The 57,671-nt window shown below is 35.1% G+C and carries 52 protein-coding genes and 3 pseudogenes (2 of these 55 cut by a window edge); 24 read left to right on the forward strand and 31 right to left on the reverse strand.

From position 1 onward, the window contains the following. From BST93_RS07460 to BST93_RS07475, 4 genes are all read right to left on the reverse strand, one after another. On the reverse strand, positions 1 to 459 hold the beginning of the coding sequence (locus BST93_RS07460; RefSeq protein WP_105018666.1) for an ABC transporter ATP-binding protein. The gene continues 1,362 nt to the left of window position 1, outside the view; 459 of the gene's 1,821 nt are visible here — the first part of the coding sequence; the start codon lies at positions 457 to 459; the stop codon falls past the left edge of the window. Further along, a complete protein-coding gene (locus BST93_RS07465; RefSeq protein ID WP_105018667.1) occupies positions 460 to 2,175 on the reverse strand; it encodes a phospho-sugar mutase in 1,716 nt (571 codons plus the stop codon). It lies immediately after the preceding gene. A gap of 95 nt (positions 2,176 to 2,270) precedes the next feature. Then, complete coding sequence (locus tag BST93_RS07470; protein ID WP_105018668.1) at positions 2,271 to 3,233, reverse strand: glycosyltransferase family 2 protein; 963 nt, start codon at positions 3,231 to 3,233, stop codon at positions 2,271 to 2,273. Positions 3,234 to 3,236: 3 nt separating this feature from the next. Further along, complete coding sequence (locus BST93_RS07475; protein WP_105018669.1) at positions 3,237 to 3,740, reverse strand: DUF4199 domain-containing protein; 504 nt, start codon at positions 3,738 to 3,740, stop codon at positions 3,237 to 3,239. Between the two features lie 218 nt (positions 3,741 to 3,958). Between BST93_RS07475 and BST93_RS07480 the strand changes: the two genes are divergently transcribed. Next, positions 3,959 to 4,213: a type B 50S ribosomal protein L31 gene (locus BST93_RS07480; RefSeq protein WP_042278201.1), complete on the forward strand. Its 255-nt coding sequence runs from the start codon at positions 3,959 to 3,961 to the stop codon at positions 4,211 to 4,213. A gap of 95 nt (positions 4,214 to 4,308) precedes the next feature. Here BST93_RS07480 and BST93_RS07485 read toward each other — a convergent pair whose 3' ends face one another. The 8 genes from BST93_RS07485 to BST93_RS07520 form a co-directional block, all read right to left on the reverse strand. Continuing rightward, on the reverse strand, positions 4,309 to 4,833 hold the full coding sequence (locus BST93_RS07485) for a DUF421 domain-containing protein (RefSeq protein WP_105018670.1): 525 nt from the start codon (positions 4,831 to 4,833) through the stop codon (positions 4,309 to 4,311). Positions 4,834 to 4,905: 72 nt separating this feature from the next. Continuing rightward, on the reverse strand, positions 4,906 to 5,121 hold the full coding sequence (locus tag BST93_RS07490; protein WP_105018671.1) for a hypothetical protein: 216 nt from the start codon (positions 5,119 to 5,121) through the stop codon (positions 4,906 to 4,908). 117 nt (positions 5,122 to 5,238) lie between these two features. Next, on the reverse strand, positions 5,239 to 6,102 hold the full coding sequence (locus BST93_RS07495; protein WP_042278208.1) for a sigma-70 family RNA polymerase sigma factor: 864 nt from the start codon (positions 6,100 to 6,102) through the stop codon (positions 5,239 to 5,241). 244 nt (positions 6,103 to 6,346) lie between these two features. After that, entirely contained in the window at positions 6,347 to 6,751 is a 405-nt protein-coding gene (locus BST93_RS07500) for a hypothetical protein (protein ID WP_105018672.1), read from the reverse strand. Beyond that, positions 6,748 to 7,125: a DoxX family protein gene (locus tag BST93_RS07505; protein ID WP_258150499.1), complete on the reverse strand. Its 378-nt coding sequence runs from the start codon at positions 7,123 to 7,125 to the stop codon at positions 6,748 to 6,750. Before BST93_RS07505 ends, BST93_RS07500 begins: the two co-directional genes overlap by 4 nt. After that, the gene (locus tag BST93_RS07510; protein WP_105018674.1) at positions 7,125 to 7,508 is read right to left on the reverse strand and encodes an alkyl hydroperoxide reductase; all 384 of its coding nucleotides are present in this window, start codon (positions 7,506 to 7,508) and stop codon (positions 7,125 to 7,127) included. The genes BST93_RS07505 and BST93_RS07510 overlap by 1 nt, the downstream gene beginning before the upstream one ends. Before the next feature lie 53 nt (positions 7,509 to 7,561). Continuing rightward, complete coding sequence (locus BST93_RS07515) at positions 7,562 to 8,683, reverse strand: GNAT family N-acetyltransferase (protein ID WP_105018675.1); 1,122 nt, start codon at positions 8,681 to 8,683, stop codon at positions 7,562 to 7,564. Between the two features lie 4 nt (positions 8,684 to 8,687). After that, positions 8,688 to 9,671: a transporter gene (locus BST93_RS07520; RefSeq protein ID WP_105018676.1), complete on the reverse strand. Its 984-nt coding sequence runs from the start codon at positions 9,669 to 9,671 to the stop codon at positions 8,688 to 8,690. 87 nt (positions 9,672 to 9,758) lie between these two features. Between BST93_RS07520 and BST93_RS07525 the strand changes: the two are divergent. From BST93_RS07525 to BST93_RS07540, 4 genes and pseudogenes are all read left to right on the forward strand, one after another. After that, positions 9,759 to 10,034 (forward strand): annotated as a pseudogene (locus BST93_RS07525) (DUF4834 family protein); the annotation flags it as partial. A gap of 30 nt (positions 10,035 to 10,064) precedes the next feature. Next, the gene (locus tag BST93_RS07530) at positions 10,065 to 12,524 is read left to right on the forward strand and encodes a YfhO family protein (RefSeq protein WP_105018678.1); all 2,460 of its coding nucleotides are present in this window, start codon (positions 10,065 to 10,067) and stop codon (positions 12,522 to 12,524) included. Continuing rightward, positions 12,524 to 13,813, forward strand: coding sequence for a glycosyltransferase family protein (locus tag BST93_RS07535; RefSeq protein WP_105018679.1), 1,290 nt, complete (start codon positions 12,524 to 12,526; stop codon positions 13,811 to 13,813). Before BST93_RS07530 ends, BST93_RS07535 begins: the two co-directional genes overlap by 1 nt. Further along, positions 13,804 to 15,267, forward strand: a complete 1,464-nt coding sequence (locus BST93_RS07540) for a lipopolysaccharide biosynthesis protein (RefSeq protein WP_105018680.1) — start codon at positions 13,804 to 13,806, stop codon at positions 15,265 to 15,267. Before BST93_RS07535 ends, BST93_RS07540 begins: the two co-directional genes overlap by 10 nt. A gap of 34 nt (positions 15,268 to 15,301) precedes the next feature. On the opposite strand, the gene BST93_RS07545 is transcribed toward BST93_RS07540, so the two are convergent. The 7 genes from BST93_RS07545 to BST93_RS07575 form a co-directional block, all read right to left on the reverse strand. Further along, positions 15,302 to 16,528 (reverse strand): hypothetical protein, encoded by a 1,227-nt coding sequence (locus tag BST93_RS07545; protein ID WP_105018681.1) that lies wholly within the window; start codon positions 16,526 to 16,528, stop codon positions 15,302 to 15,304. A gap of 120 nt (positions 16,529 to 16,648) precedes the next feature. Further along, positions 16,649 to 18,130: a cryptochrome/deoxyribodipyrimidine photo-lyase family protein gene (locus BST93_RS07550; protein WP_308736860.1), complete on the reverse strand. Its 1,482-nt coding sequence runs from the start codon at positions 18,128 to 18,130 to the stop codon at positions 16,649 to 16,651. A 27-nt stretch (positions 18,131 to 18,157) separates the two neighbouring features. Beyond that, positions 18,158 to 19,480: a cryptochrome/photolyase family protein gene (locus tag BST93_RS07555; RefSeq protein ID WP_105018682.1), complete on the reverse strand. Its 1,323-nt coding sequence runs from the start codon at positions 19,478 to 19,480 to the stop codon at positions 18,158 to 18,160. Continuing rightward, positions 19,480 to 20,178, reverse strand: coding sequence for an SDR family NAD(P)-dependent oxidoreductase (locus tag BST93_RS07560; RefSeq protein WP_105018683.1), 699 nt, complete (start codon positions 20,176 to 20,178; stop codon positions 19,480 to 19,482). Before BST93_RS07560 ends, BST93_RS07555 begins: the two co-directional genes overlap by 1 nt. A gap of 1 nt (position 20,179) precedes the next feature. Continuing rightward, the gene (locus tag BST93_RS07565; RefSeq protein ID WP_105018684.1) at positions 20,180 to 20,692 is read right to left on the reverse strand and encodes an SRPBCC family protein; all 513 of its coding nucleotides are present in this window, start codon (positions 20,690 to 20,692) and stop codon (positions 20,180 to 20,182) included. An 81-nt stretch (positions 20,693 to 20,773) separates the two neighbouring features. Beyond that, on the reverse strand, positions 20,774 to 21,292 hold the full coding sequence (locus tag BST93_RS07570; RefSeq protein ID WP_042278246.1) for a DUF7935 family protein: 519 nt from the start codon (positions 21,290 to 21,292) through the stop codon (positions 20,774 to 20,776). Between the two features lie 132 nt (positions 21,293 to 21,424). Beyond that, positions 21,425 to 22,975, reverse strand: a complete 1,551-nt coding sequence (locus tag BST93_RS07575) for an FMN-binding glutamate synthase family protein (RefSeq protein ID WP_060522853.1) — start codon at positions 22,973 to 22,975, stop codon at positions 21,425 to 21,427. A 166-nt stretch (positions 22,976 to 23,141) separates the two neighbouring features. Here BST93_RS07575 and BST93_RS07580 point away from each other — a divergent pair, with 166 nt between their 5' ends. The 3 genes from BST93_RS07580 to BST93_RS07590 all read left to right on the forward strand — a co-directional run bounded on the left by BST93_RS07580 (position 23,142) and on the right by BST93_RS07590 (position 25,179). After that, the gene (locus BST93_RS07580) at positions 23,142 to 23,705 is read left to right on the forward strand and encodes a TetR/AcrR family transcriptional regulator (RefSeq protein WP_105018685.1); all 564 of its coding nucleotides are present in this window, start codon (positions 23,142 to 23,144) and stop codon (positions 23,703 to 23,705) included. A 51-nt stretch (positions 23,706 to 23,756) separates the two neighbouring features. Next, entirely contained in the window at positions 23,757 to 24,329 is a 573-nt protein-coding gene (locus BST93_RS07585; protein WP_105018946.1) for a carboxymuconolactone decarboxylase family protein, read from the forward strand. Positions 24,330 to 24,420: 91 nt separating this feature from the next. Next, complete coding sequence (locus BST93_RS07590; RefSeq protein WP_258150500.1) at positions 24,421 to 25,179, forward strand: haloacid dehalogenase type II; 759 nt, start codon at positions 24,421 to 24,423, stop codon at positions 25,177 to 25,179. A gap of 52 nt (positions 25,180 to 25,231) precedes the next feature. Here the strand turns inward: BST93_RS07590 and BST93_RS07595 are convergent, their stop codons facing one another. Both BST93_RS07595 and BST93_RS07600 read right to left on the reverse strand, forming a co-directional pair. Then, a complete protein-coding gene (locus tag BST93_RS07595; RefSeq protein WP_105018687.1) occupies positions 25,232 to 25,831 on the reverse strand; it encodes an MCP four helix bundle domain-containing protein in 600 nt (199 codons plus the stop codon). 70 nt (positions 25,832 to 25,901) lie between these two features. Further along, positions 25,902 to 27,377, reverse strand: a complete 1,476-nt coding sequence (locus BST93_RS07600; protein ID WP_105018688.1) for a helix-turn-helix domain-containing protein — start codon at positions 27,375 to 27,377, stop codon at positions 25,902 to 25,904. Positions 27,378 to 27,493: 116 nt separating this feature from the next. On the opposite strand from BST93_RS07600, the pseudogene aceB reads away from it, so the two are divergent. From aceB to BST93_RS07620, 4 genes and pseudogenes are all read left to right on the forward strand, one after another. After that, positions 27,494 to 29,085, forward strand: a pseudogene (aceB, locus tag BST93_RS07605) (malate synthase A). A gap of 67 nt (positions 29,086 to 29,152) precedes the next feature. Next, positions 29,153 to 30,777, forward strand: a pseudogene (locus BST93_RS07610) (isocitrate lyase). A 238-nt stretch (positions 30,778 to 31,015) separates the two neighbouring features. Beyond that, positions 31,016 to 33,346, forward strand: a complete 2,331-nt coding sequence (locus BST93_RS07615; RefSeq protein ID WP_105018689.1) for an ATP-dependent helicase — start codon at positions 31,016 to 31,018, stop codon at positions 33,344 to 33,346. A 46-nt stretch (positions 33,347 to 33,392) separates the two neighbouring features. Next, positions 33,393 to 33,992 (forward strand): LURP-one-related family protein, encoded by a 600-nt coding sequence (locus BST93_RS07620; protein WP_105018690.1) that lies wholly within the window; start codon positions 33,393 to 33,395, stop codon positions 33,990 to 33,992. Here the strand turns inward: BST93_RS07620 and BST93_RS07625 are convergent. After that, positions 33,989 to 34,894, reverse strand: a complete 906-nt coding sequence (locus BST93_RS07625; RefSeq protein WP_105018691.1) for a ribonuclease Z — start codon at positions 34,892 to 34,894, stop codon at positions 33,989 to 33,991. The genes BST93_RS07620 and BST93_RS07625 overlap by 4 nt on opposite strands. Before the next feature lie 134 nt (positions 34,895 to 35,028). On the opposite strand from BST93_RS07625, the gene BST93_RS07630 reads away from it, so the two are divergent. Then, positions 35,029 to 36,900: a DEAD/DEAH box helicase gene (locus tag BST93_RS07630; protein WP_105018692.1), complete on the forward strand. Its 1,872-nt coding sequence runs from the start codon at positions 35,029 to 35,031 to the stop codon at positions 36,898 to 36,900. Between the two features lie 75 nt (positions 36,901 to 36,975). On the opposite strand, the gene BST93_RS07635 is transcribed toward BST93_RS07630, so the two are convergent. Further along, a complete protein-coding gene (locus BST93_RS07635; RefSeq protein ID WP_105018693.1) occupies positions 36,976 to 38,943 on the reverse strand; it encodes an endonuclease in 1,968 nt (655 codons plus the stop codon). A gap of 155 nt (positions 38,944 to 39,098) precedes the next feature. Between BST93_RS07635 and BST93_RS07640 the strand changes: the two genes are divergently transcribed. Then, positions 39,099 to 40,244 (forward strand): DUF3095 family protein, encoded by a 1,146-nt coding sequence (locus tag BST93_RS07640; protein WP_105018694.1) that lies wholly within the window; start codon positions 39,099 to 39,101, stop codon positions 40,242 to 40,244. 35 nt (positions 40,245 to 40,279) lie between these two features. Here BST93_RS07640 and BST93_RS07645 read toward each other — a convergent pair whose 3' ends face one another. Further along, a complete protein-coding gene (locus BST93_RS07645) occupies positions 40,280 to 41,728 on the reverse strand; it encodes a glyceraldehyde-3-phosphate dehydrogenase (protein ID WP_105018695.1) in 1,449 nt (482 codons plus the stop codon). A 325-nt stretch (positions 41,729 to 42,053) separates the two neighbouring features. Here BST93_RS07645 and BST93_RS07650 point away from each other — a divergent pair, with 325 nt between their 5' ends. Continuing rightward, on the forward strand, positions 42,054 to 42,701 hold the full coding sequence (locus BST93_RS07650) for a peptidoglycan-binding protein LysM (RefSeq protein WP_146104993.1): 648 nt from the start codon (positions 42,054 to 42,056) through the stop codon (positions 42,699 to 42,701). On the opposite strand, the gene BST93_RS07655 is transcribed toward BST93_RS07650, so the two are convergent. After that, positions 42,698 to 43,648, reverse strand: coding sequence for a PhoH family protein (locus BST93_RS07655; RefSeq protein ID WP_042278270.1), 951 nt, complete (start codon positions 43,646 to 43,648; stop codon positions 42,698 to 42,700). The genes BST93_RS07650 and BST93_RS07655 overlap by 4 nt on opposite strands. 149 nt (positions 43,649 to 43,797) lie before the next feature. On the opposite strand from BST93_RS07655, the gene BST93_RS14635 reads away from it, so the two are divergent. Genes BST93_RS14635 through gldG form a run of 5 tightly spaced genes read left to right on the forward strand, consistent with a single transcriptional unit; the run spans position 43,798 to position 47,350 of the window. Then, entirely contained in the window at positions 43,798 to 44,313 is a 516-nt protein-coding gene (locus tag BST93_RS14635) for an SAM hydrolase/SAM-dependent halogenase family protein (protein ID WP_308736861.1), read from the forward strand. Then, a complete protein-coding gene (locus tag BST93_RS14640; RefSeq protein ID WP_308736862.1) occupies positions 44,310 to 44,630 on the forward strand; it encodes an SAM hydroxide adenosyltransferase in 321 nt (106 codons plus the stop codon). The genes BST93_RS14635 and BST93_RS14640 overlap by 4 nt, the downstream gene beginning before the upstream one ends. Further along, positions 44,627 to 44,923: a putative quinol monooxygenase gene (locus BST93_RS07665; protein WP_105018697.1), complete on the forward strand. Its 297-nt coding sequence runs from the start codon at positions 44,627 to 44,629 to the stop codon at positions 44,921 to 44,923. Before BST93_RS14640 ends, BST93_RS07665 begins: the two co-directional genes overlap by 4 nt. Beyond that, on the forward strand, positions 44,920 to 45,648 hold the full coding sequence (gene gldF, locus BST93_RS07670; RefSeq protein WP_085774422.1) for a gliding motility-associated ABC transporter permease subunit GldF: 729 nt from the start codon (positions 44,920 to 44,922) through the stop codon (positions 45,646 to 45,648). The genes BST93_RS07665 and gldF overlap by 4 nt, the downstream gene beginning before the upstream one ends. A 1-nt stretch (position 45,649) precedes the next feature. Then, complete coding sequence (gldG, locus tag BST93_RS07675) at positions 45,650 to 47,350, forward strand: gliding motility-associated ABC transporter substrate-binding protein GldG (RefSeq protein WP_105018698.1); 1,701 nt, start codon at positions 45,650 to 45,652, stop codon at positions 47,348 to 47,350. Between the two features lie 57 nt (positions 47,351 to 47,407). On the opposite strand, the gene ychF is transcribed toward gldG, so the two are convergent. The 5 genes from ychF to BST93_RS07700 all read right to left on the reverse strand — a co-directional run bounded on the left by ychF (position 47,408) and on the right by BST93_RS07700 (position 50,912). Then, positions 47,408 to 48,502, reverse strand: coding sequence for a redox-regulated ATPase YchF (ychF, locus tag BST93_RS07680; RefSeq protein WP_085774424.1), 1,095 nt, complete (start codon positions 48,500 to 48,502; stop codon positions 47,408 to 47,410). 201 nt (positions 48,503 to 48,703) lie between these two features. Next, positions 48,704 to 49,321 carry a GFO_1091 family lipoprotein gene (locus tag BST93_RS07685; RefSeq protein ID WP_105018699.1) on the reverse strand — a complete coding sequence of 206 codons (618 nt, stop codon included), beginning with the start codon at positions 49,319 to 49,321 and terminating at the stop codon, positions 48,704 to 48,706. A 68-nt stretch (positions 49,322 to 49,389) separates the two neighbouring features. Then, a complete protein-coding gene (locus BST93_RS07690) occupies positions 49,390 to 49,938 on the reverse strand; it encodes a GFO_1090 family protein (RefSeq protein ID WP_105018700.1) in 549 nt (182 codons plus the stop codon). 6 nt (positions 49,939 to 49,944) lie between these two features. Continuing rightward, positions 49,945 to 50,406 (reverse strand): PG0215 family putative anti-sigma factor, encoded by a 462-nt coding sequence (locus BST93_RS07695; RefSeq protein WP_105018701.1) that lies wholly within the window; start codon positions 50,404 to 50,406, stop codon positions 49,945 to 49,947. Further along, positions 50,403 to 50,912 carry a GFO_1088 family ECF-type sigma factor gene (locus tag BST93_RS07700; protein WP_042278480.1) on the reverse strand — a complete coding sequence of 170 codons (510 nt, stop codon included), beginning with the start codon at positions 50,910 to 50,912 and terminating at the stop codon, positions 50,403 to 50,405. Before BST93_RS07700 ends, BST93_RS07695 begins: the two co-directional genes overlap by 4 nt. A 207-nt stretch (positions 50,913 to 51,119) precedes the next feature. On the opposite strand from BST93_RS07700, the gene BST93_RS07705 reads away from it, so the two are divergent. The 4 genes from BST93_RS07705 (at position 51,120) to BST93_RS07720 (ending at position 57,269) form a co-directional block, all read left to right on the forward strand. Next, positions 51,120 to 52,529 (forward strand): GFO_1087 family putative carboxy terminal peptidase, encoded by a 1,410-nt coding sequence (locus tag BST93_RS07705; protein ID WP_258150501.1) that lies wholly within the window; start codon positions 51,120 to 51,122, stop codon positions 52,527 to 52,529. Positions 52,530 to 52,542: 13 nt separating this feature from the next. Continuing rightward, positions 52,543 to 53,841 (forward strand): hypothetical protein, encoded by a 1,299-nt coding sequence (locus BST93_RS07710; RefSeq protein ID WP_146104994.1) that lies wholly within the window; start codon positions 52,543 to 52,545, stop codon positions 53,839 to 53,841. A gap of 70 nt (positions 53,842 to 53,911) precedes the next feature. Then, entirely contained in the window at positions 53,912 to 57,043 is a 3,132-nt protein-coding gene (locus tag BST93_RS07715; RefSeq protein WP_105018704.1) for a VPS10 domain-containing protein, read from the forward strand. Continuing rightward, positions 57,036 to 57,269 carry a hypothetical protein gene (locus tag BST93_RS07720; RefSeq protein WP_105018705.1) on the forward strand — a complete coding sequence of 78 codons (234 nt, stop codon included), beginning with the start codon at positions 57,036 to 57,038 and terminating at the stop codon, positions 57,267 to 57,269. The genes BST93_RS07715 and BST93_RS07720 overlap by 8 nt, the downstream gene beginning before the upstream one ends. 136 nt (positions 57,270 to 57,405) lie before the next feature. Here the strand turns inward: BST93_RS07720 and BST93_RS07725 are convergent, their stop codons facing one another. Next, positions 57,406 to 57,671, reverse strand: the end of a protein-coding gene (locus tag BST93_RS07725) for a M43 family zinc metalloprotease (RefSeq protein ID WP_105018706.1). It continues 2,140 nt past the right edge of the window; only the last 266 of its 2,406 coding nucleotides appear in the window; its start codon lies off the right edge, out of view; it ends in the stop codon at positions 57,406 to 57,408.

Here is a 57,671-nt window from a genome sequence, read left to right on the forward strand (position 1 = left end):
ACTTGTGCGTGCGATTACATCACCTTTACGCTTTTCAGAAAAATAAGAAATAGGCAGATTTATGATTTTTGCGTACAAATCATCACGTATATCCTTTAATACTCCATTTCTCAAATAGGCAATAAAGTACATTCCTAAATAACCAAATAGATTTTTAAGGAAGAAAAGTGATAGAACTAGGGCGATAACAACTATTAATGCTTGTTCTTTACTTTCAGTTTGAGTGGTTACATAATATCCTAAGTATCCTTTGAGATAGTCCATGCCGTTTTGAATTCCAGTCCAAACAGGTTCTTCGGTAATTGCTTGTGTTTTGTCAAACAAAACATCTAGCATAGGGATTAAGGATACAAAGCTCAATGCTCCAAATAGAGCAAAGAGAATATTAAAAGTAATATTCAATATTCCTGAGGTTTTGTAGGGCTTTGCATACCTCAGAATTTCTTTAAAATAATTCATTTATTGAATGTCTAAATCTTTAAGTACAGCGTCTATTTTATTAATTAATTGTTGCTGTGTTGCTTTGTAATCTTCTGGATTGGACAATCCAGTTTTAGTTGAAATATAAAATTTGATCTTAGGTTCTGTACCACTAGGTCTGGCTGCTATCTTAGTACCGTCTGCTAGATAAAATATAAGTACATTGGACTTTGGAACTTCCATGGTTTCTTTTTTATCCAAATGCTTATTGTACCTAATACTACTGGAGTAGTCTTCTGTTATGATAACTTCTTGACCAGCTATCGTTTGTGGTGGCTGTTCTCTTAAGTCAATCATCATTTGCTTTATTTCTGCAGCACCAGATATACCTTTTTTTACTAGAGCAACCAGTTTTTCTTGATAAAGACCATGTTGCTGGTAAAGTTTGATCAAGTCCTTGTAAAAGGTAGAATTATTTGCTTTAGCTTGCGCGTACATTTCACAGGCTAGTAGTGCTGCGGTTACAGCATCTTTGTCTCTTACAAAATCACCTACCATATATCCAAAACTTTCTTCTCCACCACCTATAAAATCTTGATTTGGATGATCTTTAATCATTTTGGCAATCCACTTAAAACCAGTTAATCCTTCCTTACATTCTACATCATAAGCCATAGCCAAATCATGCATCATCGGTGTACTTACAATGGTAGAACCAATGAAAGGATTGATTAATGAACTTAGATCAGCTTTTTTAAGTAAGAAATCGGTCATGGTGATCATGGTTTGATTACCATTAAGCAATACCATGTTACCATCATTATCACGCACTGCGACTCCTAATCGGTCACTATCGGGATCAGTTCCTATAACCATATCAGCATTAATTTTATTGGCAAGTTCTACTGCCATTTGTAATGCTTCAGGCTCTTCAGGATTAGGAGACTTTACGGTAGGGAAATCACCGTTAGGTATAGCTTGTTCCTTAACAACGTGTAAATCGGTGTAACCAGCTCTTTTAAGAGTTTCAGGAATTAATGTAATGCTGGTACCGTGTAAACTGGTAAACACAATTTTTACTCGGCTACGATCTACATCACCTGCAACTTTTGCAGCTTTTATACTATCTTCAATAAAGGCATTATCATCCTCTGGAGTTAATAATTCTATGAGTTTATCATCACCGTTAAAGTTGATATCTTTAAATTCTAACGAATTAATGAGTTCTAGCAATTCTTTATCCTGTGGAGGAACTAGTTGTCCGCCGTCCTGCCAGTAGACTTTGTAACCGTTGTATTCTGGCGGATTGTGACTTGCGGTGAGTACAATACCTGCATGACAATCTTTACGTTTTACGGTGTAAGAGAGCAGTGGAGTAGGGCGCAATTCTTCAAATAAATAAACTTGAATACCATTTGCGCTAAAAACTTGAGAGACAGTTTGAGCTAATTCTTTTGAATTGTGCCTGCAATCATAGGCAATAGCCACTTTTATTTGTTCTCCTGGAAATGATTTTTTAAGATATTGAGAAAGTCCTTGAGTGTTTTTTCCTAATGTGTACTTATTAATTCGGTTTGTACCAACTCCCATTATTCCTCTCATACCACCAGTACCAAATTCAAGGTCCTTGTAAAATGACTCTTCTAATTGAGCTATATCTTGATCAATTAGATGTTGTGTTTGACTACGTGTTTCCTTATCAAATGGTTCTTGAGTCCAAGTTTGGGCTACATTCAAGATTTCTTGTTTATTCATAATCATTGATTAGAATTGCAAAGATAGGAATTAGTAGCAATGCTAGCTTTTAAACTCTTACATAGAGTTTGTTAAACTACATGGTGGTCATTCTCCTAATGATCTAGTTTCTCCTCGATAAAGTAACGGCCGCTTTGGTTACCACTGCGCAATATCAACTCTCCTAGAAAACCTGCAATAAAAAATAACGTACCTAATAACATAACGGTAAGCGCAATAAAGAACCAAGGATTGTCAGTCACAAGATTATAGGGTAAATCATTGTATAATCGGTAAAGTTTTGAAATGCCTACATATCCTGCGATTACAAAACCAATTAAAAACATAACGATGCCTAAACTACCGAATAAGTGCATGGGGCGTTTTCCATACTTAGACAAGAAGCCAATGGTAATTAGATCCAAAAAGCCATTGATGAATCTTTCATATCCAAATTTGGTACTACCATATTTCCTAGCTTGATGAACCACAACCTTTTCAGTAATATTCTTAAAACCGGCATTTGCGGCAAGAACGGGAATGTATCGGTGCATTTCACCGTGAACATCAACATTCTTTACCACTTCACGACGATAAGCCTTTAAACCGCAGTTAAAGTCATGCAAGGTTAATCCACTGGTTTTTCTTGCAGCCCAATTAAATAATTTACTAGGTAAGTTTTTGGCAATGACACTGTCATAACGTTTCTTTTTCCAACCACTTACTAAATCAAAACCTTGCTCTGTAATCATTTGGTACAATGCCGGGATTTCTTCAGGACTGTCCTGTAAATCGGCATCCATTGTAATGACCACTTCACCTTTTACAGCAGCAAATCCTGCGTGTAGAGCTTGTGATTTTCCATAGTTAGTGAGAAATTTAATGGCGTTTGTGTTGTTATGCTTTCGCGAAAGCGTACTCACTACATCCCAACTATTATCAGTGCTACCGTCGTCAATAAACCAGATATCGTAGGTGATATCTGTTTGTTCCAAGACGCGTAGAATCCATTGATGAAGTTCCTCTAAGGATTCCTCTTCATTTAAAAGAGGGATGACTATGGACAGTTGTTTACTCACGATTTAAACCTGTTGTGGGCGTTTTTTTCTTAAAATCAAACCTACGATTATTCCAGGAACCAGCAGTAGTAATATTTTCATGACTGTAGAAAGAGAGAACCCTTGAAAACTTAAATCCATTTTTTGCGGCTTTGGTATAGTCAATCCTGCTGCCTTACGCTCTTCATAAACTTTCATGGCAGCGTCCTGCACTGTGTTTTGTAATTCAGGATCTATTTGTGTGTAAATCAAATAAATGGTTGCTGATTCTACAATGCAAATTAGTAAAATTGCCAAGAAAAAAGCTGCTACTGCTTCACGTGTTTGAATAAAACCTTTCTGACTGATTTTAGCGTGGATTTGCGCGCCAAAACCAAAGCCCAGTGGCCATAGTATATGTGCAAATACACTTATTAAGGGATTTAGAAAATTACCTGTTTTCCAGAATATAAGATAGGTGGTAACCATTACGATTGCTCCTATAATCCCGTAGGATAATCCAATCTTTTTAATTTGTGGAGGCAGCATGTATATTCATTTTATTTCAGGCAAAGATAGTTACTGTGCTTTTGTTATGTATAAGAGAAACTTGTTTAAAATAAGTTTCCATGTTTTAGCGCTTAGTAAGTAGTAGAAAAACTAAAAAATGCTGATATTTGCGTTTCAAGCAACATATTTTTTTAAAAGATGTTGTATTACAAATAAAAAAGTTTAAATTTGCACCCGCAAAAAGAACAAGTATAGTCATGCAAAAAGGAATACACCCAGATAATTATAGACTAGTAGCATTTAAAGATATGTCTAACGATGAGATCTTTATCACTAAGTCTACTGCAGATACTAAAGAAACTATTGAAGTGGATGGAAATGAGTATCCACTAATCAAATTAGAAATCTCTCGTACATCTCACCCGTTTTATACAGGTCAGAGCAAGCTTATCGATACTGCTGGTCGTATCGACAAGTTCAAGAACAAGTACGCAAAATTCAAAAAGAAATAAGGTTTACTTATTCAGAATATACAAACGCCTCGAGATTTCGAGGCGTTTTTTTATGCTTGTCTTTAAGTATTTTTAGTTGTCTTTTTATAAGCTCTTTAATTATCCTTGACGCCTTGTAAAATTTTATCGTGCAAGTTTGCATTACTTGCATCATCACAGTGTAATACTGAGATATCTCCTGTTGTTTCCAAAACTACCGCTACTACTTGATCTAGGCGGATAACATTAGCCTCTCTTAATTTTGCTATTAATTGATCTTCATGTACGTGAGCTTTTTTAAGATTGTCATAAAGAATTTCCTTTCCTTTCATTAACAGAATAGGTTGGTTTGAAATACTGCTTTTAATTTTGGAATTACGTTTTTGGATTATTGAAACAATTAAAGTAAGTAATAATAAGGCCGCTATTGCTGTAAAGCCTTGAGCAACTGATGTCGATGAGGTTAAAATAGAAGAAACAATACTACCTATCGCTACTGTGATGGCAAAGTCGTAAGTAGTAAATTTTGCAAATGATCTTAATCCTACAATTCGCGTTATTATAATAATCAAAATGAAGATTGCCACACTACTTACTATAGTTTCCCAAATAGGGTCGTCGCTTGAGTAAATAAAATCCATAAAACTGTCTTTTCTTTAAATGTAGTAGAATTCTGAAAAGGTGATAGACTACTTAAGGTAGAAATAACATTTCTATTTCTTTTTTCGCTGTTCCTCTTCAGTACGAGTCATTAACCAATAAATCACGTAAAAGATATTGAAAACTCCTGCTACAAATGCCCAGAACACACTTCTATTGCGAGTCCAAGAACAAACCACGGCAAGTGAGGTGAATATGGCGGTTCCTATTGAAACTCCAGAAGCGGTAAGGGTTTCTTTAGAATCGTTGAGTATAATCAGAGTATTCATGTTTTTATTTCAAGAAAAGAAATTTTATCAATAGATATTCCTAAAACAAGTTTAAAAATATCTAAAATCAAAAACGCCTCGATTTCTCGAGGCGTTATAATAAAAAGTAGGGACTGATTACCCTAAATATGACTTAAGGATTTTACTTCTTGAGTTTTGTCTTAATCTCTTAATACCTTTTTCTTTAATCTGGCGCACGCGCTCACGAGTTAAGTCAAAAGTTTCACCTATTTCTTCAAGACTCATAGGTTGTTGATTTCCTATACCGAAGTAAAGGGAAATAACATCTGCCTCTTTTTGAGATAAGGTTTCAAGTGCACGCTTAATTTCTAACGTTAACGACTCGTGTAATAATTCCTTATCTGGATTAGGTGACTCACCACTGCGTACAACATCGTAAAGGTTTGATGTTTCTCCTTCTTTAAGCGGAGCATCCATGGATACGTGACGACCAGCGTTTTTAAGAGATTGCTTAACGTCGCTCACTGTCATATCTAGCTCTTTTGCTAGTTCTTCAGGTGATGGTGGACGCTCGTGCAATTGCTCAAGGTGTGAAAATGCCTTATTAATCTTGTTAATAGAACCGATCTTGTTCAATGGTAGGCGCACGATACGTGACTGCTCTGCTAGTGCTTGTAGAATAGACTGACGGATCCACCATACTGCGTATGATATAAATTTAAATCCACGAGTCTCATCAAATCTTTTTGCAGCCTTTACGAGTCCGGCGTTTCCTTCATTAATTAGATCTGGCAACTTAAGCCCTTGATTCTGGTACTGTTTTGCTACAGAAACTACGAATCGTAAGTTTGCAGTAGTCAGTCTTTCTAGGGCTCTTTGATCACCTTTTTTAATGCGCTGAGCTAATTCTACTTCTTCCTCTGCGGTGATAAGATCAATTTTAGAGATGTCTTGTAGGTACTTATCCAGCGATTTAGACTCACGGTTTGTAACCTGCTTGGTGATTTTGAGTTGTCTCATGTAGTAATGAAAGATTTATAAGGGTTAAACAACTGACAGCTTTTGTCAGTCTTAAATAAGTAGCAAAAATCATGCCGTTCACTTACTTGCTGACTAATCTTCAGCCTAGTAATGGTGTGACTTTTACACAATTTAATTAGTCGTAAAACATCCGATTTTATTACACCTAGTGTTTAATTTTTTCACAGAATTATTCCTTAATTAACTACACTTCTATATTTCAAACGATTGAGAGGCGTTATAATTAATTTAATAAATGCATTAAAAGAAAGATTGTAGTCCATAAAATAACTCTCAACCAATTCTTTCTGGTTAATTTAATACATGTCTCCTTTTTATCTGGATGTAAATCAATTTCTCTGTGTAAAGGAACGTAAATGACCATTGTTGTCACCCAAGTAAGGATAACTAGTGCAAAATAGATCGCATTAACAAAAGAAAGATCGTTCCAGACTAAATAAATGCTGATAACCAATTGAATAATCATCATAGGAGCAACTATAAAGGTTATGTTGCGTGTGTAGATCTTATGCCATTTTGATAAGGATTCACTAGTAAAGTACTCAAAGCTGGGATAAATTAATAATTGAACAATCCAAATAAGTACTACTAATCCAAAATCGATTGCAAGTTGTAAGTTTTCTATCATTTTATAGTTCTTATTTTATAAGCCCAGTAGATTAAAAATGGATGGATAATGACAAGTCTTAACCAACCTATCCAATTGGGTAAACAAAATGATCCCGCACATCCTTCATTTTGAATGAAGTATATATGAGCAGGGATGAATGCTACTAGCATTATAATGGTGATTTGAGAAGCTAGTTTTCGCGACTGCAAAGGAAGTGGAATCCATATGAGAACTGCTACCAATATTTCTAGTGTTCCTGATATATAATTAATTGCGCATGGGTAGGGTAAGTAAGAAGGAATCACTGTGTGGTATACTTCAGGAAATATAAAATGAAAAACCCCAGCTATTCCATAAAAAATTGAAAATAGATATAGCGACAACTTTTTCATCAGGTTAATTTCCATTTATAATCGGTATGTACCTTTTTGAGTATGAGATAAAATGGTATCCACCAGATAAAGTCATTTGTAATTAAGGTATAAATAAATTCAAAAGGTACTGTGTCTTGTAGATAGTTGAATACGAATCCAATCGGTCCAAAAATTTTACCTAAAAATCCAACGGCGACTATGGGCCAATGTTTCATTGGGTTGTAGCTAGCCCACCAATAACCTAGACCATAAACACCTATTACCATTCCCATTCCTTGCCATACCATGGGATGATTAAGTGGTTGCATTCCTACTAACTCAAAAAAATGATTAGGAAAAAGTACTACCCATGAACCCCAAAGGATATTGTAAATTGCTGCTAATTGTAAGGTAAGCTTCATTGTTTATTCTCTTAGTACGATCTGTTTAGTCAAGCTTACTCATTTGTAAATTATCACACCAGGTCCTTACGATATAAACGTCTTCTTTTATGCAAAACTGGATCGTAATTCTTCCATAAAGATTGAACAGCAATATTATCTTCTAATTCTGGATTTGTTTCACAAAAGGTGATCCCATTATCCATGAAAGTTTTTGCTACATTTCTGAATATTAAAGCAGTTACTCCTTTTCCTTGATATTCAGGATCAATACCAATTAGATAAAATGCGGCACGGTTATTTTTTCGTTTAGCTCTAAGTAAATGTATAAATCCGAATGGTAATAATTTACCTTTGGCTTTCTGTAAAGCTTTAGAAAATGAAGGCATTGTTATAGCAAATGCTACTAATTTGCCATTGCTATCTACTACACATTTAATAAAATCAGGATTTATAAAAGGTAGGTATTTTTCTTTATATAAATCTATTTGATATTGCTGGATAGGCACATAGGTTACCAATGACGAATAAGTTTTATTCAATAATTCGAACATCTCGTCCACATAAGGTAAAATATCCTTAGTCGATTTAAATTCTAGAGGTTTAAGGCCGTAACGTTGCATGATGATATCAGCAAACTTGTTGAATTTTTCGGGAACTGGATTGGGTGGAGTGAATTTGAATTCGATCCAGTCCGCACTTTTTTTGAATCCTAACATCTCCATGTGTTCCATGTAGTAAGGATGGTTGTACCATGTTATCATGGTGCCTAATTCTTCAAACCCTTCTACCAGCATTCCTGCCTTGTCCATGTTAGAGAAGCCAACAGGCCCTTCTATAAATTCTAGATTTTTTTTGTGGCCAATTTTTTCGACTGCATTTATTAACGCTTTTGTAACTTCAATGTCATCGATCATATCCAGCCATCCATACCTCATTTTAGGTTTTTTCTGATCATTAATCTCAATATAATTAATGATACCAGCGATACGACCTACAATTTGTCCATTTTTATAAGCAAGAAATAACCAGCAATCAGCGTTCTTGAAAACCTGATTTTTCTCTGGATCAAAGTTTGCCATTTCGTCTTTGACGATTGGTGGTATGTAGTAGGGATTGTTCTTGTATAATTCCAGTTGGAATTGAACGAATTTTTTAATGTCTTTCTTTGAAGAAATCTGTTTAACTTCTATCATATTCTTATCCTCTTCCGTCTGGGTTTTGGTTTTCTTCTAGATTAAGCTTGTTTTCCTTGTTTTTCTTTTTGCGTTTGTTCCCACCTTGTGAACCGGATTGTTTTATCTCAGGATCTTTGTGAAAGTCGATTCTATAGGACATTCCTAAATTTACTTGGAACACGGTAGGTGTATCTTTAAAGTTTACAGTCACACTACTATCGACCTGCCAGTCTTTATTAATCAAGTAAGTAGCACCGCCACGCGCTAGATCGTCACTATAGAAATCTGATTTAAAACCTTGATACTCTCCAAAAAACGCCCATTTGTTGTTGATACTATGTGTCATGGTAATGATCCATTGCCATGAAGGAAAATCAGTTCCTAGACGATCTACTCCAAAATTTGTAACTAAAACCCATCGACCCCAATTGTTTTGGGTGATTAATTCAATTCTGGGAGAGAAGGTAGGGTCCTTGGGTGGAGTAAGTAAATTATTATCGCTCAAATCAATATTGGCGCCAGCATATATAGCTAGTGCAGGAATTAGATCTTTCCAATTCAAACGATTATTGGCATGATAGCTATAAAGATTGATTTTCTTTTCACCAAATACACGTTTAGGATCAAAAAACATATACTTTGCACCCAAAGTACTTCTAGAAAAGTTATTAAAACTGAATTGAGAATTTCCAAATCCGGTTATTTGAGTTTGTTCCACACTAGCGAATCTTCCTATATACGAGAATTCTAGTTCTTCAAAAAAGGCACCGTATCGCAATTGAAAATTTAAACCATAATAGTCACGTTCATAACGTTGAATTACATGTTCTTCAGTACGATAAAATACATTTGCTTCGACTTGCGCTACTCCAGTACCCAAAGCATAAGCACCTTGAGAAAGACCGGGATTATTTGTGTTTATTGTTTCCGTATATTGCGCTTGTGATAGAAAAGGTGTAACAAAAAGCGCCGTAATTATACTTATTCTATAAATAATTGCGTTCATGGATTAATATCTATGAGCCAAATTTAAGATTTATTAAATACTATCTATCTACTGATATTTTATTTTTGATAGAAACATTTCGTTTTAACTCTAATGAAGACATTTTTAATCATCCTTATGGTCTTAATAGCCTTAAGGATTTTATTTAAGATATTCCGTAAACCTATACTAGCCTGGCTGGGTAAAAAAGCGATGCAACGTTTTCAAAAATCTTTTGAAAAAAGAGCAGGTTTTAACAATCCATATTCCGCTACCAATAAGTCAGAAAACGCATACCAAACACCTGATAAATCATTTAAAAAAGCTCGCTCCAAAGAAAAGAAAAAGGTCGGTGAGTACGTCGACTTTGAGGAAATTGATTAATTTCCCACCATTAACCATATAACCTTCTTCATGAAGCTTGATTTTAAAAAAATCTGGCCGCACTTTATCGCTATCGCGATTTTTTTAATTGCAGCCTTAGCTTACTTCAGTCCTGTTCTAAGCGGTAAAAAATTATACCAAAACGATATTGTTCAATATAAAGGTAATGCCAGTCAGTTACTGGATTATAGAGCACAAGGTGAGGATATTTATTGGACCGATTCCGCTTTTGGTGGTATGCCTACTTATCAGTTAGGAGCAAGATATGATTACGATTTTTTTGATACTATTGATAGGACCATAAGGTTCCTGCCACGTCCGGCAGATTACCTCTTTCTCTACTTAATTTCCTTTTACATTTTAATGCTGGTAATGCGCATACCATGGAAAATAGGGATCATAGGAGCACTCGCATTTGGATTCTCCACCTATCTTATTATAATATTAGGCGTTGGTCACAATGCCAAAGCCCATGCGATAGGCTATTTCCCACTTGTTCTATCAGGAATTTTACTAGTCTTTCAAAAACGCTATTTATGGGGTTTTATGCTCACCGCACTGGCGATGGGACTAGAGTTACAGGCTAACCATCCACAGATGACCTATTACCTAGGGCTTTCAATGGTAATTTTAGGAATTGCTTATTTTATTGATGCAATTAGAAAAGGCTTATTGCTACATTTCTTTAAGAGCACAGGTATACTGGTAGTTGCAGTTTTATTGGCATTTGGTACAAACAGTGCAAATCTCATGGCAACCAGTGAATATTCTAAGGAAAGTACACGTGGACCATCTTCTATTTCTATTAATGCTCAAGGCGAAAGCGTGGAACCACAACAAGCTTTACCTTACGATTATATCACAGAGTACAGTTATGGTTTAAGTGAAAGCTTAAATCTTATCATTCCAAGTTTTGCCGGTGGTGGTAGTGGAACAACGCCAGATGCTGACTCAAGAAGTATGAACTATCTTTTGGGGCAAGGAATACCAGCAAATTATGCCCAAGAGTTTCTTAATACTAATGTAAGTACTTATTGGGGAGCACAGCCTATAGTTGAAGCGCCTGCCTATCTAGGAGTAAGCGTGGTTTTTCTTGCTGTTATAGCTTTATTTCTGATTAAAGGAAGATTGAAATGGTGGACATTAGGGTCTATCCTTTTAGCATTATTACTTTCCTATGGAGATAACTTCTCGTTTTTGACTAAATTCTTTATCCAGTACGTACCATTTTATGATAAATTCAGAGCAGTTACATCCATACAGGTCATTATAGAATTCTTAGTGCCTTTTCTCGCCGCGGTTGGATTATATCATATATTCAATGACAAGACACTAGCTGTTAAACGTAAAAAAGCATTACTCTTTGCTACCGCAGGGTTTGGTGGTTTTTTGTTGATACTAATTCTACTTGGCGGTAAACTATTTGATTTTGCTGGTCCGTCAGATGGTTATTTTGCTCAAAATGAACAACTAGGAACCTTATTTGTAGAAGCCCTTAGAAAAGATAGACTTAATATGATGCGAGCTGATGCTATCAAAGCACTTGTAAGTATTTTGATAATTGCTGCTATAATTTACACGGCACTCGAGAAAAAAGTTACAGAAAAGGTTGCTTTGATCGTTTGTGCCTTGGTAATACTAATTGACTTAGTAAGTTTTGACTTACAATATGTGAATGAAGAGGACTATGTCTCTGCAAGAGAATATGATAACGCATTACCCTACACACAAGCTGATGCTCAAATACAACAAGATCAAGGGCATTTTAAGGTATATGATTTACTGATGAGCCCTTTGACTAGTGCTCGCGCATCAAAATTTCATAAAGCTTTGGGTGGTTATCACGGTGCTAAACCTAGAAGATTTTACGATTTGCACAGGTTTTATTTTGAAGATGAAAATACGAGACCTATTGGAGTAACCGCGCAAAACATTCAATTGTTGAGTATGCTAAATGCTAGGTACGTGATCGATCAAGACAGTACAGGAGTATTGGCCCAGCGCAATCCATTAAATTTAGGTCCTGCTTGGTTTGTAAAGGATTTAAAAGTAGTTGAAAATCAAAATGAAGAAATACTACAGCTTAAAAATCTGGATGGAGATAATCACGCCTACATCACTAAAGACCAATATGAAAAGTTAGGCAGTCCTATTATAAAATTAGACTCTGCCGCTACCGTTAAATTGACTTCATATCATCCAGAGAAATTAACCTATACTACTCAATCTAATGAAGATGGTGTAGTGCTGTTTTCAGAAATGTATTATCCGCATGGATGGCAAGCAACTGTTGATGGTAAAACAGTTCCTATAGTTAGAGCTAACTATGCTCTAAGAGCCATTGCTGTTCCTGCAGGAAAACATGAAGTAACAATGAAATTTGAACCTGAAGTTGTTGCAACAGGAACTAAAATTATGCTGGCAAGTAATGCGCTACTATTACTGTTATTTATCGGTGGATTGTTTTATGAATTTCGCAAGAGTAAATAATGAATAAATCCTTAATTCTGGTTACGTATTACTGGCCACCTGCTGGTGGTCCAGGAGTGCAGCGCTGGCTTAAATTCATAAAATATCTATCGCATTACAACTATGATATAACTGTTGTCATACCTGAGAATCCAGATTATCCTGTAGTTGATTCTTCATTGAATAGCGATGTTCAAGAAAACATATCTATTATAAAAGTTCCAATAGCGGAACCTAGTAAGTGGTTGGGTAAGCTTTCGCGAAAGCGTACTAAAAAATTACAACGTGGCATACTTGATAAGCAACCATCCTGGAAGGAAAAAATCGCTTTGTTTATAAGAGGTAATTTCTTTATACCAGACGCAAGAATTGGTTGGAAGAATCGCGTGGTCAAGGAACTAAAAGATAGAGTCAATAATTCCAGCATTATCATTACAACAGGACCGCCGCACTCTGTTCATTTGGTTGGATTAGAACTCAAGAGGATGTTGTCACAGTTGAAGTGGATAGCAGATTTTAGGGATCCATGGACCACGATAGGTTATCACAAATCACTACGACTTACTCGTATTGCAAGACGTAAACACGAATCCTTAGAACAAAAGGTACTGGATGCTTGTGATCATTTGTTAGTCACTAGTGAACATACTAAACAAGAGTTTGCAACGAAAACTCACACACCTATACGAGTAATTACCAATGGATTTGATAGGGCTGTAAACTCAATGACTCAACAGCCGCCTGGTGAATTTACCATGTCTCATATAGGGACCTTGCTTTCTGATCGTAATCCACATGTGTTATGGCAAGTTCTATTAGAATTGACTCAAGAAAACGAGTTGTTTAAATCTCATTTCAAGCTAGTACTTGCAGGAAATGTAAGTGATGAAATATTAAAAAGTATTAAGGTTTATAACCTGGATCCTTATCTCGAAAACCATGGTTATGTTAAACATGATGTGGCATACAGCCTAATGAAGGCAACTCAGTTACTATTACTTATTGAAATAGATTCTAAGGACACACAAGCCATAGTACCTGGTAAGTTATTTGAATACTTGGCTAGTAGAAGACCTATAATTGCCCTTGGACCTTCTAATGCCGAAATTAAAACTAGGGTAGAGAAGGCAAAAGCTGGTTCTTTTTTCACCTATAATGCTAAACAAGATCTTAAAAACTATATTCTTTCTAGATTTAATGATTATTTAGAAAATAAGAATACTGGGATTGATGCAACTGATATCGAGCAGTTCCATCGTAAGAATCTTACACATAGATTGAATCAATTGATAAATGAGGTATGGGAATAGTAATTAAACATAGCGCGTGGAATTTTGGCATCACAGGAGCTGGTTTTTTACTAGGAGCTGTTAATGTATTATTACTAGCCACTACTTATTTAGATGACGAATATTATGGATTATGGGGTTATGTATTATCCATGGCATTCCTGCTATTTCCACTTATGTCTTTTGGGATTCACAACACAATCGTAAAAAACTTTGCTCATTTTAAAACTAAAAAGGAGAAAGATACTTTTCTTACACAAATGCTCTTCTGGCCATTATTAATAATTATACCTTTCTTTTTTTTGCTATACTTTAATCAAGACCAAGCAAGGCTTTTCATTTCTAGAGAAAATCAGATAACGGGTGATTTTCTTTGGACGATTCCTTTAATAGCTGTTTTTCAAGGTTACTTCGAAATTTTTTATGCTTGGTCCAAAGTACATATGAAGACAATAGGTGGCAATTTCCTTAAAGAAGTTTTTTATAGGTTATCTGCTACTGTCATGCTTATTCTTGTAGCAACCCAAATCATTACGCAAGTTCAATTTATCTATAGTCTAGTTCTTATTTATGCTTTGAGAGCTTTTCTCATGAAGATTGTGGCTTATAGAATTTATTATCCAAAATGGCGTTGGGGTAAATTACTAGCTACTAAGGAACTAATTACTTATTCCTTATTTATGATTATAGCTGGATCGGTAGGGACGGCCATGCTAGATTTAGATAAAGGAATGCTCAATCAATTTAATGAAATTGAGAATATTGCCTATTATAACGTTGCAATTTTTATAGCTGCGGTTATAGCAGTGCCTGCTCGAGGAATGGCGCAAGTTTTACATCCACTAGTTGCTAGTTATTATGCTGCTAACAACACCACAGATTTAGAGAAATTATATAAACGTAGTTCTCTTAACTTAAGCATCGTATCTGGTTTTTTGCTTTTAATAATTGTTTGTAATGTAAATGAGTTTTACAAACTACTGGAACCTGAATTTAGTATTGCGATACCGGTAGTGTACTTGATAAGTTTGGTTAAATTTTCTGAATCACTTTTAGGAAGTAATAATGCTATATTATACAATACTAATCTATATAGAGTGACACTTTGGATGGGTTTGTGTTTGGTACTAGTCGCCGTAGGTTTAAACATATGGCTTATTCCCATTTATGGATTGGTAGGTGCTGCCATTGCAACATGTGTTGCCTACTTGAGTTATTCTCTTGCAAAAGTCCTTTACGTTTATCACAGACTTTACATTCATCCCTGGACACCACAAACCTGGAAATCACTACTGATAGTGATTGTTGGGGTACTTTTATTTGTGTTTTGGGATTTTAGTTTAAATGTATATCTTAACATAGCACTTAAAAGCATTTTAATCACAGCTTATTACATACTAGCTATTTTAAAAGGTAAGGTGAGCTATGAACTTACTGGTTTATACCAAAAGTATAGAATAAAAAAAACTGCCTGATTGCTCAGGCAGTTACAACTTCACTATTTTTTATTTAAGATCTGCGGCCACTACGAGATCTAGAAGAACTAGTATTATTTGATCTTTTTGATCTACTGGAGTTAGTGCTCTTTGCTCTCGAGTTTCCACTTGTGCTTCTTGCACTAGTTGGTCTACTAGATCTGTTAGAACTTGTTGCTCTAGTGGATCTATTAGATCTTGCAGGAGCTACTCGATTAGTTCGTGTACTTCTAGAGTTTGCGATTCGATCGTTGGACCTGTTTGATCCTGAATTATTCGTGATTCTAGCAGTTCTATTTGATCTAGATTCTACTCTGGAATTTCTATTAGTTGTACCTAAGGTTGTATTTCTTGAGCTACGAGTTGATCGTGTTGCTCTTTCATTAGACCTACTAGAACTACGTCCTGTAATGGCAGTATTTCTATTATTATTTGAACTACGAGTAGCATTACTGCGTCGTGTTGATGAGGTAGCAGTACGATTTACGGTTGTTCTTCCTCTTGAAATTGCAGCTCTTTCGTTACGACCTCGGTTGTTTGAAGCTATTGCGCGACCACGAGAATCTCTTCGACCTCTTTCAAAGCTTCTTAATCGTACACGATCGTTAGGTCTATAAAAGTTACGTCTTACGTTATTACGTACAAAACAACCGTTATAATAATTCGGACTTCTCCAGTAAGTACGGTGGTAGTTCCAAGAAAATCTAATAGGATTATAATACAATCTGTAAGGATTGTTCCATACAATACATCTATCAACTATTGGAATAGCATAAAACCTGTGCCATGGCCTATAAACATAAACGCGATTAAAAGGATTAATAAAGCCAGCTGTTCTTACAATAACTCCTGGACGATTATAGAATACAGATAAGCTTCCTACACGGTTTACCCATCCATTACGATAATTTATAAACACATCACCTGCCTGTATAATTCTACCATAGCCATCATAATAAATAGGAACACTTTCTACTTGTATTACCGCTCCGTAATTATCATATTGTACATAACGGTCGTAGTCATAACCCGTATTAAAGGATATATTAATATTAGGCGTGTTTATATTGACGCTAGATTGAGGACCGTAGTCTAAAAAATTGAAGTCAAATTGTCCATCTGGGAACACAGCAAATTCAATGCCTCCTTCAACAAAAATAATTCTATCATCAAAGTTGTAACTACGATGATCTTCTAGTTTTTCGGCTTGGCTTACACCTGATCCTACTAATAATAGTAGTAAAGTAATGAGCTTGTTCATAGTTGTAAGTTTAGATGTAGGACTTCATTGTCAACTACAATTAAGTAATATCAACCAGCGTGCCAAAATAACCTTACGGCCTTGCTAGGGCACTTGATTAAGTTGTTATTGCGTTGAAATCTAGTTACTTGTATTTAAACCTTCATCTCCATTCCACACCTTACGATTTGGATTGGTGTGTTTCTTTATAATTTTTTGTGAATCCAAATTGGATGCGATAGAGTTTTTGATGCCATAAAGGATATCACTTGCACGCTTTCGCGAAAGCTTATCATCAACAATCGGTTTTGGATAAGATTCGCCTAGTTTAAATTCATAAAAAGCCTCGTCCATGAAAGTCATTTTCCAAGGTTCATGGATAAATCCAATAGGTAAATTTTTCAATTCTGGAACCCATTTTTTAATAAAGGTTGCATTTGGATCATGGTTTAAACTGTTCTTGATAGGATTGTAGATTCTAATAATATTGATGCCTGTTACTCCTGCTTGCATTTGTAATTGAGGAAAATGAATTCCAGGTTCAAAATCTAAAAAATGTTGGGCGAGATGTGGGCTCGCATTTTGCCAAGGTTGCCATAGATGAAAAACAAAAAAACTGGTAAGCATGGCTCGCAGTCTAAAATTGATAAATCCCGTATCTATAAGACATCTCATGGCAGCATCTACCAGTGGATAGCCTGTTTGACCAGTTTTCCATGCCTTTACTAATCTTTCATCTGTTTCCTTACCTAAATTTCTATAAGCGGGATGAAGACTACGCCATTGCATTTGAAATTCCATTTCAAATTTCTGGATGAAGTGAGCCTGCCATCTTAATCTTGAAAGAAATGAGTTAAGATTACGTAAGTCCTTAATACTATTTTTTTTACTTGCAGCAGTTTGAACTACTATACGCATACTTAGGTTACCCCAAGCTATGTATGGACTTAACCTACTACTGTGTAATCTGCTGGTCAATGGTTTTGAATAGTTTTTATTGTAGCCTGTTATACGATCCTTTAAAAAGGAATTAAAATATTTCAAACCGGTGGTCGTTCCACCTTTTTGAATATTAGCACATTCCTTATAGGTTAAACTGAAAGTATTGAAATGGTTGCTCAATTGGGAAACACTGTCTTTATGTACTACCATAGAATTATTAAATACAGGATGTTGTAGATCATCATTCATGTATTCAATCCATTGATCTTTCCAGGTTTTTCTATTTGATATACCTCTTATTACTCCATTAGAGATAGATTCATTCCACCGAATACCTTTATCTTTTAATAATTTACCTACTTGTATATCTCGCTCATATGTACTGTAAATTCCAGTTTCTTGATGTGAGTAAACGGTGGTAATATTAAATAAACTAGATAGCTTATTAAAAGTTAAAATAGCATCACCTTTAATACATAATATCCTCGTATTATAGTTATAAAGGGTACGGTTTAAATCTTCAAGACTTTGTTTTATAAAAGTAAAATGACGTTCACTGTAATGAACGTCATTCAATATTATTGGTTCCAAAATATACAGCAGTAGGGTAGGGACATCTTCTTGAAGTGCATTTTTTAAAGGCAGATGATCTTGTAAACGAAGATCCCGCTTAAACCACACGATATTAATCTTATCAAGCTTCAATAGTTATGATACAGCTTCTTTATAGGTTTTAAGACAACGTTCTCTAGCTTCTTTGTGATCTACCATCATGTCTGGATATTTATCAGTATCGTGTTCAGGTACCCATTCATTGATATACTCTCGTTGTTTATCAAATTTATCCTTTTGTGTTATTGGATTGAATATTCTAAAGTAAGGAGCAGCATCTACACCGCTACCAGCAGCCCATTGCCAATTACCTACATTTGAACTCATTTCATAATCTAATAATTTTTCGGCAAAATAGGTCTCGCCCCAGCGCCAGTCTATTAATAGATGTTTACACAAGAAACTTGCTACAAGCATACGAACTCTATTATGCATATATCCAGTAGCATTAAGTTCTCTCATTCCTGCGTCAACTAGTTTATATCCTGTTTGACCGTTTTTCCATTTTTCAAATTCATCTTCATTATTGCGCCATTCGATACGGTCGTACTTTGATTTGAACGCTTCGTCTTTAGTATGTGGAAAATGATACAAAATTTGCATGAAGAACTCTCTCCAAATAAGCTCTGATAAAAATGTTTTGTTCTCTACATGATCTGCATTTGCTACCATTTTTCTCACGCTCACCATTCCAAATCTTAAATAAGGACCTAACCTAGAAGTACCGTAGTGCTTAGCAGGAAAATTACGAGTAGATTCATATTCAGATAATACTTTTTTAGTCACTCTATAGTCTGTAACATCGATACTAGATTTTTTAAATCCCATATCTGCCAGGCTCACATTAGGCAATCTACTATGCTCGATACAGTTTTTTAAATAATATCCAGTGTTGTATGTGGTGATGTCTTTACCTTGTCCTACGTCTTTTCTAAATTGTTCTAACCATTTGTTTTTATATGGAGTGTAAACCACATAGGGATCACCATCTGCTTTAACCACTTCATCCTTTTCATATATAACTTGATCCTTGAACGTGTTAAATTCAATATTTTTATTACTCAGGAGCTTTTGAACTTTTTCATCACGCTCTTTGGCATAGGGTTCGTAATCGCGGTTAGTATAAACAGCATTAACATCAAAATCCTTCAGCAATTCATTCCAAGCACTTTCCGGATCATCGTATAAAATTGCTATCGAGCTACCATGCTTTTCTTGAAGCTCATCACGCATGCCTTGTAATTGTTCAAAAATGAAAGTCACTCTGGCATCGTCTTCAGGTAATTTATCAAGAATGTTTTTGTCAAAAATAAAGATGGGTAAAACAGGTAGATCGCCCTTCAAAGCCTCAGTAAAACCAGCGTTGTCATCTAGTCTTAAATCCCTGCGAAACCAAAATACATTTACCTTGCGAGACATTAATTACCTAAATTTAAAGTGGATTTTCCGCCGTCAACTCCTATTACTTGACCTGTGATCCAACCATTATTTTGTTCTAGTAAAAATTTAGTTATACTGGCAATATCATCAGCAGTTCCTACTCTTTTCAAAGGATGTAAATCACCCATTTTCTCTTTTTTTGCATCGTTATTTAATAACCTGCCAGCAAGTGGTGTGTCAACGAGAGATGGTGCTACGACATTAACTCTTACAGTTGGAGCATATTCTGCAGCAAGAGCTTTAGCATATCCTTCTATAGCGCCTTTTGCGGCAGCTACACTTGTGTGAAAAGGCATTCCTGTTCCTACTGCAACGGTTGAAAAGTAAACAATACTGCTGTTCCCATCTTTAGTTAATAGTGGAAGAACGGTTCTCGTAACTTTAAGAAGTGAAAAGAAATTTATATTCATATCATCTTCAAAATGTTCTTGTTTAAGCATTTTAAATGGCTTAAGGTTGATACTGCCGGGACAATACACAAATCCGTCTAGACTTTCTGGTAGTTGACTTACATCAAGCTCGTCTGTTGTAGCATCAAATGATATATGTGTGACATCGTCTGGTAAATTCTCATTTTCTCTAGATGCTACAAATAGATTATGGTCTTGATGCATGTGTTGTACAATGGCATTTCCTATTCCATGGCTTCCGCCTATTAATAATATATTTTTTGACATGTTAATTTAATATTTGATGTTTACTTACGGATTTGTTCTCAGGTGCGGTCGTTTCTTTGAACGAACCAAAATGGTTAATGAGTGCGCTTTCGCGAAAGCGGAATATCTCTTCAAGCTTTTTCTTTACCAATGGAGCTCCTAATTTTCCTAAAATTCCCAATGGTAATCGGTAATGTATAAGATCCTCCATCAAAATACCACCTGGTATTTCTTTAATGAAATGTACATGGTGCCAGGTAGCATATGGACCATACATTTGTTCATCAACAAAAAATTTTTTGTGCTCTACTTGAGTAATGTGCGTAACCCAATTAGTTCTATAGAAAGGAAGTGGTTTTACTGAATACTCTATAAGCTGCCCAGGATACATACCGCGATCAGTCCCGTATAGAACTTTCATTTGTAATTCTGGTGGAGTGAGTAACTTTAAATTATTGGCATCGGTAAGGAATTCCCATGCCTGATCCAAAGTTATCGGTAGTTTTTGTGTAGCGTGGTGCTGATATAATTTCAAAACATTTGTTTAAGTTATAAAATTAATACTTAAACAAAAATAGTTTTGAAAAAGGTTGTTAAATTTTAAAGTTGATCTTGATTAGAATAGATTGCTTACTTCTTCTCTCACAAAACTTAGCGCTGTAGAACTAGGAGATCGTTTGTCCATAAGATCGTTGAGTAACGCACTACGCAACTCTGCCGCCGATGAATTTTTTTCTTTGAGAGCTACTTGTCTTATTTGTTGAATGGTAGTGTTTTTTGCAGCCCTTATGATATTCCAGCATTCTTCACTCACATAAATTTGCATAGCAATATTGTGTTCAAATTCTTGCTCAATGGTATTTACCAATAACTGCTCGTAATCACTTTTTGATAGATTACCAGGTTTTGTGCGTACAACGATATTGGCTGGTTTAATGCGTTCTAGAAAAAGGGTCATTCTTTCATAGGCACTCATGCGAGTAGGTAATGTTTTTCCTTGCGACTCTCTAACGGTTAAAAACCTGCGACGGCGTTCTTCATTTTTCATAAATGAAGCGATAGATATGTATGCTACAAATCCTACTATGGCAGCTGGTAATAAAGATAAAAAGACTTGTGGAAGAATGTTGTCCATTGAAGTTGTTTTAGTTTTAAAATAGTTCAGGCGAATTTAAAATAAATAACGCACTTGTAGTCCAGTAATTGTATTCTATTAAACAGATATCTTTATCAAAATTGATTTGATCAAGAACCTATTTGAAAGTATTTATTTGCCTCCTAAATAGGGACAATTTTCCATTTTTGATAAACCGATATAATCTACTGGAGTCTTTCTGTATCTATAGGTGTGTTCTAAAGTTTGTGTGAGATTCATATCACCTAGTGAAATATCAACATCTTCCATGTTAAATTGACAAGGATGCTCATATCCTGAAGCATGGGTAATTTCTAGTAGTTCTTTATTAAACTTAGTAAAGTAACTTGCCAGTCGATCTGCCTTTTCAGGAACCACGATTCCACGTTGTAACCATTTGTTTTGAGTTGCAATTCCTGTAGGACAGGTGTTGTTATGACATGCCTGTGCTTGTATACATCCTATTGCAATCATCGCTTCACGTGCTACGTTAATCACATCGGCACCCATTGAGAATGCCATAGCTGCTTTTGCCGGAAATCCTAATTTACCACTTGCAATAAAGACGATGTCATTTGCCATGCCTCGTTTATTAAAGACTTGATATAGATCTGCAAATCCATGCACCCATGGAAGTGAAACATGATCTGCAAAACTAGGAGGCGCCGCTCCAGTGCCACCTTCACCGCCATCTACAGTTATAAAATCGGGTCCTTTTCCTGTAGCTTGCATGATGTCTGCAAGTTGTTCCCATTGAGCAAGCTTACCGATGGCTGCTTTTATACCAACTGGTAGTCCTGTTTCTCGAGCGATATCCTCAACAAATTCAATTAAACCTTCAATACCGTCAAAGGCACTGTGAGTAGGCGGAGATAATACATCTTTACCCATAGGTACATTACGTATCTCACTTATTTCCTTACTTATTTTTGATCCAGGAAGCACACCGCCTTTTCCAGGTTTGGCTCCTTGTGATAGCTTGACCTCGATTGCACGTATTTGTGGGTTGTCTGCGACTAATTTTTTCATGTGTTCCATGGAAAAATTACCTTCTTTATCACGTACACCGAAATATCCAGTTCCAAAATGAAAGACTACATCGGCTCCTCTTTTATGATAGGGAGAAAGGCCACCTTCACCAGTGTTGTGATATGCATTAACTTTTTTTGCACCTTGATTCATGGCGTCAACTGCTTTGGCGCTAAGAGATCCATAACTCATGGCACTGATGTTTATAACGCTTGCTGGTCTATATGGTCTTTTTCTATTTTTTGAAGCACCTATAACCTTAGCACAAGGAACGAATTCTGGTTTGCGTTTGGAAATATGATCTTCTTCAACTTTAAAAGGCATCATTGCATTATTAACGAATATGTATTGATGAGAGTGTATATCTCGATCAGTACCGAATCCTTCATAGTTGTTTTCGTTTTTTGCACTAGCATAAATCCAACCTCTTTCAATTCGATTAAAGGGTAGTTCTTCTCTGTTATTTGCCACTATGTACTGCCTTAATTCTGGACCTATACTTTCTAGCCAGTAGCGTATGTGACCTACCACCGGAAAATTACGTAGTATAATATGCTTGCGATTGAATAAATCGTAAAGCGCTACTAGGATAATAAATACAACTAGGTACCAATACCACGCTAATTCAGATAAAAAATTAATTACATTTTCCATATTGAAGTATTAAAGGCCTAAAAGTACAATGATTACTATAAAATAAACATGCAAAACTTGGAGCTTGTGATATTCTAAGATTATATAGTGCTCATAGATTAATGTAACGTTAATTTGTATGCTGTTTCTAAACGATTGTTTAGTTTTGTATTCAACTTTGTTTAAAATGCCAAGAATTAAAGAATATAACGAAAGTGATGTGCTAGAGAAGGCGATGAATCTTTTTTGGCGTAATGGTTTTGAAACTACCTCGATGCATATGCTGGAGAAGGAAATGGGAATCAATAAATTTTCCATTTATTCAAGCTTTGGCAGTAAACAAGGTCTTTTGTTAGCCAGTATTAAATGTTATCAAGAACAATTGAACAGCTTGTTAATTGAAATAGAAAAAGGAAAGAATGGAAAGCAAGCGATTAAAAATTACTTCTATAAATTTCTTTCATTTTCACAAAGAGGTAACAACAAAAATGGTTGTTTGATAACCAATACAAAAAACGAATTAAGAGATAAGGCTGCTCCAGAAATAAAGAATGCTTTGGTAAACTTTACCTTAGGAGTGAAAGACATTTTTGCCAATGCGTTAAGTAAGGATAGTTCAAGAACAGTCGAAACAATTAATCAACAATCAGATTATTTATTGATTGCTATGTTCGGTTTGTCCAGTGCCTCAAGAGTTTTTGATAGAGATCAATTAGAAAATTACATCGAACAAATATTTAATTCAATATAAATTTTTTTAATCTATAACTAACCGATTAGTTAGTTATAAAAATTGCAAATTATGAATACAAGTCAAAAATCAGAAATCTTAGAAATTCACACAATCGAAAGTGCTCCAGAGAAGAGTAAGGCTCTTCTTGAAAAGTCGCAAAAAGCTTATGGATACGTTCCAAATTTACATGGCGTACTAGCTGAATCACCTAATCTTTTAGAAGCATATCAAAATCTACATGAACTTTTTGCTTCATCATCATTCAATGATGAAGAGTTAACTGTGGTATGGCAAACGATCAATGTAGAGCATGAATGTCATTACTGTGTTCCAGCTCATACAGCAATAGCAAAAGCAATGAAAGTTGATGATGAAATCATTGAAGCCCTACGTAATGAATCTGAATTGCCATCTGCTAAATTGGAAACTTTACGCGATACAACTCTTGCAATTGTAAGAAACAGAGGTTTTATAGATGAAAAAACCTTACAAGATTTTTATGCTGCAGGATATAATCAAAAGAACTTACTGGATATAATCTTAGGTTTATCCCAAAAAGTGATTAGTAATTATACTAATCACATTGCAGAAACCAAGCTAGATGAAGGTTTTGCAAAATTTGATTGGAAAAAAAATAAGTAAGCCTATTTTAAGTAGGTACACATTGTTGTGTGCCTACTTAAATTTTATCTAGATTATGACTAACAGAAGAAACTTTATTAAAAATTTGAGTATGATAGGAGCATCATCAATGATGCTACCTAGCTTGATAAACTCAGCCCCAAACTGGAATCCTATGAAAACCGAAAATTTAGAACGACCTAAGGTGTTGTTTTTTGATGTTAATGAAACATTACTGGATTTGACACAAATGAAAACGCAGGTTGGTAAAGCTTTAAATGGAAGAGACGATCTTTTGTCCTTATGGTTCACTACAATGTTACAATACTCCTTAGTAACAACAGCGAGTGGTCAGTATGAACATTTTGGTTACATAGGCGCTGCAGCCTTACAAATGGTAGCAAAAAATAATGGGATTAATATTACCGAATCGCAAGCGCGTGAAATAATAGTTGAAGCTTTAAGAGGTTTACCTGCACATCCTGATGTAAAAAATGCTTTAGCAGATTTAAAAAATGATGGTTACAAATTAGTATCATTTACTAATTCCTCGAACGCAGGAGTTAAAAAACAATTTGAAAGCGCTGGACTCACTGATTTCTTTGATGAAAGGTTAAGTGTGGAAGATATTGGAAAATTTAAACCATTCAGAGAGACGTATGAATGGGGAGCGAGGAAGATGGGAACAAAGTCAAATGAGGCGATGCTAATTGCAGCTCACGGATGGGATGTTGCTGGTGCACTTTGGGCTGGATGGCGTGCTGCATTCATCAGTAGACCTGGGAAACAGATTTTTCCTTTAGCACCAAAAACAGAAATTAATGAAACAGATCTTCAAAAAGTTGCTGATATCCTAGTTACTTATAAATAAATAATTTCGTCCTTTCATATAATTCGATTTTATATGGTAGGGCAAAATTTCATCACTCCGTTTTTTTAGGATTATACATTACAATTAGTTGTATCACAATAGCAAGGACAACTAGAATACAAATTTCTAATTGAGTAAAAAATTCGACTGTGTCAAGAGCTTTTTTGCTTATTGACATTTGTTTTCCACCTTCGTCCAACTGTACTTTAGACAAATCACTCAAATTAGATTTAAGATTATCAATTTTTGCTAGAATCTCATTCTTATTTAAGAGATTCATGGAGGTATTCTTGTTTTCTAGAGTTATTAAATCTGCCAGGTTGCTTTTTAAATTTTTATAAATTTTGGATTCTTTTTTGGTGAGCTTCGTTTCATCGTACCTGGCAAGTAAAGACTCTATATGTTGATTTACTCTAGAGTTTTGATTTTTGTAAAACAAACTATCCCTTAAAACGATAGCAACCTCTTTTTCATGTATGGATTGCTGTAATTCAAAAATCAAATCGCTTGCTATTATTCTGTCTTCATAAATAGTAACCACCGAATCACGAACACGTGTAAAGTTGTTCTTATCAATTAGATTGGTTGCGATGATTAAAACGAAAACAATAAGTATACCTAGAATCCACTTTAATTTGTTGTATAAAGACATAATAACACTATTCTTAGTTAGCAAGTTAAAGTAAATATACTAAATTGAAAACTTTAAATGGATATTAAAATCATTCAAATTCGTGCATTAATTCTCTAACAAGATTTGCCACTTGATTGTGTTTTTCTTGTTTAATAAGATGTTTTGGTGGTGACTTTCGTACGTCACAATCTGTGATACTACAACGTTCACAAGTTACACCTACTTTATAGGAGTTTAAAGAAGGGTCTTTAATAAATTTGATTTTTCTTTCTAGACTTTTATCTATAAACATACCTATTGTGATACTACGGTAATGACCATCCTTAAAAGGATCCTTGGTGGCAGACGATAGAATTAAGTATTTCACATCTGGTTCTGGAAACTCTGAAATTTGAATATCCATTTCATGTTCCTTATTTGATGAAGTGATTTTTTTAAAAACTTTTATGGAAGCCCACCTTCTACAATAGTGTTCATCTGTTTCATTGGCCCTAGGAGAATGTTGATGAGCAAGGTGAAGTTCTTTTTTAAGCCAATAATCATCTGTACCTACTTGATGCGTATGTCTAAGAAAAAATAAATTTTTAATTCCGAAAGATGCTGGTAAAATATTCGTTAGCCTTTGGTAAAAGGATTCAGGAGATGCGTTAAAACTATTTATGAGTTGTAAAAAGGCAGATTTATCAAAAGTGTCCTTTTCAAATATTGCTTTTAGCTTGATATCAAGAATTTGCTTACTTAAAATAAGAGCACCTGCTACATAGGACGCGTAAAAATTATTTAAAACAGGATCAAAAGAATCAAAACTAAGCCATGGGAACGTATTGACACGCTGTTCAATTTTAAGATGTTGGTAGGCTAACTCCTTTGCATATATGAAAGTGCGTTGGGATTCATCCACCTCATGATGTACAAGTAGTGTTTTGCTTTTTGGTACAAAAACAGATCTTAAGTTTTCTAAACCATGTTGATGTCCTAACGCCTCTGCATTAATCTTATAATGATACTCTTCGATTAAAATTTCTTTTAAATCTTCTGATTTGATCGACGAAGACAAATTTATTTGAAACCTATTTGCTATTGCTGTTGCTTCATCCTCAAGATGTTTAAAATAGTTATAATTGGCCTCTTGGTAGGATCTCAATGAAGCTAAGTAAAAACTCTCTTTGCTAAAATTATAATGTTGGGCTATTTCAATGATTGTGCTTATAAAAGCACTTACCTTATCAGGAGCGTTGGAAACGAGTTCTATAAGGTGTCGCTCCTTAATTCCAAAAAGTTCCAAAGGAATTTCCTTAAATACATTAGACTCTAATAATCGACCTATAGGTGCAAGTTTTTTATCTAACTTAAGAGATACTAGTTGATCATAAGGAACTTCTAATTTTTCGGCAAGTAGCACAATTTTATCCGGTTTAGGGTACTTTTTACCATTTTCTATCTCATTTAAATAAGATTTTGAAAGTCCGCTCAATTTAGATAATCCATAAAGAGATAAATCCTTATCATTCCTTATTTGACGTAGCTTAAGCCCAAAAATCAATTTGATATAATCTTCCTTCATATGTCAAAAATAATCATTTTGAGAATAAGATGTTAATAGAAAATATTCATATTTAGCGAACGTTCGCTTGTTTTATAAAATTCTTTGATATAGTTTTGGAATCAAATCTACAAGACATGACAAATTTAATAGCTCAAGCTCCGGCAGTATCTTTTGATCCTCAGGTTACTAATCATTATAATGATGTTTTAACCGATGAAGCTTTAGATTTCTTATCGGTGCTTCATCACCGATTCAATGAAAGACGTATAGAACTGCTTGATAAAAGAAAAGCCACACAGGAATATTTTAATAAAGGTAATTTTCCATCCTTTCCTCAGGAAACTTCCCACATTAGAAATTCTGACTGGAGAGCAGGAACTATTCCCAGTGATTTAAGAGATAGACGTGTGGAGATTACAGGTCCTGTGGATAGAAAAATGATTATAAATGCTCTTAATTCTGGAGCGCGCACCTTTATGGCAGATTTAGAGGACAGTAATTCTCCTACATGGGACAACAACATGCAAGGACAACAAAATCTTAGGGATGCCAATCAAAGGACTATTTCATACACACATCCTAAAACTGGTAAATCTTATAACCTCAATGAATGTCCCGCAGTTCTTCTTGTACGTCCGCGTGGACTGCACCTAGAGGAGCGTAATTTGATGTTTGGAGATCAGATTTCATCTGGTAGTCTTATTGATTTTGGCCTATACGTTTTTCACAATACGCAAGTGCTTCTGAAAATGGGTAGTGCACCTTATTTCTATTTACCTAAACTTGAGCATTATGAAGAGGCCACATGGTGGAATGATGTGTTCGCTTTCGCGGAAGCGTACCTAGAAGTACCACTTGGAACTTTTAAAGCTACAGTGTTGGTAGAGACTATTACGGCGAGCTTTCAATTAGATGAAATTATTTACGAATTACGTGATCATATAGTAGGATTGAATTGTGGTCGATGGGATTATATTTTTTCATATATCAAAAATTTAGAAATCATAAAGACTTTATAGTTCCAAATCGCGATCAGGTTACCATGACATCTCCATTAATGGATGCCTATTCAAAATTAGTTATTCAAAGATGTCATAAACGAGGTATTCTAGCTATAGGTGGTATGGCTGCTCAAATTCCTATTAAGAATGATGACGAGGCAAATGCAGCTGCACTAGAAAAGGTGCGTAAGGATAAGGAACGCGAGGTTAAAAACGGTCATGATGGTACCTGGGTTGCACATCCTGCGCTAGTACAAATAGCAATGGATGAGTTTGATAAGCACATGCCTAAGGAAAATCAATTAGATCGCCTACTTGAAGACCTTACGATAAATGAAGCAGACTTAGTTGAGTTGCCTAAAGGATCAGTAACAGAAAAAGGAGTGCGTAAAAACATCAATGTAGGTATTCTATATACTGAGGCATGGTTGAGAGGTCACGGCGCAGTAGCACTTTATAATCTAATGGAAGATGCTGCAACTGCCGAAATTTCAAGGACACAATTGTGGCAATGGCTTAAAAATGAAGTTCGATTAGATGATCATCGTGTTTTAAATAAAACATTGTATACCGAGCTTTTTGGTGATGAGGTAAATAAACTCAAAGAGATATTCAGTAAAATACCGAATAACCGATTAGATAAAGCAATCGAAATTTATACACAGCTGGTGGAGAATCCAGATTTTGAAGAGTTTTTGACTTTACCAGCATATCAATTTATATAAAAAAATCCTGCGATTGCGGCAACAATCTACAGGATTCAAGCAAAATTAATTTACTAATAGCAAAATTATGAAAACTAGCGCACAAAGTACCTACACAACTGTATTAGAAAAAGTGCAACAATTAAAAAACAATACGGTAACTCTTGGGATCAAATTCAACCAGAATATGCTGCAAGAATGAGTGTACAAAATCGTTTTAAAACTGGATTGGATATTGCAAAATATACTGCTGCGATTATGAGAAAAGACATGGCAGAATATGATGAAAATCCAGAAAAGTATACCCAGTCATTAGGTTGCTGGCACGGATTTGTGGCGCAACAAAAAATGATCGCCGTAAAAAAGCATCATCAAACAACTCAAAAACGCTATTTGTATTTATCAGGTTGGATGGTCGCGGCATTAAGGTCAGAATTTGGACCATTGCCTGATCAATCCATGCATGAAAAAACAGCAGTTCCTGCACTCATTGAAGAAATATATGATTTTCTCAAACAGGCTGATGCCGTTGAACTTAATGATCTATTCAAAAGATTAGAAAATGGAGAAGATGTTATAAACAAGATAGAAAATTTTGAATCTCACGTGGTTCCTATTATTGCTGATGTTGATGCTGGTTTTGGAAATGAGGAAGCTACATACTTATTGGCAAAAAAAATGATACAAGCTGGTGCCTGTGCTATTCAAATTGAAAACCAAGTTTCTGACGCTAAACAATGTGGTCATCAGGATGGTAAGGTAACTGTTCCTCATGAGGACTTTGTGGCAAAATTACAAGCAATACGTTATGCGTTTTTAGAACTAGGTGTAGATCAAGGAGTAATCGTTGCTCGTACAGATTCAGAAGGAGCAGGACTTACTCAAAAATTACCAGTTTCTCAACAACCTGGTGATCTTGCTTCTCAATACTTATCATTTGTAGATACTGAAGAAGTAACCCTAGATGAAGCAAATAACGACGATGTGTTGCTTAAGCGAGATGGTAAATTAGTACGCCCTATTAGACTTGCAAATGGCCTGTATAAGTTCAAGGATGGGACTAATATTGATAGAGTAGTATTAGACTGTATCACGAGTTTACAAAACGGTGCAGATTTGTTATGGATTGAAACACCTACACCTAACGTGAAGCAAATAGCCCATATGGTACAGCGTGTGCGTGAGGTTGTACCAAATGCAAAATTGGTTTATAACAATTCGCCATCTTTCAACTGGACATTGAATTTCAGGCAACAAGCTTATGACCAAATGCTGGCCAATGGTGAAAATATAACACTATACAATCGTGATTATCTTATGGATGAACGATATGATAATACGGAATTGGCCGAGATAGCAGATCAAAATATTAAAACCTTCCAACGTGATGCTGCATTACAAGCGGGAATTTTTCACCATCTCATAACTTTGCCTACCTATCATACCACTGCGTTACACATGAATGATCTCGCTCGAGATTATTTTGGTTCTCAAGGAATGCTTGCCTATGTTGAAAATGTTCAACGTCAAGAAATTAGAAAAGGGGTAAGTTGTGTGAAGCATCAACGTATGGCAGGATCTGATCTTGGAGATGATCATAAAACATTTTTTGCTGGAGATAAGGCTCTTAAGGCTAGTGGAGAAAAAAATACCAGTAATCAATTTGAGTCGCCACAAGTAGATGTTGAGGTAATTAAAATGGTAACTGGATAATTAAGTTTTAGTAATAGTAATGTAATGTTGAAAGACCGCTCTTTTCTTAGAGCGGTTTTTTTATAATACCCTTTCTCATGAATTAGTATCTTCAATTTGATGCAGTAAGTTATTATTAAAAAAGAATTCAAAAAGCTACTCTGATTTTACAGTTGTTAACGTGTATAAAATTTTAAAAGATAGGTTTTAAAATCAACCTTCAACTCGTATCTTGAACCGTTCTAGAAAAAGATACTAAGTGGAGGATTATATATCACAACTCAATGATGCACAGCGATTACCAGTTTTGCAAAAAGATGGTCCTATGATCGTAATTGCTGGTGCAGGTTCAGGAAAAACGCGTGTACTTACTTTACGAATAGCCTATCTTATGCAGCAAGGTGTTGACGCATTTAATATTCTGGCTTTAACCTTTACTAATAAGGCAGCACGAGAAATGAAAACTCGTATCGCTGATATAGTTGGACAAAGTGAGGCAAAAAACTTGTGGATGGGTACTTTTCACTCTGTATTTGCTCGACTGCTTAGAATGGAAGCAGATAAATTAGGATATCCATCAAATTTTACCATATACGATTCTCAAGACTCTCAAAGATTAGTAAGTGCTATCATTAAAGAGATGGGACTGGATAAGGAGGTTTATAAATACAAACAAATTCAAAATAGAATTTCTTCACTTAAAAACAGCCTTATAACTGTAAGAGCTTATTTTAATGACGCCGATCTTCAAGAGGCCGATGCGATGGCACGTCGACCTAGGTTTGGAGATATTTATAAAGAATATGTTGAGCGCTGTTTTAAAGCAGGAGCCATGGACTTTGATGATCTGTTACTTAAGACAAATGAATTATTGAATAGGTTTCCACAAGTCTTAGCCAAATATCAAGAACGATTTAAATATATTCTGGTAGACGAGTATCAAGATACCAACCATTCACAGTACTTGATAGTAAAGGCCCTTTCTGATAAGTATCAAAATATTTGTGTAGTTGGTGATGACGCTCAATCCATCTATGCCTTTAGAGGTGCAAATATTAATAACATTCTGAATTTTCAACGTGATTATGATGATGTAAAAGCTTATCGACTTGAACAAAATTATCGTTCAACTAAGAATATTGTGGAAGCTGCAAACTCGGTAATTGAACACAATAAAACGAAATTGGATAAGGTGGTATGGACCGCAAATTCAGATGGTCCTAAAATCATCGTACACCGATTAATGAGTGATGCCGAAGAAGGTCGTTACGTTGCGAGTTCCATCTTTGAAAACAAGATGCAACATCAATTAGATAACGATCAATTTGCAATTCTATATAGGACAAATGCTCAATCTAGAGCAATAGAAGATGCACTGCGTAAAAAAGATATTCCTTATAGAATCTATGGAGGTTTAAGCTTCTATCAACGTAAAGAAGTTAAGGACGTACTAGCTTATTTACGAGTAATCGTTAATCCAAAAGATGAAGAAGCTCTTAAACGCATAATCAATTATCCTGCTCGAGGTATAGGAGCAACTACAATGGATAAAATTGTAGTTGCTGCAAAAAATTATGGTCGCAGTCTCTTTGAAATTATAGAAAATATTGATCAAATAGGAGCTGGTATTCATACAGGAACTAGAACCAAGTTAAAAAACTTTGCTACCATGATTAAAAGTTTCCAAGTAATGGAAGAGACGAGCAATGTTTTTGAATTAACCGAACATGTTATTAAAAAAAGTGCCTATCTGACCGAGCTTAAGAAAGATGGTACTCAAGAAGGTATTTCTAGGATAGAAAATATAGAAGAATTGCTTAATGGTATGCGTGATTTTGTCGAAGGACAAAAAGAAGTCGATGAAGCGCGTGGATCTCTTGCAGAATTTCTAGAAGATGTGGCGCTGGCAACAGACCTGGATAATGATAAAGGTGATACAAATAGAGTATCTCTTATGACGATTCACTTATCAAAAGGTTTAGAGTTTCCCTATTTATACATCGTTGGTATGGAAGAAGATCTATTCCCTAGTGCTATGAGTATGAATACCAGAGAAGAATTAGAGGAAGAACGACGCTTATTCTATGTAGCTTTAACTCGTGCCGAACATCAAGCTTACCTCACATACACATTAAGTAGATATAGATGGGGAAAATTAGTTGATGCAGAACCTAGTCGTTTTCTAACCGACATTGATGATAAATATTTAGAATACACCACACCACCTGATGATTATCGTTTTAAAAGTGCACTTAGCGATCATCTGTGGGATGAACCAGATAAGTCAAAATTACGTCAATCAAAACCCAAAAACGGTACGCCACCTAGTGTTAACAATCCTAGTCCAGAACAATTAAGAAAGTTGAGAAAACTGCGTCCAGTTGCTAGCGCATCTAATAAAGCAGTGCCTATTAATGATCTAGGCGCTCTACAACCAGGAGTTTTAGTGGAGCACGCCCGATTTGGTCGTGGTGAGATTTTAAACATTGAAGGAGCTGGTGGCGAGAAAAAAGCTGAAATTAATTTTAAAATAGGTGGTATTAAAAAGTTACTCCTAAGATTTGCTAAATTAGAAGTGGTTAAAGATTAATTAGAAAGTTAATCAAAAAACTCAATCACAATCAAAAAACCAGATCATGCAGAACATCCAATTCCCTATAAATTTTAAGTTCAAAATCTCGACCATAAGTAATGATTTTGTCGCTACAGATGCTACTGGCAAAACAGTCGCTTATGTAAGACAAAAAATGTTTAAGCTCAAAGAATCGGTCAATGTTTATACCGATGAGAGTAGAACGCAAATTCTTTATAACATAAAGGCAGACAAATGGTTGGATTGGAGTACAGCTTATTCCATGATTGATCCCAACGGTAGGGTAATTGGTAAGGTTGCTCGTAAAGGCTGGCGTTCAATGTGGAAGGCAGAGTATCATATCGTAGATCAAAATAACCAACCACAGTATATAATAAAAGAGCGCAGTGCAATAACACGCTTCTTAGATGGCTTGCTAGGAGAGGTTCCTGTACTTGGTTTTTTTACAGGATATTTGTTTAATCCAGCTTATGATGTAACGGTCGTATCAAATGGAAGTCCAGTAGTAGAGCTAGTGAAAGAACCTTCTTTTTTTGGTCGCAAGTTTAGTTTAAACAAAATAGCAGAGATCGATCAAGATGACAAAATAAGAGTCATGCTCAGTTTAATGATGATGATATTATTAGAGCGACGTAGAGGTTAAAATTGGAAAACCTTGCCATCTAGAGCAAGCTCACTATTCTTAAAAACAGTTTGAGCCTCTTCTTTAAACAAATTGTAGTCACCATATCTTGATGAATAATGTCCCAGTATAAGGGTTCCTACATTTGCTTTGAGAGCTATAGTTGCAGCTTCTTCGGCGGTAGAGTGTTTTGTTTTGTCACATAAATGAGCATGAGATTTTAAAAAAGTACTCTCATGGTATAAGGCTGTTACTCCTTGTATTTGTGGAACAATATCTTCTTTATAAACTGTATCACTGCAAAAAGCATAGCTCTTTGGCTCATCACCATCAGTAGTAAGTTCAACATTAGGTATCACCTCACCATTATCAAGCACAAAATCAAAACCTTGTTTTATCTTTCGATAATAAGCTTGATCGATACCATAGCTTTCACAGGCTGCGACATCTAATTTTCTATCGCCTGGTTTTTCTTGAAATAAGAATCCTTGCGTAAAAACTCTATGATCTAGTGGTATGGTGTGTATAGCTAGTTGGTCATCTTCGTATAGTAAAGTTTCTTTGTTTTCTACGCTTTCGCGAAAGCGTAAATCAAAACTAGTATACACCTTAGCAAGTCGCAATTGTAGTAGAATAAGTTCCTTAATTCCTTTAGGTCCATAAATCGTCAAATCAGACTCGCGCCCTAAAAGACAAAATGTAGAAATTAAACCTATAAGACCGTAGACATGATCACCATGCAAATGAGAGATAAAAATGTGCTTAATACGAGCAAACTTTATTCGGTTTTTACGCAAGGCCATTTGAGTTCCTTCTCCACAATCGATTAAAAAAAGATGGCCTCGTAATTCCAATACTTGTGCAGTAGGTCGTGCGTTATCTCTAGGTGTAGCGCTGTGACATCCTAAAATGGTAAGTTTCATATCTAATAGTGTAGGGCAAAGGTATGAAAGCACAATAAGTTAAATATAAAATCCTTCTTAATAGTTAAATATCAATAAGTGTGCGTAATAGTAATTTAAAACACTACTTTTGCAAAATATTTAAAACAAGTTATTTGAAAAATTTTGAAGCCTTAGGGCTATCACAGCCGTTATTAGACGGCCTTGCTGAAATGGGGTTTGAGAATCCAACAGAGATTCAACAGCAAGCGATTCCCATCTTGTTACAACATGATGGAGATTTTATAGGTCTGGCGCAGACCGGTACAGGGAAAACAGCAGCTTTTGGTATTCCATTACTAGAGCTCATGGACACATCGTCAGACGATACACAGGCGCTTATTCTAGCACCTACTCGTGAACTAGCACAACAAATTTGTAAGCAGTTAGACTTAATGTCTTCCAAATTGGGTAAGTTGAAAATTGTACCCGTGTTTGGAGGAGCTAATATCATGGGTCAAATCAAGGATTTGAGAAGAGGAGCACAAGTAATTGTTGCTACTCCAGGTCGTTTGATGGACTTAATGAAACGTAAGGAAGTACGCCTAGATTCCTTAAGATTCATGGTGCTTGATGAAGCCGATGAAATGCTTAACATGGGGTTCAAGGAAGATATCGATTACATCCTTTCTAAGAGTGATATGGGTAGAAATATTTGGTTGTTCAGTGCTACTATGGCACGTGAGATCAAGCAAATCGTTAATACCTACATGAACAATCCACAGGAAGTTAAGGTTAATCGTGAGAATATTGTAAATACAAATATTTCTCATGAATACGTACAACTTAAAGCAAGTGACAAGATTGAAGGATTGCGTCGTATGTTAGATTATGATCAAGATATGTTTGGTGTAGTGTTTTGTAGAACAAAACGCGATACGCAAAATGTAGCCGATCAGTTAAATAATAACGGTTACTCAACCGAAGCTTTACACGGTGATATGTCGCAACATCAACGAGATGCAGCGATGAAGCGCTTTAGAGATAAAAATATAAACCTTCTTATTGCTACCGATGTTGCTGCAAGAGGAATTGATGTTGATGACATTACTCATGTAATTCACCTTGCTCTACCAGACGATCCAGAATTTTACACACACCGATCTGGTCGTACCGCACGTGCTGGTAAAAAGGGTGTTTCCATGGCCTTTGTTACCAAAGGAGATACTCGTAAACTTAAATTTCTAGAACGTAAATTGGGAATAAACTTTGAGAAGGGTGAAATTCCAAAGATTGAAGACATAGCCGATAAGCGTATTAATCGTTGGACAGAACAGCTTATTGTTCAAGATCTACACAAGAAACTGAATGTTGAAACAGTAGATGGCGTTATGGCAGCCCTTGAAGGTATTACCAAAGAACAATTGGTAATGAAATTCTTGAGCCGTGAATTTGAAAGTATTTACAAGCGCTCTTCTATTACTGATGTAAATGATCGCAGCAAGGGACGTGATAGAGATTCTGGTAAGGATAGAGGTTATAAAACTAATGGTAAGGAAGAAGGGATGAAAACATTCTTCTTAAACCTAGGTCGTAAAGACGACGTTAATAAAGGTGCTATTCTTGGTTTTATTTGTGATGTTACTGGAATAAAAGGAAAAGAAGTAGGCAGAATCCTAGTTGAAGGTGCACATTCATTTATTGACGTAAGTGAAGAAGTTGCTCCACTTATGAAAGTTCTAGATGGAGCACAACGCGATGGACGTGAATTACGATGCAATGAACACAAAGGTGAGGTAAGAAGATCTAGAGATAGAGGTCGTAGCGGTGGTCGTGATAGAAATCGCGGTCGCGGTGGGAAGAAGCGTGAAAACGATAATGGTTCTTTTAAAGGACGCTCAAAGAGATCAGACTTTGAAAAGTCAGGATCTAGACCCAATAAAGATGATAAGGTAGTTGAATTCCCAAGTAAAAGAAAAGGAAATGGTAGTAAAGGAAAATCAAAGAAAAAGGGGCGATCAAATTTCTTTGGATCTAAGTGGGATTAATAATTCCATTTAAACTGATATTAAAAAGGCTCTTGATCATTCAAGAGCCTTTTTATCTTATAACCTAAGATTAGTCTATTTTACTATGTGTTTAATAGTGCTGGTGTTTCCTTGGGTAGATGTGATTTTTAAATAATAAACTCCAGCTTGTAAGTTATGATTAATAGTAGAATTGTTGTCTACAGTTTTATTTTGTATCCATCTTCCAGTACCATCATAAATAGCAACTTCCTTAATAGGTGTAGTAGTTTGAATTAGGAAACTATTTTGTGATGGATTAGGATAAATAATGTACTCATTAAAACTGACCTCATCCTCGCTCAATAAATACGTTTGACCAGATTGATTACCCCATATGTATTCAACTAGATCGGGTAAATCTATAAACGGATTACGATTGAATTGCCAGTTGTAGACTATGTTATTTCTGTTCATTTCAAAATCATCTGGTGGATCATTACGATGCCACTGCAGTAAAGTTGCAAGATCGCCTATTTGACCACTGGTAGAATTACTAGGATTTCCATTTACTACGTCTAACCCATTATAACGTAGCGTCATGTAGAAAATGGCTCTAGCTACATCACCATGCCAACTGCCTTGTGAACCGCTAGGACCATCATATTCAGGATAGTCTTTATTACCACGTTGACTGTTCTCTGGTCCGTCTGTAGCTCTTAAATGGTGAGCGTCGCTTTGACCATGTCTTAAACTGTCCGCATTAGTAGGAGTCCAGGCAGACATACCGTCGATGGTCTCATCATACTCAATTTCAAAAAAGCCGCCTCTAGATCTTGGGTAAATATGTTCTCTATTCCACCTACCTACATTACTACTTCCTGTTTGAAACAAAATATCACTGCGATCCTCTTCAGAATATAGTAACCACACTTTATTAGAATTAAGTGGAGAAACATCCGCTTGTTTTAAAATTTCTATGGTGTCATCGTAAGTGTGAATACGTACGGTATTCTCATCTGCGATTAAATTAGTAATAGCTGTTTCAAGAGTGTTTCCTGATAAATTATTTAAACTATCATAATAATTTGAAGGTGCGGTGCTATTAACTATACCATATGTAGGTTGAAGTGGTGTACCGTAATTTGCTATTTGAAAATCATTGTCAACTATCAATACAGTTTCATTATCCTTCAACCTTTTGAAACCTACAGGCAGACTATTTTGAATATTAATACGCATGAATTCATCACCTTCATCAACAACATCATCTATTATGGTAAAACTTTCTGTTATAGAAGTTACACCAGGCGCAAAGGTTACTTGTGTAACTCCTGTATAATCGCTGGTATCAAAACCTGCGTTATTTAAACTATAATTAAGAGTAAATGAGGTACTCGATGCTTGAGTAAGAGTAAAAGTGATATCAACAGACGAACCTTCATCGACAGATGCACTACTAGTGGTATAACTTACACCAGTATAACTAGGTGTGGTCGTATCATTAAGGGAATGAGGTGTGCTAGTTTTTACTTCAAAGGTTCCATCGGCTTTACGTTGAATAGATTCTGACAGCTTATTACCATTCTCATTTTCATTATACTGCACGGTTTCACCCAGTAAATTAAGTAAATTCTGATTAAGAGCATCATCTGTTTCATAAACTAATGCGTCTATCAAATTGGTCTGATTGGCAAAAGTACGATCTGGCCAATCCGTGTCATCACCAAGATAAATAGCCACTGCATCAGCTCCATTTTGTATGTTTGATTCTGCTAGTAATCTATCTGGAACTGGTGATACTTGAGAACTACCTAGAACTATTAATCCATTGTTGTCGGTAGTTAATCCATCTAGATCAACGGTATAATAACTTCTTCCTTGACCGCTAGAGGTGCTAGTACTTCCGTTAAAAAACACCAATACATAACCATTTAATGATTGAAATGGATTGTCTGTTTTAAGCTCCACAAACTCCATGTTATCTGTGCCTGGAGTATCTGTATCAAGTTCATTGATAACTACTTGTGAGTACGCTTTCGCGAAAGCGAAACAAAACACAAACAGTGTGTATATATATTTCATAAAGAGGGAATTATGCTGCAAAGGTAAAATCCTTAGTATGAAGTTATTGTTAAGAATAGCTTTGTGAGTAGTTCTTTTATCAACAACGGTATGTATCCAGTCGCTTTTATCATGTTTTTTAATTTCATTTTAGAGAAAAAGAGTTAGGTTTGATTATGGCTGATGTTGATTTTTATAAAAATCTATATGTTTATTATGACGCTGTTCATGATGTGCTGGCAGATGAATCTTTATTTGAGATTGTGCCAGAAAGCTGGCATATTATAGTGACTGATGTCCAAAACTCATCGGCAGCCGTAGCAGCCGGAAAACATCAATTGGTTAACCTAGCCGCCACTGGTTGCATTGTGGCATGCCTTAATATTTCTAGAGAGCGTGAAATTTCAATTCCCTTTTTCTTTGGCGGCGATGGTGCTACTATTATGGTTCCCGAGCCATTACTAGACGAATGTTTGCATGCGCTTGTTTTACACCAACAGAATTGTAAGGACAATTTTGATTTCTTTCTAAGAGTTGATTCTAGGCCGCTTAAAGAATTATATAATCAAGGAGCAGTTCTTAAGATTACTAAAGTAAGATTGAATGAGTTGCATGTTTCTCCAATTGTCCTAGGAGATGCTCTTCAAATCGCAGAGAAAAGTATTAAGAAGGATAACCGTGAAATCCAATTATCTTCATTTCCCTTTAATCTTAATCTTAACGGGATGGAATGTAAATGGGATAAAATTGAGCCACCACAAACCAATAATGAGATTTTAACTTTAATCATTAATGCTACCAAAACTGAGTGGCAAAGTGACATATACAGTAACGTATTACGATTACTAGACGAAATTTATGGTGAATATGGTATGAGGCATCCTATTATTCCAGAAAGACTTAATATGGTAGACAATCTTAAACAATTGAAAGATGAAGTTTTGATGAAGTTTTCTTCGATGAGTTGGTTAGAAATGACAAAGTCTATCATGAGAATTTTGATAGGCAAATTTTATTTAAAAAATAGTAAAGAAGGACAACGGTATTTAAATGAACTATCCCTACATACCGAATCATTGATGATTGATGGTTCAATTAATACTGTTATTACTGGAAGCTCTATCCAGCGTGAGAAACTATTAAAAAAACTGGAACAACTAAAAGAAAGTGGACAAATTACTTTTGGTTATCATGTAAGTAATACAAGTGTACTTTCTTGTTTTGTAACTGCGCTTGATGATTATCATGTGCATTTTGTCGATGGCGATCAAGGTGGTTATACCAGAGCAGCTCAGATATTTAAAAGCAAAAAGCCCAACTAATAAGTTGGGCTTTATTCATAATAGCTTCTAATCTACTAATAGTAAGTAAATCTTCTAACTTTTGCAATGTATTTAGCCAGTCTTATAACTTGGTGACTATATCCATATTCATTGTCATACCATACGTATAGAACAGCATTCTTCCCAGAATCATCAACTATTGTTGCGTTTGAATCATAAATAGAAGGAGCATTTGAACCAATTATATCACTAGATACTAATTCGTTGTCAATACTGTATTTTATTTGTTCAACAAGATCACCTTCTAATGCATATTTCTTCATGGTTGCGTTTAAGGCCTCTTTGCTTGTAGAATTCTCTAGTTGTAAATTAAGGATAGCAAGGGAACCATTAGGAACAGGAACTCGAATGGCGTTTGATGTTAATTTACCTTCAAAACTAGGTAATGCCTTACTTACTGCTTTACCAGCACCAGTTTCAGTAATTACCATATTGAGTGCAGCAGCTCTACCACGACGGTATTTCTTGTGCATATTATCTACAAGGTTTTGATCGTTAGTATAAGCATGAATGGTTTCAAGGTGTCCTTTTACAACTCCAAAGCTATCTTCCACTGCTTTTAAAACAGGTGTAATAGAATTTGTTGTACAACTTGCCGCTGAGAAAATGTCTATTTCATCAGGATTGTTTTCTAGGTGATTCACACCATGAACAATATTTGGTATTCCTTTACCTGGAGCAGTAAGTAAAACTTTGTGAGCTCCTTTTGCCTTTAGATGACGTGCTAAGGCTTCATCATCTCTGAAAGCTCCTGTGTTGTCAATTATTAAAGCATCGTTTATACCGTATTCTGTATAATCAATATCTTCTGGAGCATTGGCACTTATCATGTTAACGGTTGTTCCATTAATGATAAGAGCTTTATTTTCTACACTATAACTTACCGTACCAGAAAAATCACCATGCACACTGTCTTGTGCAAGAAGAGAGGCTCTTTTTTCTAGAACACTTTGAGATATTTCTCCACGAGTAACAATAGCTCTAAGGCGCAACTGGCTTCCTTTACCTGCTTTGGTCATTAATTCACGGGCAAGTAATCTACCTATTCTACCAAAACCGTAAAGAACAACATCTTTTGGTGTGATGTTATCTTGATTTTGAGCGTCTCCTAATTTTTTTGCAACAAAACTAGTAGCATCTTGTATTTCATTATCTTCAAGATGATACTCGTAGGTAAGCTTGCCTATATCTACTTTGGCAGGTGGTAAATTAAGCTGTAAAATTGCTTGCGCAATTTCAACACTATCAAATACCGAGATAGGTTTTTGAACAAATTCACCAGCATACTCATGTAAGTTGATGATTTCGCTCACGTTACGATCGATTAGTTGATTACGGAAAAGTACTAACTCAATTGATTTGTCATACCATAAATCACTAACAGCTTTAATGAAGGCTACAGCGGCACGACGTCGGTCTGTTTGAAAAGCAATTTCTTTCTCGTAGGTGTCCATTTGGCTCATGGAAAAAAGGTTTAGTTTTAATTTTTGCAAAAATAAGACAACTACAACGTTTGCGATAATGGTTTGTGAATAAATTTATTTTGTTTTTTACAGGAATCTTTTTCAGTGTAAAATTCTACACATTAATTCATTGAAATGTTGGGAAACTACTGATAACACTGAATGTAAGGGCTATAAATATGATGTAAATACTTGCTTTTATTAACAATAAGTAACACACTTAAAAATCTGTTTATGAAGTATTTAACTTTTAATCTAAATATAGTCGTAAATTTGTACCGCGAAATAGGTAAGGGGTGACAGTAACATACCGAAATCAAATTTTATGAATACACGTTTATTAAATGTGTTAATGTATTCCTTAATAATAGGAATATCACTCATGACAATGAGTAATGTAGGAGCAAACCTACTGGATAAAGAAACCAAAATTGCAGTCAATCGAGAGCCGCAACAATTTATAGCTTATGGTTTTCATACCATGGGACCTAAGCATTCTGTAAAAAAAGCAAAGGTGACTTCTTTCCCAATTGAGAGTGAAAGAGGATTTGATGCATTCAGAACTGCGCTGGCATTTAAAGAGTCACAAGGTAAATATCATAAGGTAAATTCCTTAGGGTACTTAGGTAAATATCAATTTGGAAAATCTACACTCGAGCAATTAGGTGTGAATGATACTTTATACTTTTTGAACTCACCATCTCTTCAAGAAAAAATATTTGTCAAGAATCTAAACTATAACTATAAAGTTTTGAAAGATTTTCTTGAGGAATATGAAGGTAAAGAGATCGCTGGAGTAAAGGTTACAACAAGTGGAGCACTGGCCGCAGCGCATTTATCTGGACCTGGTGGAGTAAAGCGTTTTTTTAGAACTAAAGGTAGACGTAATAATAAAGACGCCTATGGAAGTTCAGTTAAGGCTTACATGAAAAAATTTGCTGATTACGACTTAAGAACTGTATTGAAATCTTAATTGCGATTTTCAATATGTTTATAAGCTTCAATCACCTTTTTCACTAATCGGTGCCTTACGACATCTTTATCGTCCAGATACATCATTCCTACTCCTTCAGTTTCTTTAAGAATTAATAATGCTTCTTTAAGACCTGATATGACACGTCTAGGTAAATCAATCTGTCCAGGATCACCAGTCACAAAGAATTTTGCGTTTTTACCCATTCTAGTTAAAAACATTTTCATTTGTGCATGAGTTGTATTTTGAGCTTCGTCTAGGATAACATATGCATTGTCCAAAGTTCTACCTCGCATGAAAGCTAACGGTGCAATTTGAATGGTTCCTTTTTCAATAAGTGAACCTAATTTTTCATTAGGAATCATATCGCGTAACGCATCATAGATAGGCTGCATATAGGGATCTAACTTCTCTTTGAGATCACCAGGTAAGAAACCTAAATTCTCTCCAGCCTCAACGGCTGGTCTTGTTATAATAATGCGCTTTACTTGTTTTTCTTTTAAAGCTTTGACAGCCATTGCAACACCTATATATGTTTTTCCAGTTCCCGCTGGACCAATTGCAAAAACTAGATCGTTCTTTTTACATAGATCAACAAGCTTTCTTTGATTATCTGTTTTTGGTTTAATTAGTAATCCACGATTACCGTGAACCAACACATCATCAATTTTTTCTGACTTATAATCGCTAGCGCCATCAGTCATTAGTAATCTTTCAATCACATTTTCATCAATCGCATTATATCTGGAAAAATGAGTTAACAACATCTCCATGCGCTTGTCAAACTCCTCTAACTGTTCTTCGTCACCATAAACTTTCATAGTGCCGCCACGTGCAACTATTTTAAGTTTTGGAAAATGCCTTTTTAAAAAAGAAAGATTCTTGTTTTTGACACCAAAAAAGTCAGATGGATTAGTTTCGGAGAGATCAATTATAAGTTCGTTCAAATGTATTCAGTTTTATAAGCTATTGCGTGATTAATTTTATAGCTTTGTTATTGAATTAAGCTTTAGGAAAATTACACATATTTCTTGAAACTGACCTTAGTTTAAGTTTAAAATATTATCAATTAAACGCAGCTACATCTCACTAACCTATGCCCATTATAACCTTGACTACAGATTTCGGATATAAAGATCCTTATGCAGGAGCTGTTAAAGGGGCTATTTATTCTCAATTTCCTGATGCACGTATTGTAGATATATCCCACGATGTTACTCCATTTAGTGTTGACGAGGCTGCATTTATGATTTATACGAGTTACTCACAGTTCCCAAAAGGTACTGTACATGTAATTGGAGTAGATGCAGAGCATACTCCTGAGAGTCCTCACATCGCAGCTCTATTAGATGATCATTATTTCGTATGTGCAGACAATGGGGTTCTATCGTTCATCTTACAGAAGTTTAGACCAACAAAAGCGGTAGTAATAAATATTCACGATAGAATTTATTCCAATTTTACGGTTTTGGATGCCTTTGTTCAGGTAGCCTGTCACATTAAACGAGGTGGTACTTTGGAAGTAATAGGAGAACCAATAACTGAGCTTAAAAGCTTACCTGGAATTCTTCCTATTCTATCTAATGATAGTACAAGTATAAGGGCAAAGTGATATTTATAGATAATTACGGTAATGCCATCACAAACATATCTCGTGACGTATTTGAAAGTTATGGAAAGGGTAGGAACTTTATTCTACAAGCACGCGATCAAAAATTTATTAGAATTTATAATCGATACTCTGAAATCGTCAAATATGATGAGAACGGAAAATCGAATAAACCAGATGGTAAAGGGCTAGCGCTCTTTAATAATTCAGGATACCTAGAACTAGCTACCTATAAAAGTAATCCGCTCACAGTAGGTAGTGCTAGCAGTCTTTTTGGTTTAGAAATTAACGCACCAGTAACAATACAATTTGAATCATGATAGTACGCATCGTTCAGATGGTTTTTGAAGAAAAACATATTTCTAGCTTCCAAACCATGTTTGATCATTATAAAGAACAAATATGTAATCAAGAAGGTTGTACCTTTTTAGAATTATATCAGGATATAAATGAGCCTGAAAGATTTTTTACTTACAGTTATTGGGATTCAGAAGAGTGTTTAAATAAATACAGGAAATCTACGTTATTTAAGGAAGTTTGGCCTAAAACAAAAGAAATGTTTGCCCAGCCTCCAACTGCATATTCAGTGCTTAAAAAAGTAAGTTTGTCATGAGAGCTATCTTTATAAAGGAATGGAATGGATACTTTTCGTCCATCACTGGTTACTTGATAATAGGGTTGTTTTTATTGATCTTAGGATTGGTATTATTCGTATTTCGAGGAGAGTTTAATTTGTTGGACTACGGATTTGCTGATGCTTCACCATTTTTTAGTTTATTACCTTGGTTGTTTTTGTTTTTAATTCCAGCCATAACTATGCGCAGTTTTACAACTGAGCTTCAATTAGGAACAATGGAAATGCTATATACTAGTCCATTAAGCATGCGAGCAATAATCGGTGGTAAGTTTATGGCTTCCTTTCTAATGATTTTAGTAGCGCTTGTTCCTACCATTTTGTATATCCTAAGTTTAGGATGGTTAGGTAATCCGCAATTTAATATTGATTTAGGAAGTGTTTTAGGTAGCTATCTAGGAGCTTTACTATTAGCAGCTAGCTATGTTTCGATAGGATTATTTGCAAGTAGTTTAACCAGTAATCAAATAATAGCATTTCTTCTAGCTGCAGTATTAAGTTTTGTTATGTATTTCGGATTTGAAGGATTAGCTAGTCAGTTATCTAGTAATGATTTTGTAGAGTCATTAGGTATGAAATATCATTATTCTAGCCTTTCCAGAGGCGTTCTAGACACTCGAGATGTAACTTACTTCATAGTAATTTGTGTGTTCTTTTTCGCTTTAAGCGAAAACATATTAACCCTAAAACGTAAGAGGAAGTAATATGAAATCCAGATTAAAACATATACTGTGGCCTAGTTTGATAATAGTAGGATTAATAATACTAAATTCTTTATATCATGAAAGGTTAGACCTTACTAAAGATAAAAGATTTACTTTATCAAAGCAATCCAAAGAGCTGCTTACAAGAATTGACCAAGCTATGTATGTTCAAGTTCTTTTAGATGGTGATCTACCGGCTGAATTTAGAAAATTGAAATTAGAAACCAGGCAATTACTAGAAGAATTGTCTAACATCAATTCAAATGTAAAATTCGAGTTTATTAATCCGATAGCCGACTTGAATCAAAATGAAACAGATAGAGTTGCGGCCCAACTAGCACAAGAAGGTATGAAACCAGCAGTTGCAAGTGTGCAGGAAGCTGGTAAAAATACCAAAGTACTTTTATTTCCTTATGCCAAGTTTTATTATAATGAAAAACAAGTGGTAACTCCATTATTAAAATCGGTAGCTGGTGCAAGTGCAGAAGATCGTGTAAACTCCAGTATTCAACAGTTAGAATATCAATTGATAGATGCCCTTAAAAGAGTTTCAACCAAAAAGTCAAAAACGATAGCCGTTTTACGTGATAGTGGTAATCTAACTGACAGGCAACTACAAGATTTTTTACAGTCTATTCAATCGTACTACAAGGCAGCACCTTATGCTATTGAATTTTTAAATGACAATGATAGTGTCCAACCACAAAAGGTATTAAATAGTCTTAAAAAATTCGATCTGGTGGTTGCTCCTAAACCTACTAAACCTTACAGTGAAATAAAAAAATATATACTAGATCAATATTTAATAGATGGCGGAAAAATGCTTATGGCTGTAGACCCGATCATTATGGAGGATGACAGCCTAAGCAATTCACAAGCTAAAGCGTATGCTCTTCCTAGGTCTCTCAATATTGACGAAATGCTATTTAGTTATGGATTGCGATTAAAAACTGGGTTAGTTCGTGATGAAAAGTTTGCACCTATAGCGCTAGCAGTAGGTCAAGGTAGAAATACTCAGTATGAAGCGTTCCCATGGCCTTATTATCCTGTTTCAAATTCTACGACAGATACGACTCAAACAGCTCAATCAATTATAAAAAATCTTGAGGATGTAAAGTTTGAATATGCTGGAACTATTGATACCCTAAAAAATGATATCGAGAAAACGGTTTTATTAACCACTTCAAAAGCTACTCAACTAGTCACGCTACCTGCTGCTGTGAGTTTAAATGAAATAGAAAAGCCTATTAATTCCCAGGCATTCAATTCAACTCAACAGCCGCTAGCAGTTCTAGCTCAAGGAAATTTCAAAAGTGCTTATAAAAATAGAGTGAAACCTATTATGTTGAAAGAACATTTGGACTATGGGAGATCTGGTGCATTAGTTCTTATCTCTGACGGTGATATAATGAAAAATCAAATAATTGCTGGACAGGTTCAAGAATTAGGATATGATATAAAAACGGGAATGAGTTTTGGTAATAAGGAGTTTTTAATGAATACTATTAATTACTTGTTGGATGATTCAGGTTTGATTTCCTTAAGGAATAAGGATATCATTATTCCATTTTTAGATGTCCAAAAAACGTATAATGATCGATTACAATGGCAATTAATCAATGTAATGATACCATTAGTTTTTGTTGCTCTACTAGCAGCTATCTTCTTGTTATTACGAAAACGTAAATATTCTAAAAAATAAAAGGTAATTACTGAATGAGCATCAGTAATTACCTTTCAATATATGATTAATAAAGATTTATACGTTGAATAGGAAATGCATTACATCACCGTCTTGAACGATGTATTCCTTACCTTCAACTTTAAGTTTACCAGCTTCTTTCACTTTTTGTTCTGAGCCGTATTCTACGTAAGTGTCATATTTGATTACTTCGGCTCTAATGAATCCTTTTTCAAAATCGGTATGGATAACTCCAGCAGCTTGTGGCGCAGTAGCTCCTATATTGACGGTCCATGCTCTTACTTCTTTTACACCAGCTGTAAAATAAGTTTGTTGATTGAGTAATTTATAAGCAGATCTTATCAATTTTGCACTTCCTGGCTCTTCAAGACCAATATCAGCTAAGAACATTTGACGTTCTTCATAATCATCCAACTCGTTTATATCAGCCTCGGTTCCAACAGCAAGTACAAGTACTTCAGCATTTTCATTTTTCACGGCTTCTTTAACTTGTTCTACATAGTCGTTACCCGAAACAGCAGCATCGTCATTTACATTGCATAAATAAAGTACAGGTTTATCAGTGATAAGTTGCAACGGTTTTACAAATTCATCACGATCGTCTTGATCAATTTCAACAGCTCTTACGCTTGTGCCGCTTTCTAAAGCTTCTTTAAGCTGTTCTAGTATTGCAAGTTCTTTTTGAGCTTCTTTATTACCAGTCTTTGCAGCCCTTTTAACTTTTTCTAGCTTTTTTTCTACAGTTTCTAGGTCTTTTAATTGAAGTTCAATATCAATCGTTTCCTTATCTCTTATAGGGTCTACACTACCATCTACATGAACAATGTTATCGTTTTCAAAACATCTTAAAACATGAATAATAGCATCGGTCTCTCTAATATTCCCTAAAAATTGATTACCTAAACCTTCACCTTTACTGGCTCCTTTTACTAAACCTGCAATGTCAACTATTTCTACAGTAGCAGGAATTACCTTTTCTGGTTGTACAAGTTCTTCAAGTTTTGATAATCTAGGATCTGGTACATTAACAACACCTACATTAGGTTCTATTGTACAAAATGGGAAGTTGGCACTTTGTGCCTTGGCATTTGATAAACAATTGAATAAGGTTGATTTTCCAACATTAGGTAATCCTACAATTCCTGCTTTCATTACTAAACAATTTTATGAGATTCACATATCTTCCAAATTTTCTTTTGCATCGTCCTGATCAATTATGAAAAGATATGTTGTTTGTTTTTAAAGGCTGCAAATATACAAGTAAAGCATCTTTAATTAGTTAGTTTCAAAAAGTAGAGCGTAAAAAAAATCCTCTTTTATCGAAGAGGATTTTATAAGTGAATTATTTCTAATCTACTGAATATTAATACCACTGTTTTCTAGGGCTTCTTTAATACTATCTTCATCAATGTTGTTATCGCTATCGGTTTTAATCCCAAACCCTTCAAGCATATTCTTTACCTTTTGTTCGTCAAGATCACTGTTTTCTAACTCTTTCATCATTTTCATGATATCATTAAGATTCATATTGTCACCTGTGATTCGGGCAAGTCCCATTCCTACTTTTGGCATATTTGCATACACTAGAACCTCATCGATAGCATCCTTTTCTCCTTCATACACTAGATGAACTTTCATATCATCAGAACTATGTCTCATCAATGTTTTATAAGAATCACTTTTAAGAATTTTATCTAAGCGTTCTCTTTCTTCTTCAAAATTTACTTTTTTAGCATCCTTAGGTAGTGCTACCAGATTAATTTTGTTAATGGATTCATAGGCTTTTTGTGAATCTTCACTCATGTTATCCATTTTAAAACCTACGATACCCTTAGGTACACTGGTGGACAGATATCCATCCTTTTCCTGAGTATCAACAAGAAATTTTTGTAAGCTATCCTCTTTTTCACAGGAAACCAAGGCAAGAGCAAGGAATAAACTAGTTCCTATAAGTTTGATTAAATTTTTCATAGTAGTTTGATTTAATGGTTTATAAATTACACCTCTTGTAATTTTATACAAGAGGTGTTAATTGTGTTTTACTCCTGAGTGGCTTGTTCAATCTGTTTTTGTCCAGGAACATTAAGCTTTTCAGTGATTTTTGAAACTTGATCTAGATCTAGGTCACCGGTGATAACAAGAAATACGGCATTAGGTTCATCGCTATTTACGTTATTGATAAGCATTACCAATTCGCGTATTTTTTTATCAGAGCTACCCTTGCGCATGTGGAATGTAAATAATTGACCATCCTCTTTAACATGCATCAACTTAACTAGCTTTTTTGATTCGATATACTTATTTGCCATTGCGGCCATACGAGTAGCACTTTCTGGATTATCGGTAGCATACACACGTAATTCAGTAAGCTTATCTATCATCTTTTTCATCTCCTTAACCTCTTCATCTTGGGAATTAAAGTCAATGTTTGCAATAAGGCCAAACATTTCACTCGTTACCACTGTTTCTGATGTGTTTTTAAGATTGCCCATGGCATCTAGGTTTTGAGCAGTTGTGTAGGTTACACTTAGAATAAATACTGCTAGGTATAATAACTTTTCATTGTTGTACTTTTTTGTGATTGTGATTGTTTTCTATTTTACTAATTGTATAATGGGTTCTGTTTTTTGATTAACATGTTTAACAGGTGCCAGTTTACTTTTTCCTTTATTAAATTTCTCACTGACTAATTTCAGTGCATCCATTGTTGCAGCATAGGCTTCTTCTGGAGATTCGTAAGTTCCTAAATCTGCTTTTTGATTATAAGAATAAAACCCAGCGCCAACTGCTATTAGAAATGAGAATCCTGCGGCGATTGCTAGACCTTTCCAATTAGAAAAGCCTGTTTCATTACTAGTGGAATGTGCTGGTATCGCTTTCGCGAAAGCGTCAAATTCAATATCCTCTTCTACAGCATCATCTTCAAAAGTTTTGAACATGGCAGAATACATTTTGTGTTCTGGAGCTATATCATTTGAATTGAAATAGTCTCTCAATTGCTGCTCCTCGGTTAAAGAGGTATTGCCTTCCCAATATTTTTGTAATAATTCATTCATGCTATGTCTGCTTTAAAATGAGACTCTAATTTTTCTTTGAGCATTTTACGAGCTCTACTCAAACTTACTCGAACAGCTGTTGATTTCATTCCCATTATTTGTTCAATGGATTCAAAATCATACTGTTTAATATCTCTTAATTCCAGAATCGTTTTATACTGTTCTGGTAGTTCTTTAATCATTTTTTGTACCAGTTTAACTTGTGCCCGTCGTTCTAATTCTTCTTGAGCATTACGTTCATCATACTCATAATTGTTGTGAACAATTTTAAGATGACTGGCCTGTTTACTTTTAAGTCTATCTAATGAATAATTACGAGTCATTTGCATGGCATAAGCCTCTTTATTATTGATAGAACTCAAGCTGTCTTTTTTCTCCCAAAGCTTTACCATTACTTCTTGTACGGCATCTGCTGCCTCATCAGAAGAACTTAAAAGTCTTTTAGCGAGAAAGTACATTTTGTTTTGTACTTCTTTAAAAGTATTTACAAAAGTTGTTTGGTTCATTGTTGTGGTTCTATTATCATGACGAGGACCTTCAAACATTGTTACAAAATGAAAATAAAAAATCGTAAATTATTGTAAGATAGATTGTTGCTTTTGTAATGATAGGTGGTTTCAAGTAAAATTAGGTGAAATATACAGGTTCAAGGGGAAATTTATGGCAATGTTTTTGTGATTACTTTTACTTACATTTACTACAAATTGATGAGAATGAATATTAAAAAGCTTTTGATAATACTGGTATTGGCAGTATCGGTAACAGCGTGTTTTGATGACAACGATGATGTTTTTGCCAGTGGCAATACGGTTAAAAATTTTGTTTATCGAGGTATGAACGCTTTCTATTTATACAAAGCCGATGTGCCTGTTTTAGATAACGATCGATTTGCGACGGTAGCAGACCTAGAAGAATATCATGCACAATTTCCATCACCAGAATCCTTTTTTAGTTCCTTGATTTTTGAACCAGAAAATGTAGATAAATTTAGTGTCATTTTTGAAGATTACGTAGTCCTACAAAATGTGTTATCAGGTCAAAATTTAAGCAATGGAATGGAATTTGGTCTCGTGGCCGAGGATGGAAGTGCATCCGACATCTTTGGTTATGTAAGATACGTTCAGCCTAATTCTGATGCCGATTTGCAAGGTGTGACCAGAGGAATGGTTTTTAACGGGATTAATGGCATACGACTTACACGAAATAACTTTCAAACCTTATTGTCGCAAGATTCTTACAGTATTGATCTGGCTACACTATCGGGTAGAACGACAACATCAACTGGAAATTCAATCGCATTAAATAAACAGGTGCTTCAAGAGAATCCTATTTTATTATCTAAGGTCATAGATCAAGGTTCTCAAAAGATAGGCTACTTGATGTATACTAGTTTTCTATCCCAATTTGATGAGGATTTAAATAATGTATTTGCTAATTTCCAAGCTCAAGGTGTTACACATTTAGTATTGGACTTGCGATATAATGGTGGCGGATCGGTCAATAGTGCGATCACTCTTGCCAGTATGATATCTGGTAACCCAACTAGTGATGTTTTCTCAACCGAAGAATGGAATCCAGATGTACAACAATTTTTTCTAGATAATAATCCAGAAAGACTTACTAATTTCTTTAGACGTACAACTATTAATAACAATGCATTAAATACACTTAATCTAGACAAGGTACATATTATTACCACAGGTAGCAGTGCTAGTGCGAGTGAACTTGTCATAAATGGATTAGACCCTTATATAGATGTAGTTCAAGTAGGTGACCATACAGCAGGTAAATTTCAAGCCAGTATTACTCTATACGACAGCCCAGATTTTTCATTTAATAATGTTAATCCTTCTCACAGGTATGCTATGCAACCTTTAGTTTTAAAAAGTGTTAATAGTGCAGGAGTTACAGATTATTTTGATGGTCTTGCTCCTGATATCAGAATACTTGAGGATTTTGAAAATTTAGGTGAGTTAGGTGATGAAAACGAGCCTTTATTAAAAGCATGTTTAGATGATATAGCTTTAAATGGAAGATTACAAAATAGAACTAGTCAACCTGAATTCCAACTTATAAGTGATAGTAAGGACTTTAAGCTACTAGGTAATGATATGTGGAAATAAAATGAATAGCATTGTGAATTTTACCAAATTTCCAGCATACGTAATTATAATCGTTACACTTTTCTCTTCACAGATTAATGCTCAAAAGCAATACTTCGATCAGTTTGGTGAGGCGTTGACAAAAAAAGAGTTTAGGAAATTAAAGCGTAAGGGTAGTGATAGCTTACTTGAAATAACCAGTATGGATAATCAAGTGAATGAATTACGCCTGAGACGTAAAATTGTAGAGGTCTCAAATTCTAACGAAGAAATTAATACTATAAATCAAATCACAGGAAATAGTTTTGATACTGAGCAGCCTTTACTAATTCTTTATTATCCAACTATTGAAGAGGCAACTTTAGTAAGGGATGAATTACTAATTTCTAAACATTGGTACACACGAGAATATGCTATTATACTCAGAGAAATAAATAAATCCTTGGGTAATATTCTAATTGTTGCTGGGCCTAATCCATTTAATATAAAACTACCAGGAATATATAATGATGATTTAAATTACTTTAAGTACACTTACTTCAATTCTAAAATAAGTACTGCGTCATTTTTTTATCTATCAGAAGAAAACTCGTTTATTGAACCTATAGATTTTATGATTACTTATGCTTCTCTTAATCAAAGGAAATGGATAAGTATTAAAGATTATGAACCAGTAAAAAATGATTCTGTGACCGAGGAGATTGTAACAGTAAATAACTTGTTACAGCCTACAAAAGTCCCTAAAACTAATCAATTGGTAAAAAAGATTGAATACTTTACACTCAATCAATCTAAAGTATTTAAAGTGATACATGAAATGGATGAAGTAAAAACCATTGATACGGTATTGCGTAATAATCTGGCAGATTATTTATTTGATATCTCAGGCCAAGTAGTAGAACGTAATGATACTATAGTAATTGATTTTAATAAATACTATACGTACCAGGATTACAGTTTAATTTATGAGATAAAACGCCGATTAAAAAGAACGGTAGAACGAGAGGATAATCAAAAATATTTTCATGTAGTAGAACCAGGTTCTCTATACATACCAGAAGAAGGATATTATGATTTTGAGGATAATATTAGAAAAACTTTTTTACCAGAATATTCTAATCATTTAGGTAGTTTAATAGTCATTTTCCCAGATGGTAAAATGACCTTAAGTAATAGTGAGGAATTTGAATTTGACATCTATGATCTTTTAGATTACGAGAAATTTAAACGAACTAGAGAAAGATGGTATAAAAATAATACGTCAATGGGAATCGTTACTCCTAGTGTACAAGAACCTCGAAAACAATTCAATCCTGCTTTATTAAATCAGTAGCGTTAACAAGTTTTTAATGATTTCTTTTTGTCATTCGTTTGTATTTTAGTGCTCTTAACTAAAATAACTCATGAAACGTATTCTTTTATTTTGCTTTTTGGCATCGGTTATGATTACCAATGCACAAGAAGTAAACCTTGATTTATTCAAAGATTTAAAACCTAGAAATATTGGCCCAGGTGGAATGTCTGGTCGTGTAACATCCATTGATGTTGTTGAAAATCAACCTGAAATAATTTATGCAGGTACCGCTAGCGGTGGCTTATGGAAAAGTGAAAACGGTGGTGTAGCCTGGAATCCTATATTCGATAATGAAAAAACAGCCTCCATAGGAGCTGTTGCTGTACAACAAAGCAATCCTAGTGTAATATGGGTAGGTACTGGTGAAGGTAATCCTCGTAATAGTTTGAACGGTGGTTATGGTATTTACAAATCATTAGATGGTGGTAAAAGCTGGACTTGTATGGGACTTGAAAAAACTCGCCACATCCATCGTGTGATCATAGATCCCACAAATCCAGATGTTGTATATGCAGCTGCGATAGGTTCACCTTGGGGTGTTCATAAGGAGCGAGGAGTTTATAAAACTACCGATGGTGGTAAAAATTGGGAAAAAGTTTTATTTACCAATGAGTCATCTGGTGCTGCAGATTTAGTAATGGATCCTACTAATCCTAATAAACTAATTGCTGCTATGTGGGAACACAAAAGAGATCCGTGGTTTTTTAAATCTGGTGGATCTGGTTCAGGCTTGTACATCACACATGACGCTGGAAAAAATTGGAAAAAGATAACCGAAAAAGATGGATTGCCTAAAGGCGACTTGGGTAGAATCGGTGTCGCTATAGCTCCTAGTGAACCTAATATAGTATATGCACTAGTTGAATCTAAAAAGAATGCTTTGTACAAGTCTACTGATGGAGGATTTAACTGGAAAAAAATAAATGATAAAAGCGATATAGGGAATAGACCTTTTTACTATTCTGAGATTTATGTAGATCCACAAAATGAGAATAGAGTATATTCTATTTTCACTTACGTAAACGTATCTGAAGATGGTGGAAAAAACTTTACCCAATTAATGCCAGCTTACGGTGCAAACAATGGCGTTCATCCCGATCATCACGCTTGGTATATTCATCCAAAAAATGGAAAATTTATGCTTGATGGGAATGATGGTGGACTTAATATCACTTATGATAGAGGTAAAACATGGAGATTTATTGGTAATTTACCAGTAGCGCAATTTTACCATATTAATGTAGATAATGAATTCCCTTATAACGTATATGGAGGAATGCAAGATAACGGTAGCTGGCGTGGTCCAGCATATGTTTGGAGAGCTCAGGGAATTCGTAATAGTTATTGGCAGGAAATTAGTTTTGGTGATGGATTTGACGTTGTTCCAGATCCTGATAACAATCAATTCGGTTATAGTATGAGTCAACAAGGTTTTGTAAGTCGTTACGACTGGAAAACTGGAAATAATTACAGTGTAAGACCTACTCATCCTGATCCAGACGTTCAATTGAGATTCAATTGGAATGCAGCCATTAATATTGATCCATTTGATAGCAAAACTTTATATTTCGGAAGCCAATTTGTACACAAATCAACCGATAAAGGCTTGACCTGGAAGGTAATATCTCCCGATCTTACCACAAACGATCCAGAGAAACAAAAACAATCTGAATCAGGTGGTTTAACAATGGATGCAACAGGTGCCGAAAATCACACAACCATTTTAGTAATCGAACCTAGTGATGTTGAAAAGGATGTCCTTTATGTAGGAACAGATGATGGTCGAGTACACGTTACTAAAAATGGAGGAGATAGTTGGACTGATATTTCAAAAGGACTAAAAGGTTTACCACAAGGTAGCTGGATTGCACAAATCAAAGCAAGTAAATCTAAAAAAGGACACGCCTTACTTATTGCAAACGATTACCGTCGTTTTAATTACGAGCCATACGCATACCGTACTACAAATTATGGTAAAAGCTGGGAACGTATTGTTGATAAAGACGATGTAGTAAGCTATACTTTAAGCATCATAGAGCATCCTGAAGAAAATAATTTGATGTTCCTTGGTACAGACGATGGTCTTTATGTGAGTTTTGATGCTGGTGAAAACTGGCAAAAATACACACATGGTTTCCCAACAGTTTCGGTTAAGGATATGGTAATCCATCCTCGAGAAAATGATTTGGTAATAGGAACCTTTGGTAGAGCAGCTTGGGTTTTAGATGATTTAGCTCCATTTATCGCTTTCGCGAAAGCGAACTCACAATCAAACATAGCTCTATTTGAACCACCAGTTGCTTATATGGCAAGATTTCAACAGCCTACTGGTAGTAGATTTGGTGCAGATGCGATGTTCCATGGAGAGAATAGAGATACTGGCGGTAGGTTTAAATACTACTTTAAAAAGGATCCAACCGTAGCAAAGGATTCCACAAAAACAGACTCCTTAATGCTTAAAATTTACAGAGGTGAAGAACTTATACGCACCTTGAAAAGAAAAGCTCCAAAAGAAGAAGGTATTTATTCATGGAGATGGAATCTTACAGAAAAAGGAGTTAATAGACCTTCAAAATCAGTAAGAAAGAGTACGAGAGAACCATCAGGATTAAGAGTTTTGCCAGGAGACTACAAGGCGCAACTAGTCTATAATGACGTTATAAGTACAACCATGATAAAAGTCCAAGACGATCCTAGAATTACTGAATATACAGATGTTCATGCCAAGGAAAAGTATGATGCTCTAAAAAAACTCGAACAATTAACGGTTAAAATTTCTGAGGTTACCGATAAATTGGCAGAGAATATTGAGAAAGCCAGCAACTTTAAATCCTATTTATCAAAATTAGATAAGGAGTCTTATAAGAACGAAATTGAGGCAACTGAGAAAATGGTAGATACATTGAAGAAGGAGCAAGAAAAATACTTTGGTAAGGTAGATAAACGCCAAGGAATTACTAGGAATCCCGAAATTACTGTTCTTAATAGACTGTATGCAGCTCAAAGTTATATAGGTAGTCGTCAAAGTTCTCAAACAGCTACAGAAGCTCAACTGTATGAACATGCAGAAAATGCAGTTGATAAAGCAGTTAAGGAGACTAAATCTCTACTTAATACTCATTGGCAACCTTACGTTCAAAAAATGAAGCAAGTGTCTATCGATACCTTTAAAAATGAGTAGTAGAAAAAATGTTACCTACTTTCTCGTAGCTTTAATAGGTAGCCTCACCTTAGGATTAGCTCCTTTTATACCAGAACCTCATGTGGTTGGGAAATGGCGCTGGCTTTTAGGAGGAGCAAAGGGTATGAAGTTTATGGATTATTTCGATCTATTTTTACACAGCTTACCTTTCATTTTGTTATTGTTTATGACAATTAAATTGTTACCTATAAGAAGGAGAGACTAGAGAAATAAAAAAGCCGGTTTACAATTTGTAAACCGGCTTTTTTATTTGGTAGGTGATAAAAACCACAACCCTTATTTAGGGTATAATAAAAAAGGCTGCCTTCAAAAGGCAGCCTTTTCTTAATTAATTAAATCAATTACTTTTTAACAAACTTACGCGAAACTGTTGTTCCATTTGCTTGAAGTTGTATGATATAAACATTAGGATTTAAATCACCTACGATTATTCCTTCCTTCATCACAGCACCGCTTGCTACCTTGCGTCCTGTCAAATCGTATATTACAAACGTAGATTGTTGTTCTATACCGGTAGTGAATAGAATATCTCTTACAGGATTAGGGTAAACACTGATAGCATTTACAGGAATAGATACTTGTGAATTATTAGAATCTCTTGCTGTAC

The sequence above is a fragment of the Nonlabens tegetincola genome, from assembly GCF_002954355.1.
Taxonomy (GTDB): domain Bacteria; phylum Bacteroidota; class Bacteroidia; order Flavobacteriales; family Flavobacteriaceae; genus Nonlabens; species Nonlabens tegetincola.

Excerpts from the sequence above, each read along its gene's own strand:
- BST93_RS07465 (WP_105018667.1), bottom strand. The coding sequence starts at position 2,175 with ATGAATAAACAAGAAATCTTGAATGTAGCCCAAACTTGGACTCAAGAA.
- BST93_RS07475 (WP_105018669.1), bottom strand. The coding sequence starts at position 3,740 with ATGCTGCCTCCACAAATTAAAAAGATTGGATTATCCTACGGGATTATA.
- BST93_RS07480 (WP_042278201.1), top strand. The coding sequence starts at position 3,959 with ATGCAAAAAGGAATACACCCAGATAATTATAGACTAGTAGCATTTAAA.
- BST93_RS07485 (WP_105018670.1), bottom strand. The coding sequence starts at position 4,833 with ATGGATTTTATTTACTCAAGCGACGACCCTATTTGGGAAACTATAGTA.
- BST93_RS07490 (WP_105018671.1), bottom strand. The coding sequence starts at position 5,121 with ATGAATACTCTGATTATACTCAACGATTCTAAAGAAACCCTTACCGCT.
- BST93_RS07495 (WP_042278208.1), bottom strand. The coding sequence starts at position 6,102 with ATGAGACAACTCAAAATCACCAAGCAGGTTACAAACCGTGAGTCTAAA.
- BST93_RS07500 (WP_105018672.1), bottom strand. The coding sequence starts at position 6,751 with ATGATAGAAAACTTACAACTTGCAATCGATTTTGGATTAGTAGTACTT.
- BST93_RS07505 (WP_258150499.1), bottom strand. The coding sequence starts at position 7,125 with ATGAAAAAGTTGTCGCTATATCTATTTTCAATTTTTTATGGAATAGCT.
- BST93_RS07510 (WP_105018674.1), bottom strand. The coding sequence starts at position 7,508 with ATGAAGCTTACCTTACAATTAGCAGCAATTTACAATATCCTTTGGGGT.
- BST93_RS07515 (WP_105018675.1), bottom strand. The coding sequence starts at position 8,683 with ATGATAGAAGTTAAACAGATTTCTTCAAAGAAAGACATTAAAAAATTC.
- BST93_RS07520 (WP_105018676.1), bottom strand. The coding sequence starts at position 9,671 with ATGAACGCAATTATTTATAGAATAAGTATAATTACGGCGCTTTTTGTT.
- BST93_RS07530 (WP_105018678.1), top strand. The coding sequence starts at position 10,065 with ATGAAGCTTGATTTTAAAAAAATCTGGCCGCACTTTATCGCTATCGCG.
- BST93_RS07535 (WP_105018679.1), top strand. The coding sequence starts at position 12,524 with ATGAATAAATCCTTAATTCTGGTTACGTATTACTGGCCACCTGCTGGT.
- BST93_RS07540 (WP_105018680.1), top strand. The coding sequence starts at position 13,804 with ATGGGAATAGTAATTAAACATAGCGCGTGGAATTTTGGCATCACAGGA.
- BST93_RS07545 (WP_105018681.1), bottom strand. The coding sequence starts at position 16,528 with ATGAACAAGCTCATTACTTTACTACTATTATTAGTAGGATCAGGTGTA.
- BST93_RS07555 (WP_105018682.1), bottom strand. The coding sequence starts at position 19,480 with ATGTCTCGCAAGGTAAATGTATTTTGGTTTCGCAGGGATTTAAGACTA.
- BST93_RS07560 (WP_105018683.1), bottom strand. The coding sequence starts at position 20,178 with ATGTCAAAAAATATATTATTAATAGGCGGAAGCCATGGAATAGGAAAT.
- BST93_RS07570 (WP_042278246.1), bottom strand. The coding sequence starts at position 21,292 with ATGGACAACATTCTTCCACAAGTCTTTTTATCTTTATTACCAGCTGCC.
- BST93_RS07575 (WP_060522853.1), bottom strand. The coding sequence starts at position 22,975 with ATGGAAAATGTAATTAATTTTTTATCTGAATTAGCGTGGTATTGGTAC.
- BST93_RS07580 (WP_105018685.1), top strand. The coding sequence starts at position 23,142 with ATGCCAAGAATTAAAGAATATAACGAAAGTGATGTGCTAGAGAAGGCG.
- BST93_RS07585 (WP_105018946.1), top strand. The coding sequence starts at position 23,757 with ATGAATACAAGTCAAAAATCAGAAATCTTAGAAATTCACACAATCGAA.
- BST93_RS07590 (WP_258150500.1), top strand. The coding sequence starts at position 24,421 with ATGATAGGAGCATCATCAATGATGCTACCTAGCTTGATAAACTCAGCC.
- BST93_RS07595 (WP_105018687.1), bottom strand. The coding sequence starts at position 25,831 with ATGTCTTTATACAACAAATTAAAGTGGATTCTAGGTATACTTATTGTT.
- BST93_RS07600 (WP_105018688.1), bottom strand. The coding sequence starts at position 27,377 with ATGAAGGAAGATTATATCAAATTGATTTTTGGGCTTAAGCTACGTCAA.
- BST93_RS07620 (WP_105018690.1), top strand. The coding sequence starts at position 33,393 with ATGCAGAACATCCAATTCCCTATAAATTTTAAGTTCAAAATCTCGACC.
- BST93_RS07625 (WP_105018691.1), bottom strand. The coding sequence starts at position 34,894 with ATGAAACTTACCATTTTAGGATGTCACAGCGCTACACCTAGAGATAAC.
- BST93_RS07635 (WP_105018693.1), bottom strand. The coding sequence starts at position 38,943 with ATGAAATATATATACACACTGTTTGTGTTTTGTTTCGCTTTCGCGAAA.
- BST93_RS07640 (WP_105018694.1), top strand. The coding sequence starts at position 39,099 with ATGGCTGATGTTGATTTTTATAAAAATCTATATGTTTATTATGACGCT.
- BST93_RS07645 (WP_105018695.1), bottom strand. The coding sequence starts at position 41,728 with ATGAGCCAAATGGACACCTACGAGAAAGAAATTGCTTTTCAAACAGAC.
- BST93_RS07650 (WP_146104993.1), top strand. The coding sequence starts at position 42,054 with ATGAATACACGTTTATTAAATGTGTTAATGTATTCCTTAATAATAGGA.
- BST93_RS14635 (WP_308736861.1), top strand. The coding sequence starts at position 43,798 with ATGCCCATTATAACCTTGACTACAGATTTCGGATATAAAGATCCTTAT.
- BST93_RS07665 (WP_105018697.1), top strand. The coding sequence starts at position 44,627 with ATGATAGTACGCATCGTTCAGATGGTTTTTGAAGAAAAACATATTTCT.
- gldF (WP_085774422.1), top strand. The coding sequence starts at position 44,920 with ATGAGAGCTATCTTTATAAAGGAATGGAATGGATACTTTTCGTCCATC.
- gldG (WP_105018698.1), top strand. The coding sequence starts at position 45,650 with ATGAAATCCAGATTAAAACATATACTGTGGCCTAGTTTGATAATAGTA.
- ychF (WP_085774424.1), bottom strand. The coding sequence starts at position 48,502 with ATGAAAGCAGGAATTGTAGGATTACCTAATGTTGGAAAATCAACCTTA.
- BST93_RS07685 (WP_105018699.1), bottom strand. The coding sequence starts at position 49,321 with ATGAAAAATTTAATCAAACTTATAGGAACTAGTTTATTCCTTGCTCTT.
- BST93_RS07695 (WP_105018701.1), bottom strand. The coding sequence starts at position 50,406 with ATGAATGAATTATTACAAAAATATTGGGAAGGCAATACCTCTTTAACC.
- BST93_RS07700 (WP_042278480.1), bottom strand. The coding sequence starts at position 50,912 with ATGAACCAAACAACTTTTGTAAATACTTTTAAAGAAGTACAAAACAAA.
- BST93_RS07705 (WP_258150501.1), top strand. The coding sequence starts at position 51,120 with ATGAATATTAAAAAGCTTTTGATAATACTGGTATTGGCAGTATCGGTA.
- BST93_RS07715 (WP_105018704.1), top strand. The coding sequence starts at position 53,912 with ATGAAACGTATTCTTTTATTTTGCTTTTTGGCATCGGTTATGATTACC.
- BST93_RS07720 (WP_105018705.1), top strand. The coding sequence starts at position 57,036 with ATGAGTAGTAGAAAAAATGTTACCTACTTTCTCGTAGCTTTAATAGGT.